A 55073-nucleotide genomic window follows, 5' to 3' on the forward strand; every position below is an offset into this window, starting at 1 on the left:
GGCCAGGGCCACGGCCAGCGGAAGGAGCATCAGCGGATCACGCATGAATCGGGACCGTTACGGGGATCAAACCCCAATGGTACCTCCCTCCGGCCCGGCAGGCGTTGCGCGGTGCGGGGTAATGGCGGGCGGGCCGATCCTGCGCCTCCGGCGCATGCCAACCAAGGTTGGCATCCACAGGTAGGTGCCAACCTTGGTTGGCACGGATCCATCAACGCTCGCGTCAAGCCGGTTCCGACCAAGGTCGGCACCCACCAGAGCAGATACCGGCAGCTGCTTTGCCGACCAAGGTTGGCACCCACCAGAGCAGGTACCGGGGTTTCCCCCGTCCAGGGCTTACAGCTTGTAGCCGGAGTGGATCGAAACGATGCCGCCGGTCAGGTTCTTGTAGTGGCAGCGCTCGAAACCGGCCTGTCCCATCATCGCCTTCAGCTCGTCCTGCGGCGGGTGCTTGCGGATGCTCTCGGCCAGGTACTGGTAGCTGTCCGAATCATTGGCGAACAGCTTGCCCAGCTTGGGCAGGATCTTGAACGAGTGGAAGTCGTAGATCGGCTTGAACCAGTCCGCAGTGACTTCTGAGAACTCCAGCACGCGGGCCTGGCCGCCGACCTTCAGCACGCGGTACATCTCGCGCAGGCCAGCGTCCTTGTCGGTGACATTGCGCAGGCCGAAGGCGATGGTGACCAGGTCGAAGCTGTTGTCCGGGAACGGCAGGGCTTCGGCGTTGCACTGCACGTAGTCCAGGCCGAGCACCAGGCCGCGGTTGGTCAGGCGGTCACGGCCGACCGACAGCATGCCGGCGTTGATGTCGCCCAGCACCACCGAGCCCTCGGCGCCGACGCGCTCCTTCAGCAGGGCGGCGATGTCGCCGGTGCCGCCGGCCAGGTCTAGCACGCGGTCGCCCGGCTTCACCTGCGCGGTCGCCACGTAGTAGCGCTTCCACGCCCGGTGCACGCCCAGGCTCATCAGGTCGTTCATCAGGTCGTAGTTGCGCGCGACCGAGGTGAACACCTGGCCGACCAGCTTCTGCTTGTCCTTGGCGGCGACGTCGCGGAACCCGAAATGGGTCGTACCGGCTTTGTAGGGGGATTCGCTCATGCCCCCGATTATCGCACCGCCGGGGGCCAGCGGCACCCCCTGCCCGTATCATGGCGGGCCACGACTTACCGGAGCCCCGCATGATCACCACGCCCGACTACCAGGCCCTGCTGCAGACCGCCATCGCCGAAGCCCGCCAGGGCCTGGCCGAAGGCGGCGTGCCGATCGGCGCGGCGCTGTACCACAACGATGGCCGCCTGCTCGGCTGCGGCCACAACCGCCGCGTGCAGGAAGGCGACCCGTCGGTGCACGGCGAAACCGACGCCTTCCGCAAGGCCGGGCGCCAGCGCCGTTACCAGGACACCATCATGGTCACCACCCTGGCCCCGTGCTGGTACTGCTCGGGCCTGGTGCGCCAGTTCAACATCGGCACCGTGGTGGTGGGCGAATCGCGCACCTTCCAGGGCGGCATCGACTGGCTGCGCGAAAACGGCGTCAACGTGATCGACCTGGACAGCCAGGAATGCGTGGACCTGCTGGGCGGCTTCATTGCGCAGCATCCGGAGATCTGGAACGAAGACATCGGTGAATGAACACCGCGCAGTGTCCTGTTGAACCCGCTTAATGAACGCTTCAGTGCCGGCCTGCCCTAGTGCCGGCAGCGTTTGCGGCCATTGCTGTGAACCCGCGCACAGTCAGCTGCGCTGCGTGCATACGCTGCGGTAACACCCCACCCGGCCGAGGCGCCTAGGGTGGGGTTACCGGGGCCTTCTCTCCCCCGGCGGAGCCAGCCATGTGCGCGCATGCCGTCCGCCCCACGCCCGACCCGATGCTTGATGCCATCCGCGAGCGCCTGCAGCAGCAGTACGCGCTGCACCAGCGCGGCGCGCTGTTCTGGACCGCCTACCAGGGCCTGCAGCTGGAACTGGTGCGTGGCCATCCGCTCGACCATGAGCGCCTGTGCAATGCGATGGCCAACATGGCCGAAGACCTCGGCGCGGTCCAGCATGCGCAGTTGATAGGCAATCGCAACGCCGGCTCCACATCTCGCTGACGCGGCATCCACTGCCTCATCGGCCACACTCGGATGAACCCCCACTCCCTTTCCACTCAACCGAACTGGATTGTCATGCACGCTGAAGTCCCCACCATTCCCCCGGTCATCAATGTTGACGCCGAACTTGACCACTGGCGCCGCCAGCATGCCGACGGCGCACTGCCGCACAACTCGTTCGGCTCCTACGTGCCGTGGATCAAGTTCGCCTGCGACTCGCTGATTACCCAGCCGCGCGCCAGCAATGCGCAGCGCGACGAGATGTTCCAGACCCAGTACGCACTGCAGATCATGCCGCGCCTGAGCGAAGCCCAGGCCCGCGAATTCGTCGACCGTTGCTGGCAGCACGTCTACCAGACCAGCCCGGTGCGCCTGCAGGACGCTCCGCGCCTGCGTGCCTGAGCTGCGGCGCGACGGCTGCACGGCCCCTGCACGAGCCACCGCCGATCATCCTCGTCACCTGAGTGGGACGACGACGATGAAAGCACGAAACCTGTTCAATACGATCGCCAAGAAGGCCGCGGCCGCCACCGGTTCGCCGTGGACCTTCCTGGCTGCGGTGGCGATCGTGGTGATCTGGGGCATCAGTGGTCCGGTGTTCGGTTTCAACGACACCTGGCAGCTGGTGATCAACACCGGTACCACCATCATCACCTTCCTGATGGTGTTCCTGATCCAGCACACGCAGAACGCGGATACCGCCGCAATGCAGATCAAGCTGGACGAGCTGATCCGCGCGACGGCCGAAGCCAACAACGAACTGTTGGATCTGGAAGAACTGGACGAGGAGCGGCTGGAAGAAATCCGCCGTGAGTACGAGCAGATGGCGCGCGAAGCCGGCGACGCACTGGCACGCGTTCGCGCCTGCCATGCCGCGCGCCGCGATGATGAAGCGGTGTAGCAGGCCCTGAAATGACAATGCCGGCCAGCGGCCGGCACTACCATCGATCATCAGGGTAGGTGCCAACCTTGGTTGGCACGGATGCGTCAGCGCAGGCGGCTGGCCCTGTGCCAACCAAGGTTGGCACCTACCAGAAGCTCTGCTTACCCGCGCTCGTGCCAGCCGCCGCCCAGCACCTTGTACAGGGTGATGCGGTTGGCCTGCTGGGCCAGCTGCGCCTGCAGCTGGGTCTGCTGCGCGTTGTAGGCGGTACGCCGCGCATCGAGCAGGGTCACGAAGCTGTCCAGCCCAGCGTCGTAGCGTGCCTGCGACAGGCGGTTGGCCTGTTCGGCCGCTTCCACCAGGCGCTGCTGTGAACTCACCTGCTCATCCAGGCTGACGTTCAACGCCAGTGCGTCGGCGGTTTCGCGGAAGCCCACCTGGATCGCCTTTTCGTACTGCGCGAGCGCGATGTCACGGTCTGCATTGGCGATGGCGAGGTTGGCGCGCAGCTTGCCGCCCTGGAAGATCGGCAGCGTGATCTTCGGCAGGAAGCTCCACACACGGGTGCCGCTGTCGAACAGATTGGACAGTTCGCTCGAGCCACTGCCGATGCTGCCGGTCAGCGAGATGCTCGGGAAGAAGGCGGCACGTGCCGCGCCGATGTTGGCGTTGGCCGCCAGCAGCTGGTGCTCGGCGGCCATGATGTCCGGGCGCTGCAGCAGCACGTCGCTGGGCAGGCCGGCTGGCGGCGGTGCGAGCGCCAGCAGCTGCGGTTCGATGCTGTCAGGCAGCAGCGCCGGATCCAGCTGGCCACCGGCCAGCAGCGCCAGCGCATTGCGGTCCTGGGCCAGCTGGCCACGCAGCCGGGCGGCATCGGTGCGCGCGGTCTCGACCAGGGTACGGGTCTGGGTCAGTTCCAGCCCCGAACTGCCGCCCCGTTCGTGGCGGGCCTCGGCCAGGCGCAGCGAATCCTCGTAGGTCTTCAGCGTCGCGTCGGCGATCTTCAGCCGCTGCGCATCAGCCCCGTAGGTCAACCACGCCGTGGCAGTCTCGGCAACCAGGCTCAACTGCGCGTTGCGACGGTTGGCGGCCACAGCAAAGTACTGCTGCAGTGCCGCCTCGCTGAGGTTGCGCACGCGACCGAACAGGTCGAGCTCGAACTCGGCCACGCCAACACCGGCGGTGAACTGCTCGGTGACACCGGCGTCGGTACCTCGGCGATCCATCTGGCCGGTGACGGCTACGCCCGGCACGCGATCGGCGCGCTGTACGCGATACTGGCCGCGCGCACGTTCAACATTGAGCACGGCCACGCGCAGGTCGCGGTTGTTCTGCAGCGACTGGTCGATCACCTGCTGCAAGCGTGCATCGGTGAAGAAGTCGCGCCAGCCGACGGCGGCAACATCGGCCACCTGGCCCTGCGTGGCCTCGGCCGGCCATTGCGCCGGAATGGCCGGAGCAACGGCGGTGTTCTTCGGCACCAGGGTGGAGCAGCCGGCCAGCGCGAGCGCAGCGGCAATGGAAACAGCAATGGAATGAAGCTTCATGGCAACACCTTGGGGGTCACGGTGGTAGCGCCGGGCCATGCCCGGCGGCTACGCGGTGAGACATCCGCCGGGCACGGCCCGGCGCGACCGGATTTCATCACTCGGCGGTCTTGCGCTTGAACACGCGCTGCACCACTACGAAGAACAGCGGTACGAAGAACACGCCGAGCACGGTGCCGACGATCATGCCGCCGAGCACGCCGGTGCCGATCGCCTGCTTTGCGCCGGAACCGGCACCAGTGGAGATCGCCAGCGGCACCACGCCCATGCCGAAGGCCAGCGAGGTCATCACGATCGGGCGCAGGCGGTCACGCACGGCGTGCATGATCGATTCGATCAGACCTGCACCCTTCTCCAGGTTTTCCTTGGCGAACTCGACGATCAGGATCGCGTTCTTGCTGGTCAGGCCCACCGTGGTCAGCATCGCCACCTGGAAGTAGATGTCGCGTTCCAGGCCCTTGAAGGTGTTGGCCAGCACCGCGCCGAGGATACCCAGCGGGGCCGCCAGCAGCACCGCGGTCGGCACGCTCCAGCTTTCGTACATCGCGGCCAGGCACAGGAACACGATCATCAGCGACAGCGTGTACAGCAGCGGCGTCTGCGAGCCGGCCTGTCGTTCCTGGTAGGACATCGCCGTCCACTCGATACCAAAGCCCGCCGGCAGTTGCTTGGCCAGCTGCTCGATCTCGGTCATGGCGTCACCGGAGGCGACACCCGGGGCCGGTTCGCCCTGGATTTCCATCGCCGACACGCCGTTGTAGCGTTCCAGGCGCGGCGAGCCGTAGTCCCAGTGCTTGGTGGCGAAGGCGCTGAACGGCACCATCTCACCCTTGTCGTTCTTCACCGACCAGAGATCGAAGTCCTCCGGCACCATGCGGAACGCCTGGTCGGCCTGCACGAACACACGCTTGACGCGGCCACGATCGACGAAGTCGTCGATGTACGAGCTGCCCCACGCGGCGGCCAGCGTGCCGTTGATCTGGTCGATCGACAGCCCCAGCGAAGTCGCCTTGGCCGCATCGATGTCGATGCGGAACTGCGGCGTGTCTTCCTGGCCATTCGGGCGCACGTTGGCCAGCTTCTTGCTGCCGGCAGCGAGGCCGAGCAGCTGGTTGCGCGCGGCCACCAGTGCCTCGTGGCCCTGGCCGCTGTTGTCCTTCAGGAAGAAGGTGTAGCCCGAAGCGGTACCCAGTTCCGGGATGGCCGGCGGCGGGAAGGCGAAGATGAAGGCATCCTTGATCTGGCCCAGGGCCGCCATGGCACGACCGGTGATCGGCATCACGCCGTTGTCGGCGTCACGCTCGCTCCAGTCCTTCAGCTTGACGAATGCCATGCCGGCGTTCTGGCCCATGCCGGCGAAGCTGAAGCCCTGCACCGAGAACACCGAGTCCACCGCGTCCTTCTCGTTCTGCAGGAAGTGGTTTTCCAGCGCCGCGATCGATTCCAGCGTACGTTCCTGGGTGGCACCGACCGGGGCCTGCACCAGCGCCATCAGCACGCCCTGGTCCTCGTTGGGCAGGAACGAGCTGGGCAGGCGCACGAACAGCACGCCCATCAGCACGAACAGCGCCGCCACGATGCCCATGAAGCGCCACGGACGGTGGATGATGCCGCGCACGCCGCGCTGGTAGCTTTCGCTGGTGCGGTCGAAGCCGCGGTTGAAGCCGTTGAAGAAACGACCGGCCAGGCCACGGTGGGCCACGTGGTGCTCACCCTTCTTCAGCGGCTTGAGCATGGTCGCGCACAGCGCCGGGGTCAGCACGATCGCCACCAGCACCGACAACGCCATCGCCGAGACGATCGTGGCCGAGAACTGGCGATAGATCACGCCGGTGGAGCCGCTCATGAAGGCCATCGGCACGAACACCGCCGACAGCACCAGGCCGATGCCCACCAGCGCACCGGTGATCTGGCCCATCGACTTGCGGGTGGCCTCCAGCGGCGACAGTCCTTCTTCGGACATGATGCGCTCGACGTTCTCCACCACCACGATGGCATCGTCCACCAGCAGGCCGATCGCCAGCACCATCGCGAACATGGTCAGCATGTTCACCGAGAAGCCCAGCATCGCCAGCACGCCGAAGGTACCCAGCAGCACCACCGGCACGGCGATGGTCGGGATCAGGGTGGCGCGGAAGTTCTGCAGGAACAGGTACATCACCACGAACACCAGCACGATCGCTTCGATCAGGGTCTGCACCACGCCCTTGATCGACACGCGCACGAACGGGGTGGTGTCGTACGGGATCTCGGCCTTCAGGCCGGCCGGGAAGAAGCCCTTCATGTCCTGCAGCGCGGCATCCACGCCGGCCGCAGTGTCCAGCGCGTTGGCGCCGGTAGCCAGGGTGACCGCCAGGCCGCTGGCCGGCTGGCCGTTGTAGCGGGTGACAAAGTCGTAGGACTCGGCACCCAGTTCGACGCGGGCAACATCACCCAGGCGCAGCTCGGCACCATCCTGCGCGCCGCGCACGATGATGTTGCGGAACTGTTCCGGGGTCTGCAGGCGCGACTGCGCATTGATGGTGGCGTTGAGCTGCTGGCCCTTCACCGACGGCGCGCCGCCGAGCTGGCCGATCGCCACCTGTGCGTTCTGCGCCTTGACCGCGGCGGTCACTTCCGCAACGGACAGGCCGTAGGTGTGCAGCTTGTTCGGGTCCAGCCAGATACGCATGGCGTACTTGCCACCGAACACCTGGATGTTGCCTACGCCCGGCACGCGGCTCAGACGGTCGACGACATTGGAACCGACGTAGTCGGCGATGTCGTTGGCGTCCATGCTGCCGTCCTCGGACACGAACGCGATGACGTTCAGGAAGCCCGAGCTGGACTTGGCCACGTTGATGCCCTGGCGCTGCACTTCCTGCGGCAGCAGCGGCATGGCCAGCTGCAGCTTGTTCTGCACCTGCACCTGGGCGATGTCCGGGTTGGTGCCGCTCTCGAAGGTCAGGGTGATGGTGGCCTGGCCGTTGGACGAGCTGTTGGAGGAGAAGTAGATCAGGCCATCAAGGCCCTTCATGTTCTGCTCGATGATCTGCGTCACCGAGTCCTCGACCACCTTGGCCGATGCACCCGGGTAGGTGGCGCTGATTTCCACCGCCGGCGGCGCGACGTTGGGATACATCGAGACCGGCAGCTTGAACAGGGCCAGGCCGCCGGCGAGCATGATGATGATGGCGATCACCCATGCAAAGATGGGTCGATCGATGAAAAAGCGTGCCATGGGGTTCTCCGCTTACTTCGCGTCGCCGGCCGGGGCGGCAGGCTGGGCGGTGGCCGCCGGCTTGGCCGGAGCAGCGCCCTTCTCGGTGGCCTTGACCGGCATGCCGGGGCCGATCTTCTGCAGGCCTTCGACAATGACCTTGTCGCCGGCCTTCAGGCCATCCTCGACCAGCCACTTGTCGCCGACCGTGCGGCTGACCTTGACCGGGCGCACTTCGACCTTGTTGTCCTTGCCGACCACCATCGCCGTGGTGTCGCCCTTCGGATCGCGGGCGATGCCCTGCATCGGCACCAGCACCGCATCGCTGCGCACGCCGCCACCGATCACCGCGCGCACGTACGTGCCCGGCATCAGCAGGCCGTCCGGATTGTCCACCTTCACGCGCAGGCCGAAGCTGCCGGTGGCCGGGTCGACGCTGACTTCGGAGAATTCCAGCGTGCCCTTGTGTTCGAAGGTGCTGCCGTCTTCCATCAGGATGCTGACCGGCAGCGCCTGGTTGTCCTGCAGGCGGCCCGCGGCCAGCTCACGGCGCAGCTGCAGCAGCTCGGCCGAGGACTGGGTCAGGTCGACATAGATCGGGTCCAGCTGCTGCACGGTGGCCAGTGCGTTAGCCTGGCCGGCGCTGACCAGCGCACCCTGGGTGACGCTGGACTTGCCGATGCGGCCACTGATAGGGGCGGTGATGCGGGCGTAGCCCAGGGTGACGTTGGCCGCATCCAGCGAGGCCTTGGCGGCGCCGACGTCTGCCTCGGCCTGCTTCTGCGCGGCCACGGCGTTTTCCAGGTCCTGCTGGCTGACCGCATCGACCTTGGCCAGCTCGGTGATGCGCTTGGCGCTCAGGCGCGCGGCGTTGGCGGTGGCCTCGGCCCGCGCCAGCTGGGCACGGGCACTGTTGGCCTGCGCGCGGTAGCTGGCGTCCTCGATCTGGTACAGCGGCTCGCCGGCCTTGACCATGCCACCCTCGGTGAACAGGCGCTTGGCGACGATGCCGTTGACCTGCGGACGCACTTCGGCGACCAGGAAGGCGTTGGTACGGCCCGGCAGCTCGCGGGTCAGGCCCACGGTCTCGGACTTCAGCGTGACCACGGTGACCTCACCCGGGCCCTGCTCGGGGGCCTGGGGTTGGCCGCCACAGGCAGCCACGGTCGCGGCGATCGCCAGCGACAGTGCAAAGGGTCGGATTCGGCTCAGCAACATGACGGAAAGGCTCTTGGAGGAAGGAATCTCAGAGAGCGCCGATACGACGAGGCTTCCCGTTGTTCCGGTGAAAGCCCCGCAGATCGCGCCCACCCGGGCGGAGCGGGAGCCGGACCGGCCTGCCACGCACACGACGGGAATGATGGGTGCGAAATATACATACATGCTTGTTTGTTTGTAAACCGGTACAATTCAGCCACGTTTCACCCGCACTCGTACCCACACCCATGGCCCGCAAGACCAAAGAGGACACCCAGGCAACCCGGGAAGGCATCCTTGACGCCGCCGAAGCCTGCTTCCATGAACACGGCGTGGCCCGTACCACGCTGGAAATGATCGGTGCCCGCGCCGGCTATACCCGTGGCGCGGTCTACTGGCATTTCAAGAACAAGAGCGAGGTGCTGGCCGCGATCGTCGAGCGCGTGCACCTGCCCTTCATGCAGGAACTGGAGCGTACCTCCACCGAGCAGCGCGATACCCCGGTGCACGACCTGCGCGCGGTGATGATCCACTCGTTCATCGAGCTGTCCGAGGACGAGCGCCTGCGCAAGACCATGGAGATCATGCTGCGCAGCGATGCCTCGGCTGACACCAAGGTGCTGACCGAAATGCAGCAGGCCGGTTTCCGCGATGCGCTGGACCGGATGGAGCGCGCCCTGCGCCGTGCCCGCGATCTGGGCCAGCTGCGCGAGGGTGCCGACCCGAAGATCGCCGCGCGCATGCTGCATGCCACCGTGCTGGGCGTGCTGCACGGCGCGATGGTCGAACCGGAACTGATGGACCTCAAGCGCGACGGCATGCTCGCGCTGGACATGACCCTGGCCGCCTACGTGAAGGAAGGCGTATTCGTGCCCGGAACGGTGCCCGAGCCGTTGCCGGAAGCGTGAGCGGCATTGCTGCCGCCACCGCGGCACTGCACGATCTCTACCTGCCCGCAGGGCTGCAGTTGACCGGACCGATCGTGGCGGAAGCGGAAAGCACAGAGTACGGTGCCTGCCGCTTTGCCCTTGAGGGTCACAGCATCGTGTTCCGCGTCGCGAAGATCACCCCCACCAAGACCGGCCAGTTCGTAACCCTGTGGAAACGCCCCGCCCCCGGTGCTGATATCGCTCCACTGGATGCAGCCGATGCTGTGCAGTTCGTGGTGATCGCGGTCTTCGACGGAACACAGCGCGGGCAGTTCATCTTCAGCCGCGACCTGCTGATCGAGCACGGCGTGATGTCGCGCGATGGCAAGGGCGGAAAGCGCGCCCTCCGTGTCTATCTGCCGTGGAGCACGCCGACGGCAAAGGACGCGATCCGGACCCGGCAGTGGCAGCTGCGTTGCTTCCTGCCCACCGGTGCCGATATCTCCGCCTCCGCCGGTGATCGATTACGCTCACTGCTGGGTTGAACCCGGCGGACCTTTCCTTCTCTGGACGCATCGTGATGATCCTGGACAACGTGGTGTGGGGCTTCATCGGCTGCGGCAGCGTCACCGAGAAGAAGAGTGGCCCCGCCCTGGCCAGCACGCCCGGCTCACGGGTGGCAGCGGTCATGCGCCGCACTGCCGCATTGGCCGAGGACTACGCACGGCGCCACGCGATTCCCCGCTGGTACGCGGACGCCGATGCACTCATCGCCGACCCGGAAGTGAACGCGGTGTACGTCGCAACACCGCCCTCCACGCACATGCACTACGCATTGCAGGCGATTGCCGCGGGCAAGCCGGTCTACATCGAAAAGCCGATGGCCATGGACCACGGCGAGTGCCAGCGCATCATTGAAGCCAGCGCCCGCAGCGGCGTGCCGGTGTTCGTGGCCTACTACCGCCGCGCCCTGCCCCGCTTCGCACAGGTGAAGCAGCTGCTGGACAGCGGCGCGATCGGCACGCCGCGCAGCGTGCGCGCGACCCTGCATCGGCCGCATTCGGCGAACGCTGCATCGCCGGACTTCTGGCGGACGAATCCGGCCATCGCCGGCGGCGGGCTGTTCGTCGACCTGGGCTCGCATACCCTGGACCTGCTCGACCATCTGCTGGGACCGCTGAGCGATGTGCGTGGCCTGGCCAGTTCGTTGACCGGCGCCTACGCCGCCGAGGACAGCGTCTCGATGTGCTTCCGCACCGGGACGGGTGCGCACGGCATCGCGCAGTGGAGCTTCTGCGCGTTCCGCCGCCAGGATGAGATCGAGATCACCGGCGACCGCGGGCAGCTGCGCTTTGCCACCTTCGAGGATGTTCCGGTGGTACTGGAAACCGAAGCCGGCGTGCAGAGGTTCGACATCCCCAACCCGCCATCGATCCAGCAGCCGTTGATCGCGACCCTGGTGGATGAGTTGCGCGGCAGCGGCCACTCGCCGTCGAATGGCGTCAGCGCCGCCCGCACCAGTGCGGTGATGGATCAGGTACTGCAGGCCTACCGCACCCGGCACACGCGCTGACGGCACAAAAAAAGGCCGCCTTGCGGCGGCCTCGATCTTTGCAGAGCCGGGGATTACAGGATGTAGCGGCTCAGGTCAGGATCCTGCACCAGCTCACCCAGGTGCGCATCGACGTAGGCACTGTCGATGGCCAGGGTTTCGCCATCGCGGTCCGGTGCCTCGTAGCTGAGCGAATCCAGCAGGCGCTCCAGCACCGTGTGCAGGCGGCGCGCACCAATGTTCTCCTGGCGCTCGTTCACCTGGAAGGCGATCTCGGCCAAGCGCTCGATGGCATCGGCGGTGAAGCTGACCTTGACGCCCTCGGTGGCCAACAGCGCTTCGTACTGCTTGGTCAGCGCAGCCTTCGGCTCGGTCAGGATACGCACGAAATCGTTCTTGCTCAGCGCACCCAGTTCCACGCGGATCGGGAAGCGGCCCTGCAGCTCCGGGATCAGGTCGCTGGGCTTGGCCAGGTGGAACGCGCCGGAGGCAATGAACAGGATGTGGTCGGTCTTGATCGTGCCGTACTTGGTCGACACGTTGGAGCCTTCCACCAACGGCAGCAGGTCGCGCTGCACGCCTTCGCGCGACACGTCGCCCCCCCCCACGTTGTCACCACGCTTGGCGACCTTGTCGATCTCGTCGATGAAGACGATGCCGTGCTGCTCGCAGGCTTCGATCGCCGCAGTGCGGATATCGTCCTCGTTGACCAGCTTGCCGGCTTCCTCCTCGATCAGCAGCGGACGCGCGGCCTTGATGGTCAGCGTTCGCTTATGCGCCTTGGCGCCGCCGCCGAGGTTGGCGAACATCGACTTCAGCTGCTGGCCCATTTCCTCCATGCCCGGCGGGGTCATGATGTCCATGCTGACGTTGGCGGCCAGGTCGAGCTCGATCTCGCGCTCGTCCAGCTCGCCATTGCGCAGCATCTTGCGGAACTTGATGCGGGTCTCGTTGTCCTGCGCCGACGGTTCGTTGCGGGCGACCTCCGGATCGAACCCGATGCCACCGCTGCGACGCGGCAGCAGCGCATCGAGGATGCGGTCTTCGGCACGCTCTTCGGCCTGGGTCCGCACGCGCACCTTGGCCTGTTCGCGGTACAGCTTGACCGCGGTATCGGCCAGGTCGCGGATGATCTGCTCGACGTCCTTGCCGACATAGCCCACTTCGGTGAAGCGGGTGGCTTCGACCTTCACGAACGGTGCGTTGGCCAGGGTGGCCAGGCGACGCGCGATCTCGGTCTTGCCGACGCCGGTCGGGCCGATCATCAGGATGTTCTTCGGCATCACTTCATTGCGCAGCTCGGGCATCAGCTGCATGCGGCGCCAGCGGTTGCGCAGGGCGATGGCCACGGCGCGCTTGGCGTCGTGCTGGCCGACGATGTGCCGATCCAGTTCCTGCACGATCTCGCGCGGGGTCATGGTGGCGGAGGAAACTTCGATCTTCGACATGGATGTGCTCACGGATTCGTTGTCGGTAGCGCCGGGCCATGCCCGACGGATCGGGAGGCGTTACAGCTCCTCGACCACCACGTTGCGGTTGGTGTAGATGCAGATGTCGCCGGCAATGCCGATCGCTTCGCTGGCGATGGTGCGCGCGTCCAGATCGGTGTGCGCCATCAGCGCGCGGGCGGCCGACAGTGCGTAGGAACCACCGGAACCGATGGCGATGATGCCGTCCTCCGGCTCGATCACATCGCCGGTGCCGCTGATGATCAGCGAGGTTTCCTTGTCGGCCACCGCCAGCAGGGCTTCCAGCTTGCCCAGGCGGCGCTCGGTGCGCCAATCCTTTGCCAGTTCGACCGCAGCGCGCTGCAGCTGGCCGTGCTTTTCCAGCTTGGCCTCGAACAGCTCGAACAGGGTGAAGGCATCGGCCGCGGCACCGGCGAAGCCGGCCAGCACCTGGCCATCACGGCCGAGGCGGCGCACCTTGCGCGCATTGCCCTTCATCACGGTGTGGCCCAGCGTGACCTGGCCGTCGCCGGCAATGGCCACGTGCTCGCCGCGGCGGACGCAGACGATGGTGGTGGCGTGGAAAACGTTGGGGTTCTGACTGGGGTCCATGCGGCCTCCGATAGCTGTTCACGGGACATGGGGACAGCGCCGGGTGCGATCAAGCCTGCGCGGATGGCTGCCGTTCAGCGCTTGGCGTGCGATGGCCGGTCCGGATTCGGCTCGATGCCCCAGGCGATGTACCAGTCTTCACCCTGCGTCTCGATCGGATGCTGGGTGCGGCCGGAGCCATTGCCGCAGGCCAGCGCGTCGGCCGCGCAGTAGCGGTCGCAGCCCCAGCAGATGCGCTCGGGGTGTTTGGGATGCAACGGTATGGGCTTCGCCATGGCGGCGGTGTCCTCGTGGCCTGCGGCCACGGTGCGCCGGTTGCATCCGACCTGCCCTGATCCAGATCAAGGGCGGGCTATTCGGCCTTGTCGTCCTTGCTGCGGCGCTTGGCGCGCGGATGCGCAGCGTCGTAGACCTTGGCCAGGTGCTGGAAGTCGAGGTGGGTGTAGATCTGCGTGGTGGCGATGTCGGCGTGGCCCAGCAGCTCCTGCACGCCGCGCAGGTCGCCGGACGATTCCAGGATGTGGCTGGCGAAACTGTGCCGCAGCATGTGCGGGTGCACGTGCTTGAACAGGCCCTGGCGCTGCGCCAACTGGCGGATGCGGATCTGCACCGCGCGCTGGCTGATCGGCCCGTTACGGCCGGGGAACACCGGCGCGGCCGGGCCGCCGCCACTTTCCGCGCGCCACGCCTGCAGTGCTTCGCGTGCGGGCCGGCCGAACGGTACCCGGCGCTGGCGGTTGCCCTTGCCCAGCACGTTGACCAGGCCGCTGTCGAAATCCAGGTCACGCCAGGTCAGCGCGCAGACTTCGCTCAGGCGCAGGCCGGAGGAATAGAACAGTTCCAGCAGCGCGCGGTCGCGGCGGCCGAGTTCACCTTCCGGCTCAAGTTCGACCAGCTGCACGGCTTCATCGGCATCGAGCACCTGGGGCAAGCGGCGCGGTGCGCGCGGCGCCTTCAGCGTCGCCGCCGGACTGACCTCGATGCGGCCATGCTTGAGCAGCCAGGCATAGAAGCTGCGGCAGGCCGACAAGCGGCGCTGCAGGCTCTTGGCCGACAGGCCGCGACGGTGCTCATCGGCGACGAACTGGCGCAGCGCGTCAGCATCCAGTGCCTCCACTGCCATGCCACGCGGCCCGGCCCAGGCCGACAGCGCGTCCAGGTCGCGGCGGTAGGCGTCGAGCGTATGTGCCGACATCCGCCGCTCCACCTGCAGGTGCTGCAGGAAGGCCTGTACCGCGCTCATCGCCGTCGTGCCCTGCTCAGTCCTGGAATCGCTTCAAGCCGGTAACCAGGGCGTCACCCATCATGCGCAGGAACAGCGTCCCCATGCCCGGATAGAAGCGGTTCGGATCGTGGCTGCCCACGGCGATCAGGCCCACGCCCGGCAGCGGCAGCAGTGCAGTGGTCTGCACCTCCTCGCTGCGCACGCCATACAGCACGGCGTTCTTTTCAGGCTGCAGGCGGCCGCAGATCGGCTCACCGTCGTTCAGGCAATCGCGGAACGGGCCCAGCTGCGCATCATCGGCGGCGATTACCTGCAGCCAGTCGGCCTGTTCCAGTCCGGCCACCGGCGTGTGCACCACCAATCGCACCAGGTCGCCGGCGAAATCTTCCTGCAGCGATGCCGCCATCGCACGCAGGGTGTCGGCGGCGTTGTCCTGCTTCATCAGCGCCAACGTCAGCTGATGCGTGCGCACTGCCAGGCGTTCATTGACCTGGGCGGTGGCCCCCAGGTCGGCCAACCGTCGTGCCAGCTCGCGGTTCTTCTCGCGCAGCACTTCCAGCTGGTAGCTGGCCAGCGATGCGGTCGGGCCATCATCGCGCGGCACCACCAGGGTCAGGGCCAGGTCCGGGAACTGCTTGAGGAAGCCGGGATGACGCCGCAACCAGGCAGCGACTTCATGGGCCCCGAGCTTGTCGACGGTTTCGGTCATGCCATCCACTCCCCTTCGAATACGAATGCGGTCGGGCCAGCCATCACCACCGGCTGGCCATCGCCCGGCCACTGGATGCGCAGGTCACCACCGGGCAGGCTGATGCGTGCATCGCGCTGAAGGCGGCCGCGCTGCATCAGGGTCACCGCGGCGGCGCAGGCACCGCTGCCGCAGGCCAGGGTCTCGCCGACGCCGCGCTCGAACACGCGCAGGCGGGCATGCGCCGGGCTCATCACCTGGGCGAAGCCCACGTTCACCGAGCGCGGGAACGACGCATGCTGCTGCAGCAGCGCACCGACGCGCTCGACCGGTGCGGCATCGATCAGGCCCACTTCGATCACCGCATGCGGGTTGCCCATCGACACCGCGGCGAAGCGTACGCTCTCGCCCTGCAGCGGCAGCAGGTATTCCTCGCGCGGGTGCGCAAAGCCCATCAGCGGCACGTTGGCCGGCTCGAAGGCGGGCACGCCCATGGTTACCGCGAATTGCCCATCACCGATCACCTTCACTTCATGGCTGGCCAGCGGGCTGTCGATGACGAATGCATCGCCCTGCGCACTGCCCTCGCGCACCAGCCAGGCCGCGATGCAGCGCGCGCCGTTGCCGCACTGCTCGGAATTGGAACCGTCGGCATTCCAGATGCGGTACGAGGCCACCGAGCCTTCCGCGCGCGGCGCCTCGATGGTCAGGATCTGGTCACAGCCAACGCCGGTATGGCGATCAGCCAGGCGTGCGGCCAGCTCGGGCGTGGGCGGTGCGGTGCCGTCACGCAGGTCGATCACTACGAAATCATTGCCCGCGCCATGCATCTTGCTGAAGCGCAGGGCCTTGGAACCGGCCTTACTCATTCCCGCTGCCCGCCTTCTTCGCTGGCGCGGGTGCCGGCTGGGTGGTCGGTGCGGCCGGCTCCAGGGTCGTGGCCGGGGTGCCGCTGCCCTGGGTCTCCACCGGGGTTGCTTCGGTGGCGGGCTCGGCAGCGGGTTCGACGGTTTCTTCCACCGGCACCGGCTTCTGCGGCAGCACCAGCGGGCCCTTGTTGCCGCAGGCGGCGAGGAGCAGCAGCGAGGCCGCTGCCAACGGAATCAGGATGGCGTTTCGATGGGGGATCTTCATGCCCCGAGTATAGCCATTGGCGGCTGAGCGGTTGGTGCAGGGGATCGGGTCGCCGGCCAGCGGCCGGCACTACCGCTCCGGCGGTGGCAACGGCCGGGTCCACAGCCAGATCGCCACCACGGTCATGCTGCCGATCGAGAACCACTTCACCCAGGCGATCGGCACGCACCACAGCATGATGCCGGCACACACCGCCATGGTGATCGTGGCCATCCATTTGCCGTAGCGGCTGACCGCTCCGTGCGCCTGCCAGTTGGCAATGGCCGGGCCGAAGCGCGGATGCTTCAGCAGCCAGGTGTGCAGGCGCTCGGAGCCGCGCGAGGCGGCCCAGGCCGAGATCAGGATGAATACGGTGGTCGGCAGGCCCGGCACAAAGATGCCGACGATGCCGGTACCGAGGCTGACATACGCCAGCAGCCACCATGCCCAGCGGAAACGCACCACGCGCGGTGGCGTGGCGCTATCGCGCGGTGCGGACGGCTCGGGCAGGCTCATGGCCGCAAGGATACCGGTTCGGGGTGCCAGGCTACGCCCGGCACCCCTTCGCCATTACGGCTGGGCGATGCCCAGCTGCTGCAGCACGAACGCGTACGACTCGGACAGCTCGCGGTAGCGCTGGAAGCGCCCCGACTTGCCGCCGTGGCCGGCTTCCATGTTGGTGCGGAACAGGATCGGGTAGTGGCCGATGTTGTCGTCACGCAGCTTGGCCACCCACTTGGCCGGCTCCCAGTACTGCACCTGCGAATCCCACAGGCCGGTGCCCACGAACAGCGCCGGATACGCCTGCTGCTTCACGTTGTCGTAGGGTGAGTAGGACAGCATGTAGTCGTAGTACGGCTTCTGTTCCGGGTTGCCCCATTCGTCGTACTCGTTGGTGGTCAGCGGAATGGTCGGGTCAAGCATGGTGGTGACCACGTCGACGAACGGCACCTGCGCCACCATCACCCGGTAATCCTGCGGTGCCTGGTTGGCCACTGCACCCATCAGCAGGCCACCGGCGCTGCCACCGGACGCGGCCACGCGATCCTTCGCCGCCCAGCCCTGTGCGACCAGGCCACGGGTAACGTCGATGAAGTCGTTGAAGGTGTTCTGCTTGTGCAGCAGCTTGCCGTTCTCGTACCAGTCGCGGCCCATTTCCTGGCCGCCACGGATGTGGGCGATGGCATACACCACGCCACGATCGAGCAGGCTTACCGCGGTCTGGTTGAAGTACGGATCCATCGACATGCCGTAGCTGCCGTAGGCGTACTGGAACAGTGCGCCCTTGCCGTCCTTCTGGTAACCCTTGCGGTAGACCAGCGACACCGGCACCTTCACGCCATCACGCGCGGTGATCCAGACGCGATTGGTCTCGTACTTCGAGGCGTCATAGCCGATCACCGGCTGCTGCTTCAGCTGGCGGCGCTCGCCGGTGGCGGTGTTCAGCTCGAACACCGTGGTCGGGGTGGTCATCGAGGTGTAGACGTAGCGCAGCCACGGCGTATCGGCCTCGGTGTTGTCGCCCAGGCCCATCGAATACGCCGGCTCGTCTGCCTTCACGTAGTCGCTGCGGCCATCCTTGAACAGCAGGCGGATGCGCTCCAGGCCCTCGGAGCGTTCGGCGATGGCCGTGTACCCATCGAACAGCTCGAAACCTTCGATGAACACCGCATCGTCATGCGCGATCCAGTCTTTCCATTGCGCACGCGAGGTGGCGTCGGTCGGCGCGGTGACCAACTTGAAGTTCTTGGCACCGTCGTTGGTGCGGATCACCCAGCGGCCATCGTAGTGGTCGGCGTCGTACTCGACATCGCGCTGGCGCGGCGCCAGCACGGTGAAGGTGGTCGGGTCGCTGGCCGGCGCGTAGCGCTCTTCCGAGGAGACGGTGCTGTGCACGCCGATGGTGATGAAGCGATCGTCGCGGGTGCGGCCGATGCCCATGTAGAAGCTGTCGTCCTTCTCTTCGTAGACGACGGTGTCGGCGCTGGCCGGGGTGCCCAGTACGTGCTTCTTCACCCGCACGGTCAGCAGCGTTTCCGGATCGTTCTCGACGTACAGCACGGTGCGGTTGTCGTCGGCCCAGACCAGGTCGCCGGAGCTGCCGGTGATCACGTCGGGCAGCACTTGGCCGGTGCGCAGGTCCTTGAAGCGGATCGTGTACTGGCGGCGGCCGACGTCATCATCGGCCCAGGCCAGCAGCTGGTTGTCCTGGCTTACTTCCATCGCGCCGACGCTGAAGTAGCCCTTGCCGGCGGCCATCGCGTTGACATCCAGCAGGATTTCCTCGGCCGCATCCATGCTGCCCTTGCGGCGCGCATGGATCGGGTAGTCCTGGCCGGTCTCGAAGCGGCTGTAGTACCAGTAGCCGCGCTCGCGCGCCGGCACGCTGGAATCGTCCTGCTTGATGCGGCCGACGATCTCCGCGTACAGGGTGTCTTCCAGCGGCTTCAGCGGTGCCAGCAACTGGTCGGCATAGGCATTCTCGGCCTGCAGGTAGGCCAGCATGTCCTTGTTCTCGCGCTTGTCGTCGCGCAGCCAGTAATAGTCATCGTTGCGGGTCGCGCCGAACGGCGCCTTGACCACATGCGGATGCCTGGCGGCATCCGGCGGAACGGGCGGCGTGGCGGCGGTAGCAGTCGTGGTCATCAGGCTGGCGAGTAACAGGCAGAGGGTGGATTTCATGAGATAAGGTTCCAGGCGCATCAATGCAATGGTCTTCGGCGGGGTCAGATCCCTTTTCCCGAAAAGGGATCTGACCCCAATCGCGGCCAAGCGGCAACCCTGCGGATCGTCATGGGCCATGTCGACCGGCGTACCATGGGCTCCATGAGTACCCTGCCCCACACGCCGGGCTACAGCCGGCGCAGCCATGAAATCGCTCCGTTCCACGTGATGTCCCTGCTGGACCGCGCGCAGGCGCTGGAACAGGCCGGCCACGATGTGATCCACCTTGAAATCGGCGAACCGGACTTCACTACCGCCGAACCCGTCGTGCGTGCCGGTCAGGCCGCGCTGGCTGCCGGCCACACCCGCTACACCGCCGCGCGTGGCCTGCCCGCGTTGCGCCAGGCGATCAGCGGCTTCTATCGCAGCCACTATGGGCTGGATATCGATCCCGAACGCATCCTGGTCACCCCGGGTGGGTCCGGTGCGCTGCTGCTGGCCAGCAGCCTGCTGGTCGATCCCGGCCGCCACTGGCTGCTGGCCGACCCCGGTTACCCGTGCAACCGCCACTTCCTGCGCCTTGTTGAAGGCGGCGCACAACTGGTACCGGTCGGCCCGGACACTGCCTACCAGCTGACCCCGGCGCTGGTGGAACAGCACTGGAATGCCGACAGCGTCGGCGCGCTGGTCGCGTCCCCAGCCAACCCGACCGGCACCGTGCTGTCCGCCGATGAACTGGCCGCGCTGTCGCAGACCCTGCACGCGCGCGGCGGCCACCTGGTGGTGGACGAGATCTATCATGGCCTGACCTACGGCCTGGATGCACCCAGCGTGCTGCAGGTGGACGACAGCGCATTCGTGCTGAACAGTTTTTCCAAGTACTTCGGCATGACCGGCTGGCGGCTGGGCTGGCTGGTGGCACCACCGGCCGCAGTCCCGGACCTGGAAAAGCTGGCGCAGAACCTGTACATCAGCGCCTCGAGCATCGCCCAGCACGCCGCACTGGCCTGCTTCAGCGAGGAATCAATGGCGATCTTCGAGCAGCGCCGCGAAGCGTTCCGCCAGCGCCGCGACTTCCTGCTGCCCGCGTTGCGCGAGCTGGGCTTCCGGATTGAAGTCGAGCCGCAGGGTGCGTTCTACCTGTACGCCGATGTCAGCGCGTTCACCGACGACGCGCAGGCGTTCTGCGCGCACTTCCTGGAAACCGAGCACGTGGCGTTCACCCCGGGCCTGGACTTCGGCTTCCACCGCGCCAACCAGCATGTGCGGCTGGCCTATACCCAGGAAGTGCCGCGGTTGCAGGAGGCGGTGGCGCGAATTTCGCGCGGGTTGAAGCGCTGGCAAGGATCACGTTGACGGTAGTGCCGGCTGGCACTACCGGTAAAGAAAAACGCCGCCCTGGGGCGGCGTTTTTCATTCCATCACTTGCCGCCCAACCGCTCCCACAGGAAGCTGTAGGCCAGCGCAGACATATGCGCGGCCTGCGCGTTGTTGGCTGCGCCGCCGTGGCCACCTTCGATGTTCTCGTAGTAGGTCACGTCCTTGCCAGCGTCGATCATCTTCGCCGCCATCTTGCGGGCGTGGCCCGGGTGCACGCGGTCATCGCGGGTGGAGGTGGTGAACAGCACCGGCGGGTAGTTCTTCTTCGCGTTGAACAGGTGGTACGGCGAGAAGGTCTTGATGAAGTCCCAGTCGCTGGTATCCGGGTTGCCGTACTCGGCCATCCACGAAGCGCCGGCCAACAGGTGGCTGTAGCGCTTCATGTCCAGCAGCGGCACCTGCACCACCACTGCACCGAACAGTTCCGGGTACTGGGTCAGCATGTTGCCGGTCAGCAGGCCACCATTGCTGCCGCCCTGCACGCCCAGGTGCTTGGCGGAGGTGATCTTGCGCTTGACCAGGTCCCGCGCCACGGCGGCCATGTCTTCATAGGCCTTGTGGCGATTCTGCTTCAGCGCCGCCTGGTGCCAGCGCGGGCCGTACTCGCCGCCGCCACGGATGTTGGCGACCACGTACACGCCGCCCTTCTCCAGCCAGGCGCGGCCCATGCCACCGGAATAGCTCGGCGTCAGCGAAATCTCGAAACCACCGTAGCCGTACAGCAGGGTCGGATTGGAGCCATCGAGCTTCATCGCCCTGTCGTGCACCACGAAGTACGGCACGCGGGTGCCGTCCTTGCTGGTGGCAAAGTGCTGCTCGATCACCTTGCCCTTGGCATCGAAGAAGGCCGGCATGGTCTTCAACGTTTCCGGCGCCTGGCCGATCTCGGCCAGGGCCAGCGTGGTCGGGGTCAGGTAGTCGGTGGCGGTCAGCCACACCGCGTCGCTGTCGTTGCTGTCTACTGCGGCCACGGCCAGCGTGCCGAAGGCCGGGGCACCAACGAAGCGGCTGGTCTGCCAGCCATCGGCGCCCGGGGTCAGCACCGACAGGCGGTTCTTGACGTCATCCAGCACGTTCAGCACCAGATGGTTTTTGGTCCAGGTGGCGCTGGCCAGCGAGGTGGTCGCGGTCGGGGTGAACAGCACCTCGAAGTCACGCTTGCCGGCCAGGAAGTCGTCCAGCTTGGTCGCCAGCAGCGAACCGGACGCGTAGGTCTTGCCGCCCACGGTCCACGGATCGCGCAGTTCCAGGGTCAGCCACTGCTTGTGCAGGCCCTTCTCGGCCGAGTTCGGCGCGTCGATCCTGGTCAGCGTGCCGTCGTCGCCACGCAGGTAGAGCTCGTTGTTGTAGAACGCCAGCGTGCGGCTGACCAGGTTGCGCTCGAAGCCCGGGGTGTCATCGTGCATCGCCGCGATGTACATGTCTTCCGGCTTGCCTTCGTACACCACGGTGGCCGAGGCCATCGGCGTGCCACGCTTCCACAGCTTGGCCACGCGCGGATAGCCGGACGTGGTCATCGAGCCGGCACCGAAGTCGGTGTAGACGAACACGGTGTCGCGGTCGACCCAGTTGAGGCCACCCTTCGACTCCGGACGGAAGAAGCCGTCCTTGATCCAGGTCTTGTTGGCCAGGTCGAACTCACGGGTGACGTCGGCGTCGGCGCCGCCGCGCGACAGCGCGATCAGGCAGCGGCTGTAATCCGGGCGCAGGCAATCAGCGCCATGCCAGACCCAGTTCTCACCCTCGGCCTTGTTCAGTGCATCCAGGTCGAGCACGGTCTCCCACTGCGGCGAGGCCTTGCGGTACTCGGCCAGGGTGGTGCGGCGCCACAGGCCGCGCTCGTGCTGCTGGTCCTTCCAGAAGTTGTAGTAGTAGTCGCCGATCTTCTGCACGCCGGGAATCTTGGCATCGGAGTCGAGCACCTCGCGGATGCTGGTCTCCATCTGCTTGAAGGCCGGGGTCTGCGCCAGGCGCGCCTCGGACTTGGCATTCTGTTCCTTGACCCAGGACAGCGGCTTGTCGCCGGTGACGTCCTCCAGCCATGCGTAGCGATCGGTGTCTTCAGCGGCCACGGCGGTCCCCACCGAGGCAGCGGTCATCATGCCGGCCAACAGGCAGGCGGAAGCGAGTCGTGACATTGCAGCTCCAGGCAGTCATAAGCCGTGGAACGCTAGCACGGAATGCCGCGGCCTCCCCCGTGTCGAAGGTCAGGCCGTGGCCGCCGGACTGCGCCGGCTGCGTGCGGCGGTAGCCGGCCGGCGGCGTGCCTGTCCGCCGGTACGCCGCGCCCGCCGCCGCCATGACAGGTGGGGCAGCGGAAAGCGCAGCAGCGCCCACCAGGCCGCGAACGGCATGCCCACCAGCCACATCGGCAGCCAGCCCAGCCACGCACTGCTGCCACGTGCCGCCGGCCAGACCAGTACCAGCGCCAGCCCGGCCAGGGCCAGCTGCCGCACGCCGCGGAGCAGGCGTGGGTCGGCGCATTCGATGACGCGTTCAGTTGCAGGACGACGGACGGAACGATCGTTCATGGGGCTTCTCCGGTAGACAATGCAACACAGCTTGGGCAAGCCCCTTCTCACAGGATGCGACACCATTGACGGATCGCGTGCACACAGTCGACCATGCGCGTGCAAGCCCACTGGAGCCCGCTCCCGCATGACTTCGATCCGCCCGTTCTGCGCCGTGCTGCTGGCTCTGTCCCTGGCAGGTCCTGCCATGGCCGCCAGTGAGCCGCCGTCGCCCCGCGCCAGCGCCACCGACGCGGCCGACCCGGGGGCGCCGATCGACCTGAAGCGCTTCATGGGCACCTGGTATGTGATCGGCCGCGTGCCGAACTTCATCGAACGCGGGCATGTCGCCAGCGTCAACGAGTACGAGCTGCGTGACGAGCACAAGGTCGGCATCACCTACCGCTACCGTGATGGCTTTGGTGAACCGCTGCAGGAAATACGCGCACGTGCCAGCGTCGATCCCGACAGCGGCAACCATGGCTGGCGAACCTGGTTCTATCGCGTCGTGCCGACCCACTCGCGGGTACTGGAAGTGGCCCCGGACTATTCATGGGCACTGATCGGTTATCCGGGCCGCGAGATGGCCTGGATCTTCGCGCGCAAGCCGGACATGGACAAAGCCCTGTACAAGGAGCTGGCCGAGCGCCTGCGCGACGAGTACGGCGTGAACACCGACAAGCTCAAGCGCGTACCGCAGCGTCCGGAACAGGTCGGCAAGCTGGGCTACGAAGTACCGAACGCGCGTTGATCGGATCGCGGGTGCGGAGCCGGGTCCGAGCGCCCGGACTTCACGCCGCGCGTGGCTGCACCCGGCGTTCGATTTCGCTGCGCGTTGGCAATGTCTTGAGATCGTAGGCCGCCTGCATCGCGAGCCAGGACGCGGCATCCCCACCAAAATGCCGCGCCAGCCGCGCTGCAGTGTCCGCCGAAATGCTGCGTTGGCCGTGCACGATGGCGTGCAGCCGCGTTGCGGGCACATCCAGGGCCTTCGCCAGCGCATTCACGCTCAGCGCCAGGGGCAGCAGGAACTCTTCGCGCAGGATCTCGCCAGGATGGATGGCGCGCATGCCGTTATGGGGACGCTTCATGGCGGACACCTCAGTGATAGTCAACAATTTCCACGGCATCGGCGCCGCGGTCGGTCCAGGAAAAGCAGAGCCGCCATTGATCGTTGATGCGAAGGCTGTACTGGCCTCTTCGATCGCCTGAAAGCGCCTCGAGGCGGTTCCCGGGCGGGCTGCGGAGGAAGGCCAACGTCTGTGCCGAGTCGAGCAGTTGCAGTTTGCGTTCCGCCACTCGCCGGATCTGGCGCTAGGCGCGTGGGCAGGTTCCTTCAAACAGGGCGCGGGTCTGCTTGCAGCGGAATGAACGGATCATTCCGCAAAACGTATTACGTTGAACGGAACATACCAAGGAACGCGTTGTGCTGCCAGTCCCAGTCTGACGATATCGATTCCTGATGGGCGTGGCCGCTTCCAGAGCCTGGCGCTATGACAGGCACACTGCCGACACTCTGCAGGCTGCCGGCTTGCCGGCCAGCGGCCGGCACTACCCGAACGAGATGCCGGCCGCCGCTCGGCATTCTGTTATCTGCGGCTGTAATGCGCGACCAGGCGGTCGCCGAGCATCTGCAGCAGCTGCACCAGGACCAGCAGCAGGACCACGGTAACCAGGGCCACGTCGGTGTGCGAACGCTGGTAGCCATCGCGGAACGCCAGGTCACCAAGGCCACCGGAACCGATCGCACCGCCCATCGCAGTGAAGCCGATCAGGGCCACGGTGGTGACGGTCGCACCGGCAATCAGGCCCGGACGTGCCTCCGGCAGCAGCACCCGGGTGACCAGCTGCCAGGTGGTGGCGCCCATCGCCTGGGTCGCCTCGATCACGCCACGATCCACTTCGCGCAGCGCGGTCTCGACAAGGCGCGCGTAGAACGGCGCCGCGCCGATCACCAGTGGCACGATCGCACCGCGCACGCCCAGCGACGTTCCCATCAGGAACAGCGTGACCGGGATCAGCACGATCATCAGGATGATGAAGGGCACCGAGCGCAGCAGGTTCACCACCAACGCCAGCACACCGTAGGCAAACGGACGGCGCTTCATCTGCGGCGCGCCGAACAGGTACAGCAGCACGCCCAGCGGCAGGCCGATGGCCAAGGTCAGCGGCAACGAACCGAGCAGCATCAGCAGGGTGTCGATGGTGGCCTGGCCGATGTCGGCCCACTTGCCCGCATCCAGGTGGCGGAAGAAACCGCCGGCAGTGGCGATGATCATCGACGCAGCTCCTCAACGTGCACGCCGGCAGCCACGAAGGCGGCCTGCGCGGCGGACTGGTCACCGCCCACCAGGGCGACCACCAGCTGGCCATAGGGGGTGTCCTTGATCCGGTCGATACGGCCGGACAGGATGTTGTAGTCGACCCCGGTCTGGCGCGCGACGCTGCCGAGCAGGGGTTCGTAGGTGTCGCCACCGAGGAAGGTCAGGCGCACGATGCGACCGCCCACCACGTCGAAATCGCGGTGCAATGCCCCTTCATCCACGTGCTCCGATTCGCTGACGAAACGGCGCGTGGTCGGGTGCTGCGGATGCAGGAACACCCGGGTAACCGGTCCGGTCTCGACCATCTGGCCGGCATCGAGCACAGCAACGCGATCGCAGACACGGCGGATCACATCCATCTCGTGGGTGATCAACACGATGGTCAGGCCCAGCTCGCGGTTGATCTTCGACAGCAGCGACAGCACCGAGGCCGTGGTCTGCGGGTCGAGCGCACTGGTGGCTTCGTCACACAGCAGGATCTGCGGTCGAGTCGCTAGCGCACGGGCGATGCCGACGCGCTGCTTCTGGCCACCGGACAGCTGCGCCGGATACTTCTGCGCATGCGCTTCCAGGCTCACGGTCTGCAGCAGCTCGGCCACGCGCGCGTCGATCTCCGCCTTCGGCGTGCCGGCCAGCTCCAGCGGGAAGGCGACATTGCCAGCCACTGTGCGCGACGACAGCAGGTTGAAGTGCTGGAAGATCATGCCGATGCGCCTGCGCAGCGCGCGCAGGCCATCCGCGTCCAGCGCGGTGACATCCTCACCGCCGATCAGCAGCCGCCCGCCACTGGGTTCTTCCAGGCGGTTGATCATGCGGATCAGGGTCGACTTGCCGGCGCCGGAATGGCCGATGATGCCGAATACCTCCCCGGCCTCGATGGTCAGGTCCAGCGGTTGCAGCGCGCTGACTTCGCGGCCGGCAACGGCATAGGATTTGTGCAGGCGCTGGAACTCGATCACGGGCGTGGCTCACCGGCTGGGTGACGGAAGGGGGCGTGCAGCCTACCAGCGCGGGCGGTCGCGCGCCCGCGCCATGGGCCAGAATGTTATTCCTTTTGGTTCTAAGGCGCCCGCACCGGCGCGTTGGCTGGGGTCGGATTCCCGCAGGGGCTCTGACCCCATTCCCTGGCCCAACCAACTCAGGGATGATCCAGCGGCTTCGGCGGCTGCACCCGGTTCAGGCGCTCGCGATGCAGCAGGTACAGGCCCGAGGCGACGATGATCGCCGCGCCCACCCAGGTATAGCCATCGGGCAGCTGGCCCCAGAAGGCCAGATCCCAACCGATCACCCAGACCAGTCCGCTGTACTCCAGCGGCGCGATCATCGACGCCTCGCCCAGCTGGAAAGCCCTGGTCAGCGCGATCTGGCCCAGCGCCCCGGCCAGGCCCATGCCGGCGATCAGCGGCGCATGCGCCAGTTGCAGCGGTACCCAGCCGGGAATCGACAGCAGGCCGGCGCCGATGGCCATGATCACCAGGAACCAGACCACCATCGACTGCGAGGAATCGGTCCGGGTCAGCAGGCTGACCGTGATCGCCGCCACGGCATAGGCAGTGGCGGCGGCCAGCACCATCAGGCCGGGCACCGAAATGAAACCGTCCACACCCGGCCGCAGCACCACCAGCACGCCGACCAGGCCGATGCCGATGGCGACCCAGCGCCGCGGCCCGACCCGCTCACCCAGCAGCGGCACCGACAGCGCAGCGATCAGCAGCGGGGCGACGAAATAGATGGTGTAGGCGGTGGACAGCGGCAGGTCGCGCAGGGCGAACACGAAACAGCCGATCATCGCCATGCCCAGCGCGCCACGCAGCAGGTGCAGGCCCCAGCGGCGCGGCACCAGCGAACGCGGCCCGGCGCTGGCCAGCACCCAGACCAGCACGAACGGCAACGAGGCAGCGCCGCGCAGGAAGGTCACTTCCAACGTTGGATAGCTGGCCGACAGCTGCTTCATGCCAGCGTCCATCAGCGAGAAGCAGGCGACCGCAGCGACCATCCAGGCCACCGCACGCGAGGGGGAGCGTTGCACGTTCATGACCCATTATCGCCGACCGCACCGGATTGTAGAGTCGAGATTGCTCAACGGGCGGACCTGTAGAGTCGAGCCAGGACCGACGCCTCTTCACAGGACAGCCGAGCATGGCTCGGCTACAGAAGGCAGGCATGCAGGCCGGCACGATAGAATGGCCACCACTGAATCCTGCGGAGCATCGCCCATGCCTTCCTTCGACGTCGTGTCCGAAGTCGACACCCACGAGCTGACCAACGCCATCGACCAGGCCAACCGCGAATTGAGCACCCGCTTCGACTTCAAGGGCGTGGATGCCAAGTTCGAGCGCGATGGCGATGTCATCAACCAGACCGCACCAACCGAGTTCCAGCTCAAGCAGATGAACGACATCCTGCGCGCACGCCTGGCCGCACGCGGCATCGACGTGCTCAGCCTGGAGTTCGGCGACATCGAGACCAACCTTGCCCAGGCCCGGCAGAAGATCACCGTCAAGCAGGGCATCGAGCAGAAGATCGCCAAGAAGATCGCCGCAGCGCTGAAGGAGGCCAAGCTGAAGGTGGAAAGCCAGATCAACGGCGACAAGCTGCGCGTGCAGGGCAAGAAGCGCGACGACCTGCAGGACGCCATCGCCGTGCTCAAGGCCGGCAAGTTCGAGCTGCCGCTGCAGTTCAACAACTTCCGCGACTGAGGCATCCGCCGGGCACGCCCCGGCGCTGCCAGCGGCAGGTACGACGGCGCGTTGCTGGCGAGGCGCCTACAATGGCGGCCCCGCCAGCCGACGTGCCCGCCATGACCGATGCCCACCTGCCCACTGATGACCCGATCGCCGCCACCCGCCTGTGGCTGGAGCGCATCGTCATCGGCCTGAACCTGTGCCCGTTCGCCAAGGCGGTGTATGTGAAGGACCAGGTACGCATCGTGCTCAGCGATGCGACCACGCCGGAAGCGTTGGTTGAGCAGCTGGCCGAGGAACTGGTGCTGCTGCGCGATACGCCGGCCGAACAGATCGATACCACGCTGATCGTGCATCCGCAGGTGCTGACCGGGTTCCTCGACTACAACGACTTCCTCGACAACGCCGACGCGGCGATCGAGGCGCTGGACCTGCAGGGCATCCTGCAGGTGGCCAGCTTCCACCCGGACTACCAGTTCGATGGCGTGGCCGCGGACGACGCCAGCAACTACACCAATCGCGCGCCCTTCCCCACCCTGCACCTGCTGCGCGAAGACAGCGTGGCGCGCGCGGTGGATGTCTATCCGGACCCTGACGTGATCGTCGAGCGCAACATCCAGACCCTGGACCGCATCGGCGTGGACGGCTGGCATCGCCGCCTGCGTGGCGAAGACCTGACGTGAGCACGGTGCCGCCGATTACCGCATGGCCGGCCGCGCCGCTGTCGGGCAAGGTGGTGCTGGTCACCGGCGGTGCCAACGGCATCGGTCGCGGTATTGCCCAGGCCGTGCTCGGTGCCGGTGGACGCGTGCTGATCGGCGACCTGGACGTGGAGGCCGGCGAGGCATGTCTGGCGGAATGGCAGCGCGGTGAGGATGCCGCATTCCAGCGCCTGGATATCACCGACGAAGCCAGCGTGCGCGATTTCATCGCCATGGCCCTGCAGCGTTTCGGCCGCATCGACGGGCTGGCCAACAACGCGGGCATCGCCGGCCCGCATGGCACGCTGCTGCAGGACATGGACTGGGACGAGTGGCAGCGCCGCCTGTCCTCGCTGCATGGTGCGTTCCTGTGCAGCAAGCACGCACTACCGGCGCTGGCGGCCAATGCCGCTGGTGCGATCATCAACATCGCCTCCACCCGCGCCTGGCAATCCGAAGCGCACAGCGAGGCCTATGCTGCGGCCAAGGGTGGGCTGGTGGCCTTCACCCATGCACTGGCGATCAGTGCCGGCCCGGCGGTGCGGGTCAACAGCATCAGTCCGGGCTGGATCGGCACCACCACCTGGCAGGCCCCCTCGCGACGGCACGTGTCGGAGTACTCGGCCATCGACCATGCGCAACACCCGGTCGGCCGTGTCGGCCGCCCCGAGGACATCGGCGCGCTGGCGGTGTACCTGCTGTCGTCGCTGTCCGGTTTCAGCACTGGCCAGGATTTCATCGTCGACGGCGGCATGACCCGGAAGATGATCTACGCCGAATAGAAAAAGGGGACGGAGGGGATTAAGTCGTTTGTGCACAAACGACTTAATCCCCTCCGTCCCCTTTTTCTACGCTTACGCCATGCCCGAATGGCGCAGCAGCGCGTCGATCTGCGGTGCGCGGCCGCGGAAGGCCTTGAAGTTCTCCGCCGCCGGGCGGCTGCCACCGCGCGACAGGATTTCATCGCGGAAGCGTGCACCGGTTTCAGCCAGTGCCTGCGGCGCTTCCTCGAACGCAGCATAGGCATCGGCACTGAGCACTTCGGCCCACTTGTAGCTGTAGTAACCCGCAGCGTAACCACCGGCGAAGATGTGGCTGAACTGGTGCGGGAAGCGGTTCCAGGCCGGCGGGTGGTTCACCGCCACTTCCGCGCGCACGCGGTCGAGCAGCGCCAGCACGCTGTCCTGCGCCGGTTCGAACTGGCTGTGCAGCAGCATGTCGAACAGGCCGAACTCCAGCTGGCGCACCGTGGCCATGCCGCTATGGAAATTGCGCGCGGCCAGCATGCGCTCGTACAGCGCGCGCGGCAGCGGCTCGCCACTGTCCACGTGCGCGGTCATGCCCTGCAGGTGGTCCCATTCCCAGCAGAAGTTCTCCATGAACTGGCTGGGCAGCTCCACCGCGTCCCATTCCACGCCGTTGATGCCGGCCACGCCCAGCTCGCCGATGCGGGTCAACAGCTGGTGCAGGCCGTGGCCCATCTCGTGGAACAGGGTGGTCACTTCGTTGTGGCTGAAAGTCGCCGGCTTGCCGTTGGCACCACGGCCGAAGTTGCACACCAGGTAGACCAGCGGGGTCTGCACGCTGCCGTCGCTACGCACGCGACGGTTGCGGCAATCGTCCATCCACGCACCGCCGCGCTTGCCCTCGCGTGCGTACAGGTCCAGGTAGAACTGGCCGACCAGCGCGCCCTGCGCATCGACCAGCCGGAAGAAGCGCACGTCTTCATGCCAGACCGGCGCACTGTCTTCCTGCACGCGCAGGCCGTACAGCTGCTCGATCACCGAGAACAGGCCGCCCAGCACCTTCGGTTCGCTGAAGTACTGCTTCACCTCCTGCTCGGAATAGCTGTAGCGCGCCTGCTTCAGGCGGTCGGCGGCGAATGCCAGGTCCCAGGCCTGCAGTGTCTCGATGCCCAACTGTTCGCGCGCGAACTGCTCCAGCTCGGCACGATCCTTGGCGGCAAACGGCTTGGCGCGCGAGGCCAGGTCGCGCAGGAAACCCAGCACTTCGGCCGGGTCCTGCGCCATCTTGGTCGCCACCGAATAATCGCCGTACGAAGCGAAGCCGAGCAGCGTTGCCAGTTCCGCGCGCAAGGCGAGGATGCGGTCGATGTTGCCGCTGTTGTCCAGCGCGTCATCGCCGAATTCGGAGGCTCGCTGCGCGCTGGCGCGGTACAGGATCTCGCGCAGGTCGCGGTCTTCGGCCCAGGTCTGCACCGGCAGGTAGCACGGCATCTGCAGGGTCAGCTTCCAACCGGTCTGGCCGTCCTTCTGTGCTGCGGCGTGCGCGGCGGCCTTCACGTCTTCCGGCACGCCCTTCAGTCGCGCTTCGTCCTCGATGATCAGCGACCAGGCATCGGTAGCGTCGAGCACGTTCTGCGAGAACTTCGCCGACAGCGCCGACAGTTCTTCCTTGATCGCAGCAAAGCGCTGCTGCGCCTCGGGCGCCAGCTCGGCACCGCCCAGGCGGAAATCACGCAGCGTGTTGTCCAGTACCTTGCGCTGGGCCTCGTCGAAATCCGCAGCCTCGGGGCTTGCGGCCAGTGCCTGGTACTGGCGGTACAGCGCCAGGTTCTGGCCCAGCGCACTGGCGAAGCGGGTCACCCGCGGCAGGTTGCTGTTGTAGGCCTCGCGCAGCTCCGGGGTGTTGACCACGGCCTGCAGGTGGCCGACCAGGCCCCAGGCGCGCCACAGGCGCTCGGTGGCATCGTCCAGCGGGGCGACGAAGGTCTCCCAGCGCACCGACTGCACCTGCTCGGCCTTGCTGACGGCGGCTTCGGCCTCGGCCAGCAGCACATCCAGCGCCGGTGCGACATGCTCGGGGCGGATCGCCTCGAAGCGCGGCAGGCCGGAAACATCGAGCAGGGGGTTGGCAACGGTCACGGCAGATCTCCAGGGAACGGGCCCGGCAGGCGGGCAGCCCTGTAGATATGGCGCTGGCAGGCGTGACTGACAAGGGGGCACGGCATTCACATCGGCCTTACGCTGGCGCACCGAAGCTCTGGCTGCGGGGGAGTCCGCAGCAGCAGGTACCGAACGAGGCCCCACATGGAAGGTCTGGCTGAAGTTGCATCCGCCTCACCGGCGCGGTCGCTGGCGCTGTCTGCCAGCCCGGCCGAACTGACCTGGATCGCCGCGCTGTGCGATGCCGGCGATGACGCCCCGCGCCACCTGCAACAACTGCAGGCGGTGCTGCAGCAGGGCGGCACGTTCAATGATGCCCAGGAGTGGTACCCGTTCGAAGTGGTCGAGCGCGGCGCCAGCCAGCTGCAGCTGGGCCATGAGCGCGAGTTCGTGATCTGCGTGCTGCTGTGGCTGCAGGCCCTGGCCCAGGGCCGCGCCAGCATCCTGGACCCGAGCCTGCACCTGGATGACCGTGCGATGGACATCGAGGCCTTGCCCGATGCACTGCGCGATGTGGTGCTGGACGCGTTCACCGCAGCAGGGTATTGATCGGGGGTGCGACACACCGCCGCGGCCGCCGCCGGGCATGGCCCGGCGGAAATGCCAGCCGGCTACAGCGCTTCCAGGCTGCACCACGGCAGTTCCGGCAGCCCCTGCCCGGCCACCGCCGCCGCCAGCTGCGCATCGGCGCCGTCGACATCGATCCCTTGCCGCGCGTACCACGCCGGATCGTAGTAGCTCTGCGCGTACCGCTCGCCGCTGTCGCACAGGATGCTGACGATGCTGCCCTGGTGGCCAGCCTCGCGCATCCACTGCGCGGCCTGCAGCACGCCGATGAAGTTGGTGCCGGTAGAGCCGCCGACACGGCGGCCGAGCTGGCGGCTGACATGACGCATCGCGGCCAGGCTCAGCGCGTCAGGCACCTTCACCATCGCATCGACACTGGTCGGGATGAAACTCGGCTCCACCCGTGGCCGTCCGATGCCTTCCACGCGCGAACCCCCGCTGCAGGTCAGTCCACGCCAGTCCAGTTCACCGGCCACTGCCGCCTTGTAGCCGTCGAAGAACACCGACACTTCCGGGTCCGCGCACAGGATGCGGGTGTCATGCCGGCGGTAGCTGACATAACGGCCCAGCGTGGCTGCGGTACCGCCGGTACCGGGGCTGCACACGATCCATTCCGGAACCGGGCTGGGTTCTTCGGCCATCTGCTTGAAGATGGATTCAGCGATGTTGTTGTTGGCACGCCAGTCGGTAGCGCGTTCGGCATAGGTGAACTGGTCCATGAAGTGGCCACCGGTTTCGCGGGCCAGCTTCTCCGATTCACAGTTGAGTTCGCAGGCACGCTCGACCAGGTGGCAGCGTCCCCCGTGGAACTCAATCGCGGCGATCTTTTCCGGCGAGGTGGTCGCCGGGATCACGGCAATGAATGGCAGGCCGAGCAGGCGCGCGAAATAGGCTTCGGACACCGCGGTCGAGCCGCTGGAAGCCTCGATCACTGGCCGGCCCTCGCGCAACCAGCCGTTGGTCAACGCATACAGGAACAGCGAGCGTGCCAACCGGTGCTTGAGGCTGCCGGTGGGATGGCTCGATTCGTCCTTGAGGTACAGATCAATGCCCTCGAACCCAGGCAGCGCCAGCGGGATCAGGTGGGTATCGGCGGAACGGTTGAAATCGGCTTCGATCTTGCGGATGGCGGCGGCCACCCATTCACGCTGCGACATGGCGGGCAATGCTCAGAACGGAACGGTGCGATCCGCCCATTGTACGTCGCGGTGCCGTCAGCTGACGGCCGGTAGAATAGCCCCATCCGGCCGGCAACGGCCCCGTCTGAAGGACCTCCCCCATGACCATTCCCGCCCTGCGCGATGTCCCTGGCGTCGCCGCCCAGGCCCCGGCCGAAACCACTGGCTTCGTGTTCAACCACACCATGCTGCGGGTGAAGGACATCACCGCCTCGCTGGACTTCTACACCCGCGTGCTCGGCTACCAGCTGATCGACAAGCGCGACTTCCCGGACGCCCGGTTCAGCCTGTACTTCCTGGCCTACGTGCCGGCCGGTGCGGTCGTACCGGAAGACGACAACCCGCGCCGCGTGTGGATGGCCGGCCTGCCGGGCGTCCTGGAACTGACCCACAACCACGGTACCGAGAGCCAGGACGGCGCGGTCTACCACGACGGCAACAGCGATCCGCGCGGCTTCGGTCACATCTGCGTGTCGGTGCCGGACATCGAGGCCGCCTGCCAGCGCTTCGAAGACCTCGGCGTGGCCTTCCAGAAGCGCCTGACCGACGGCCGCATGAAGAACCTGGCCTTCATCAAGGACCCGGACGGCTACTGGGTCGAAATCATCGCCAACTGACAAAAAGGGGACGGAGGGGATTAAGCCGTTTCTGGCACTATTAGGCCGCAAGCGACTTAATCCCCTCCGTCCCCTTTTTTGCGAGGTTGGTATGGAAACGATGGAACTGCACCGCGGACGACTGATCGACCACATCCAGCTGGTCGTACGCGACCTAGCCGCCAGCCGCCGCTTCTACCAGGCGGTGTTCGAGACGATCGGCATCCCGATCGCCGGCGAAGGCGATGATTACTTCTGGGCCGACGAGCTGTTCATTTCCAACGCCAGCAGCGAGGCCGCCGCCGGCCAGTTGACCGGCCGCCACCATCTGGCCTTCCAGGCGCGCGACCGCGCCACCGTCGACGCCTTCCATACCGCCGCGATCGCCGCCGGCGGCACCGACAACGGCGCGCCGGGCGAACGCCCTTACCATCCGGGCTACTACGGCGCGTTCGTGATTGATCCGGATGGCAACAACATCGAAGTGGTCTACCACGGCCCAGCGAACTACAGCGCCGACTCGGTGAAGGTCACTTTCTGATATCACCGAAACCGTGAACGAAGAAGCCGGGCAATGCCCGGCTTCTCTGCATCCAAGGGTCAAGCCCTCAGTGGGCGGCCATGTAGATGTCCTGCAGCACGGCCTTTTCCAGTTCCAGCTCGCCCAGCAGGTTCTTCACGATGTCACCCAGGCTGAGGATGCCAACCAGTCGGGTGCCTTCGGTGACCATCAGATGACGGCGCCGCGAGTATGTCATCAGCGACATGGCCTGCTTCAGCGTGGCGTCCGGCGCAATGCCTTCCAGGCCGGTGGACGGCAGGCTGGAGATCACCCGGCGGCCGGCCTGCGGGCCGTCGTCGGCCAAGGTGCGCACGATGTCCTTTTCGGAAATGATGCCGACCGGGGCATCGTCCTTCATCACCACCAGCGCAGCGATCTTGTTCGCGCTCATCTTGTGGGCGGCGGCACCGATGGTGTCTTCGGCGTCGATGGTGATGACAGCTTCTTTCTTGGATTGCAGGAGTTCGCGGACGTTCATTCTTGTTTCCTGGTGCAGGTCACTGAAGTCAAAAAGTGTGCTCTTCCGATACGCCCCCTCCCCGGGAACAGACCTTTCAGCGCACGTCTGGCGCACCCGGCTGCCGCTTGGAACGGATTGGCAGACGATGTGCTGCAACGCGAACGAGGTGGGCTCAACCGCTCAACCCGGACCTCGGACAAATCGATTCTACGACTGCGACCATCGGTCACTACCGGCATCGATAGGACAGTTCGTCGTGGGAACCAACTGACGATCCAGAGAATGGCACCGCGGCTGAAACCGCCGCTGAATACAGCCGATGCCGTGCATTAAAGATTGATTGCCTGCTGCCGATGGCGGACAGAACACCCGGCGGCTGTCCCACTTCGCACTCCCGTCGGCACAAACGAAAGGGGCCACGTGGGCCCCTTTCGCATGCAGCATCCAATGGATCCGACGGGCTTACTCCACCGTCACGCTCTTGGCCAGGTTACGCGGCTTGTCCACGTCAGTGCCGCGCGCCAGCGCGGTGTGGTAAGCCAGCAGCTGCACCGGGATGGTGTGCACGATGGGGCTGAGCACGCCGGCATGGCGCGGCGTACGGATCACATGCACGCCTTCGGACTCGTTGAAGTTGCTGTCCTGGTCGGCGAACACGAACAGCTCGCCTCCGCGCGCACGCACTTCCTGCATGTTCGACTTCACCTTCTCCAGCAGGCTGTCGTTGGGCGCGATCACCACCACCGGCATGTCCTCGTCCACCAGCGCCAGCGGGCCGTGCTTCAGCTCGCCCGCCGGGTAGGCCTCGGCGTGGATGTAGGAGATTTCCTTGAGCTTGAGCGCGCCTTCCAGCGCGATCGGGTAATGCAGGCCACGCCCCAGGAACAGCGCGCTGCTCTTGCGCGCGAAACGCTCGGCCCAGGCGGCGATCTGCGGCTCCATGTTCAGCGCGTGCTGCACGCTGCCCGGCAGGAAGCGCAGCTGCTCCAGGTAGTCCGCTTCCTGCGCCGCGTCGATACGGCCATGCAGCTTGCCCAGCACCACGGTCAGCTGGAACAGTGCGGCCAGCTGGGTGGTGAAGGCCTTGGTCGACGCCACGCCGATCTCGGCACCGGCACGGGTGTAGCAGACCAGCTCACTGGCGCGCGGAATCGCGCTCTCCGGCACGTTGCAGATCGACAGCGTGTGCGTGTGGCCCAGCGACTTGGCGTACTTCAGCGCTTCCATCGTATCCAGCGTTTCGCCGGACTGGGAGATGGTGACGATCAGGTGCTTCGGGTTCGCATAGGCGGCGCGGTAGCGGTACTCGCTGGCGATCTCCACGCTGCACGGCAGGCCGGCGATGGCTTCGATCCAGTAACGCGCGGTCAGGCCGGCGTAATAGCTGGTGCCGCAGGCGATGATCTGCACGCCTTCGATGCCCGACAGCACGGCCTCGGCATTCTTGCCGAACAGCTCGGCCGGGAAACCACCGGCGTCGATCGCCGCCTCGATGGTGTCGCCCAGCGCGCGCGGCTGCTCGTGGATTTCCTTCTGCATGAAGTGGCGGTACGGGCCCAGTTCCAGCGATGCCAGCGACACATCGGACAGGTGCACCTCGCGCTCGATCGGCTGGTCATGCTCGTCGAAGATGCGCACGCCCTCGCGGCGGATCTCGGCGGTGTCGCCCTCTTCCAGGAAGATCACCTTGCGGGTGGCCGAAATCACCGCCGAAACGTCGGAGGCGACGAAGTTCTCGCCCTCGCCCAGGCCCACCAGCAACGGGCAGCCCATGCGCGCGCAGACAAAGCGCTCCGGCTCGGCGCGGCTGACCACGGCCAGCGCGTAGGCACCGGTCAGCTCCTTCACCGTGCGCTGCAGCGCCACCAGCAGGTCGTCGCCGTCCTTCAGGTGGTGATGGATGAGGTGCGCGATGACTTCGGTATCGGTCTGCGATTCGAAGGTGTAGCCCATCGCGCGCAGCCTCTCGCGCTGCGCTTCGTGGTTCTCGATGATGCCGTTGTGCACCAGCGCCACGCCGTGGCTGATGTGCGGATGCGCGTTGGCCTCGGTGACACCACCGTGGGTGGCCCAGCGGGTGTGGCCGATGCCCAGCACTGCATTGAAGCCCTCGGCCTCGGCCGCAGTGGCCATTTCCGACACACGGCCGGTACGACGCACGCGGCGCACATCCGGCCGTTGGGCATGGTCGATCACCGCGATGCCCGAGGAATCGTAACCACGGTACTCAAGGCGCTTCAGGCCTTCGATCAGCACCGGCACTACGTCGCGATCAGCGATCGCACCCACGATTCCACACATGTCACGCGTTTCCTTGAAGACGATCGGCGCATTCTAGCCTGCGCATCCGGCTTCCCCCTCCTGTCCGCTTAATGAAAGTGTCCGGAAAGGTGTCCGCGGACACCCGGACACTTCAGGGCGCTTCCCAACCCATTGACCCACAAGGAAATAAAGTTGGCACGCTACGTGCTTGGTACCCACTACCACCGTCAGGCACGCACCCGATGATCCGCGACACCTCCGCACAGGACCAGATCGTTTCCTCCGCCCCGTCCGGCACCACCCGCGCCAACTGGCAGCGTTACCGCTGGCCGGCACTGGGCGCCATCGCGCTGCTGGCCGGCATCGGCTGGGCCGTGTACGCCTGGTCCAACGCCAGCCGCTCCTACGACAGCAGCCGCGTGCGCATCGCCGAAGTGAAGCGCGGGGACCTGGTCCGCGACATCGCCGCCGACGGCCGCGTGATCGCCGCCAACAGCCCGATCCTGTACGCCATCTCGGCCGGCACCGTGGACCTGAAGGTGGTCGCCGGCGACGTGGTCAAGAAGGGCCAGGAACTGGCGGTCATCGACAGCCCGGAACTGCGCAGCAAGCTGGCCCAGGAACAGGCCACCCTGGCCGGCCTGGAAGCCGAGGCCAGCCGCGCCGCGCTGGACGCCACCCTGGCCCGCGCCAAGTCGCGCAAGGAAACCGACCAAGCCACCATCGAGCGCCAGGCCGCCGACCGCGACCTGCAGCGTTACCAGCGTGGCTACGACGGCGGCGCGGTGCCGCAGATCGATCTGGCCAAGGCCAAGGACTCGCTGAAGAAGGCCGACATCACCCTGGCCAACGCCACCACCGATGCACGCCTGCAGAGCCAGGGCGCTGACCTGGACGCCCGCAACAAGCGCCTGCTGGCCGACCGCCAGAAGGCGGTGGTGGCCGAGGTGCAGCGCCAGGTGGACGCACTGACCCTGCGCGCGCCGTTCGACGGCCAGGTCGGCCAGGTGCAGGCCGTCCAGTCCACCAACCTGGCCGCCAATGCGCCAGTGCTGGGCGTGGTCGACCTGTCCAAGTTCGAGGTCGAGATCAAGGTACCGGAGAGCTTCGCCCGTGACCTGGCGATCGGCATGCCGGCGCAGCTGACCGGCGGCAACGGCAAGCCGTTCCCGGGCGAGATCAGCGCGGTGTCGCCGGAAGTGGTCAACGGCGAGGTCAACGCCCGCGTGCGCTTCGCCAGCGCGCAGCCGGAAGGCCTGCGCCAGAGCCAGCGGATGTCGGTGCGCGTGCTGCTCGATACCCGTAAGGACGTGCTGAAGGTCGAGCGCGGCCCGTTCGTCGAACAGGGCAACGGCATCGCCTACGTAATGGATGGCCGCACAGCGGTACGGCGTCCGGTGGAACTGGGCGTCAGCAGCCTGGGCGAAGTGGAAATCAAGTCGGGCGTGCAGCCGGGCGACCGCATCGTGGTCTCCGGCAGCGACCTGTTCAAGGACGCCGAACGCGTCTCCGTCAACTGATACCTGATACCTGAATCCTGGAGAGAGGACACCCCATGTACATGCTCGAAATGCGCTCGGTCGCCAAGGTCTTCCGCACCGAACAGGTGGAAACCCACGCACTGCGCTCGCTGGAACTGCAGGTCAAGGAAGGCGAGTTCGTCGCCGTCACCGGTCCGTCCGGCTCCGGCAAGACCACCTTCCTCAACATCGCCGGCCTGCTGGAAACCTTCACCAGCGGCACCTACATGCTCGACGGCCAGGACGTGAGCACGCTGGGCGACGATGCCCGCAGCCGACTGCGCAACCAGAAGATCGGCTTCATCTTCCAGGGCTTCAACCTGATCCCCGACCTGAACCTGTTCGACAACGTCGACGTGCCGCTGCGCTACCGCAAGATGAGCGCCAACGAGCGCCGCGAGCGCATCGAGAAGGCGCTGACCCAGGTCGGCCTGGGCTCGCGCATGAAGCACTACCCGAATGAGCTGTCCGGTGGCCAGCAGCAGCGCGCCGCGATCGCGCGTGCCCTGGCCGGCAGCCCGCGCCTGCTGCTGGCCGACGAACCGACCGGCAACCTGGATACGCAGATGGCCCGCGGCGTGATGGAACTGCTGGAGGAGATCAATGCCGCCGGCACCACCATCGTGATGGTCACCCATGACCCGGAACTGGCCGCGCGCGCGCAGCGCAACGTGCACATCGTCGACGGCCAGGTGACCGACCTGGTGCGCGAGCCGGTGCTGGCCACCCCGCCGCGCCACATCGTCGCCGTCAACGAGTGAGGGCCCGACCATGTTCGCCTACTACGCCCGATTGGCGGTGCGCAGCTTCCGCCGCAACAAGGTACTGACCGCGCTGATGGTGATCGCCATCGCGCTGGGCATCGGCGCCTCGATGACCACGTTGACCGTGTTCCACGTGCTGTCCGGCGACCCGATTCCCAGCAAGAGCGACCGCCTGTTCTACGTGCAGCTCGACGCCGCGACCGGTGCCTACGTCGCCGGCGAAGAGCCGGAAACCCAGTTGACCCGCTTCGATGGTGAAGCACTGCTGCGCGAAGCCAAGGGTGAGCGCCAGGCGCTGATGAGCGGTGGCGGTGGGACCATTGAGCCCGCCAGCAGCACCCTCAAGCCCTTCAGCATTGATACCCGCTGGACGTCGGCCGACTTCTTCCCCATGTTCGAGGTGCCCATGCAGTACGGCCGCCCGTGGAGCCACGAGGATGACGAAGCCCGTGCCCGCGTGGTGGTCATCTCCAAGGCACTCAACGACAAGCTGTTCCAGGGCGCCAACAGCGTGGGCCGCGACCTGCGCATGGAAGGCCAGAGCTTCCGCATCGTCGGTGTGGTGAAGGAGTGGAGCCCAGAGCCGCACTTCTACGACCTGACCACAGGCAGCTACGGCAAGGACGAAGACCTGCTGCTGCCGATCTCGACCTCCTTCGATCTCAAGCTTGGCAATAACGGCAACATGAACTGCTTCGGCGAGAACCCCGACGGCAACAGCTACTCGCTCAATGCACCGTGCGCGTGGCTGCAGTACTGGGTGGAACTGGACCCGGCCAAGGCCGCCGACTATCGCCGCTACCTGGAGAACTATTCGACGCAGCAACGTGAAGCCGGCCGCTTCAAGCACCCGCCGAACGTTCGCCTGCGCACCGTGATGGAATGGCTGGACTTCAACGGCGCAGTACCCAGCGATGTCCGCCTGCAGCTGTGGCTGGCGCTGGGCTTTCTCGGCGTCTGCCTGGTCAATACGGTGGGCCTGCTGCTGGCCAAGTTCCTGCGTCGCAGTGGTGAAATCGGTGTGCGCCGTGCACTGGGTGCCAGCCGCGGGCAGATCTTCCTGCAGTGCCTGGTCGAAGCCGGCGCGGTCGGCGTGGTCGGTGGCGTGCTGGGCATCGGCCTGGCCCTGCTCGGCCTGTTCGCGGTGCGCCAGCAGCCGGTGGAGTACGCCAAGCTCGCCCACCTGGACGGCAGCATGCTGCTGCTCGCATTGGGCCTGACCCTGTTCGCCAGCCTCGCCGCCGGTTTCCTGCCCGCCTGGCGCGCGATGCAGGTCACTCCGGCCATCCAGCTCAAGTCGCAGTAAGCATCCGAACGAGGACTCCCATGGACATCCGCCCCATCCTCAGCACGCTGCGCCGGCACAAGACCGCCGCTGCCCTGATCGTGCTGGAAGTCGCACTGACCTGCGCCATCGTCTGCAACGCGCTGTTCCTGGTCAGCCAGCGCGTGGAGAAGATCAGCATGCCCAGTGGCATCGCCGAGAACGAACTGGTGATGCTGCGCGTCAGTGGCATCGGCAAGCAGACCGACGCCCTGGCCCGCACCCGCGAGGACCTGGCATCGCTGCGCGCCATCCCCGGCGTCAGCAACGTCACCATCATCAACCAGGTCCCCTTCCGCAACGGCTCCTCCAGCAGCAGCATCTCGCGCGTGATCGACCAGGAACGGCCGACCACCAACGCCTCGATGTACAACCTGTCCGAGAACGGGCTGGCCACGATGGGCATCAACCTGATTGCAGGCCGCGATTTCCTGCCCGACGAGTACCAGAACTTCGAGGACGTCAGCACGGGCGGCGGCAAGGAAAAGGCCATCCCGATTCTCCTCACCCAGGCCACCGCCGCCAAGATGGAACCCGATGGCAGCGCACTGGGCAAGACCTACTACATGGGCAAGCAGTCGCTGCACGTAGTCGGCATCGTCGACACGCTCAGCACGCCCAATGGCTGGAACGACAACTGGACCAACTCGATGCTGCTGCCCACCCGGAGCACGTTCGATAAAGGTGGCACCTATGTGCTGCGCACCGACCCGGCGCGCCGCAAGGAAGTGCTCGATGCCGCCGCCGCCGCACTGGAGCGCAATGATCCAAACCGTCTGATGCGCGACAAGCTGACCTATGAAGACCAGCGCAAGGACTTCTTCAAGAACGACCGCGCAATGGTCGGCCTGCTGATCACGGTCAGCATCTCGTTGCTGGTGGTTACCGCACTGGGCATCATCGGCCTGGCCAGCTTCTGGGTGCAGCAGCGCAGCAAGCAGATCGGCATCCGCCGTGCGCTGGGTGCCACGCGTGGGCAGATCCTGCGCTACTTCCAGACCGAGAACTTCCTGCTGGCCACGCTGGGCATCGTGCTGGGCATGCTGGCCGCCTACGCGATCAACCTGGCACTGATGAACATGTACGAGCTGCCGCGCATGCCGCTGCACTACCTGCCGCTGGGCGCGCTGCTGCTGTGGGTGCTCGGCCAGATCGCGGTGTTCGGACCGGCCCGGCGTGCAGCAGCGGTACCGCCTGCGGTTGCCACGCGGGGCGCGTGAGATGCGCATCCGCTGGATGCTGCTGATGATGGTGCTCCTGCCACTGCCGGCACAGGCCGGCGGTGGCAGCTCGCAGGCACTGGAATGGCGCCAGGATGATGCGCGACTGGCGTTGCGCTCGACCGAGGGACAGGTGCATGTGGAGGCTGCCAGTCCCGAAGCCCGCTTCGGCGTGCGCAGCGGCGATCGCATCCTGCGCATGGACGACACCGCCGTGCGCCGGGTCGAGCATCTTGTCGATGCCCTTCGCCACTCCACGGGCCGAACCGTCTATCTGTTGCTGCGCCGCGGCAGACGTGAATTGACTGTTCCGGTGAATGCGGCTGCCTGGCGCCTGGCCCTGGTCACCCCGCCGCCTCCGGCACCACCGCCTCCGCCCCGAAGCTGAGCCCGCTGCCCCTACGGCTACGGGTTTGGCTATGCTTGATGGGTGGCGCCGGGCTCTCCCGGCGTATGGACACGAACACGGCTCCATCGGCGCCGCCCATCCCTTTCTGCAGAACCGCTTGATGCCTTCGATCCTGATCATCGACGACAACGCCAGCGTGGGCACCGCGCTGGATGTGCTGTTCTCCCTGCACGACATCGACACCCTGCAGGCGCAGAGCCCGGCCGAGGGGCTGGCGTTGCTCGAGTCGCAGCCGGTCGACCTGGTGATCCAGGACATGAACTTCAGCGAGGACACCACCTCCGGCGAGGAAGGCGAAGACCTGTTCGCGCAGATCCGCGCGCGCCACCCGGACCTGCCGGTGATCCTGCTGACCGCCTGGACCCACCTGAGCAGCGCGGTGGACCTGGTCAAGGCCGGCGCCGCCGACTACCTGGCCAAGCCGTGGGACGACCGCAAGCTGCTGACCACGGTCAACAACCTGCTGGAGTTGTCCGAGGCGCGGCGCGAACTGGACCGCCGCCGCAGCCGTGAGCTGCGCCAGCGCAATGCGCTGGAAGAAAAGTACGACCTGTGCGGTGCGGTGTTCGCCGATCCGGCCAGCGAGCGCGTCATCGCCTTGGCCTGCCAGGTCGCGCGCTCCGAGCTGCCGGTGCTGATCACCGGCCCCAATGGCGCCGGCAAGGAAAAGATCGCGCAGATCATCCAGGCCAACTCGCTGGTGGCCAAGGGCCCATTCGTCACGGTCAACTGTGGCGCGCTGCCGTCGGAACTGATCGAGGCCGAATTGTTCGGTGCCGATGCCGGCGCCTACACCGGCGCCAACAAGGCGCGCGAGGGCAAGTTCGAAGCTGCCGACGGAGGCACGCTGTTCCTGGATGAGATCGGCAACCTGTCACTCGGCGGGCAGATGAAGCTGCTGCGCGTGCTGGAAACCGGCCGCTTCGAGCGCCTGGGCTCCAATCGCGAACGCCAGGTCAAGGTCCGCGTGGTCAGCGCGACCAATGCCGACCTGCCGGCGATGATCCGCGACGGCACGTTCCGCGAAGATCTCTATTACCGCCTCAATACGGTGGAACTGGTGCTGCCACCATTGGCCGAGCGCGCGGGCGACATCCTGCCCTTGGCCGAGCGCTTCCTGACGGCCGGCAAGCCATTGTCCAGCGCTGCCAGCGCGGCCCTGCAACGGCACCCGTGGCCGGGCAACGTGCGCGAACTGCGCAACGTGATCCAGCGTGCAGAACTGCTGGCGGCCGGCAATCGCATCGAGGTGGCCGACCTGAACCTGCCGCGTGCTGCACCGGTGCCGCGACCGGCACCGAGTGCTGGCAACGATCCCGACCGCGAGCGCATCGAGGATGTGCTGGCACGCAATCACGGCGTCATCGCCCAGGCGGCCGCCGAACTGGGCCTGAGCCGCCAGGCCCTGTACCGGCGCATGGACCGCCACGGCATTCCGCGCGAATGAAACGGCGCTCGTTCACTTTCCGCCTGTTCCTGCGCCTGCTGCCGGTGCTGGCGCTGGCCGCCGCGTTGCCGTGGTTGCTGGCGTACTGGATGAACCATGGCTGGGTGGTGACCACGGTGTCGGCGTTGATCCTGCTATCGCTGATGTGGTGGACCCTGCGTCGGGCTACCGCCCCGGTGCGGTCACTGATGCGGGCCCTGGCGGGCACCACCAGCAGCTATCGCGACGGCGAATACAACTTCGGCGTGCACTGGCCCGGCAATGACGAGCTCGGCGACCTGGTGCAGGCACACCGCGAACTGGGCGATGTGCTGCGTGCACAGCGGCAGGGCCTGGTGCAACGCGAACTGCTTCTGGACACGATGGTGCAGAACACGCCGGTGGCGATGCTGCTGATCGCCTCGGGTGGTGATGGCATCGCCCGCGTAGTGTTCTCCAATCTGGCTGCGCGCAAGCTGCTGCACGGGGGCTGGAAGCTGGAGGGCCAGCGCTTGGAGGATGTCCTCGAACAGGTGCCGGTGGAGCTGCGCGACGCGATCGCCCGCGGCGGTGACAGCCTGTTCGCGGTGCATGCCGAAGGCGAAGACGGCGATGAGGATGACGAACAGGTCTACCACCTCTCGCGCCGCGCCTTCCAGCTCAATGGTCGTCCGCACGATCTGCTGCTGGTGCGCCTGCTGACCGCCGAGCTGCGCCGCCAGGAAGTACAGACCTGGAAGAAGGTGATCCGGGTGATCAGCCACGAACTGAACAATTCGCTGGCGCCGATTGCCTCGCTGGCCCACTCCGGCGGTGTACTGGTGCAGCGTGAACGCTTTGACCGGCTGCCGGAGATCTTCACCACCATCGAGGATCGCGCACGCCACCTGGAAGGCTTCATCCGTGGCTATGCACGCTTCGCCAAGCTGCCGCAGCCGCAACTGCAGACCGTGCACTGGGCGCCGTTCCTGTCCAGCCTCCGCCAGCAGATCCCGTTCACCATGGAGCGCGAGCCGGACGAGGAACTGAGCAGCCGCATCGACATCGCGCAGTTCGGGCAGGCACTGTTGAACCTGTTGAAGAACGCCCATGAAGCCTGCGCCGAAGCCGATCCACCCAACGATGACGTGCAGGTACAGCTGACGCGGTTGCCGCAGTGGCTGCGCCTGGATGTACTGGACCGCGGCAAGGGCATGAACGAACAGGTGCTGCAGAACGCGCTGATGCCGTTCTATTCGACCAAGCGCAACGGCACCGGGCTGGGGCTGGCGCTGACCCGCGAGATCGTGGAGGCACATGGCGGGCGCGTGTCGCTGCAGAACCGCGGTGATGGCGGGCTGTGCGTGTCGATCCTGTTGCCGGTGGGTTGAGTAGGTCGATCAGGTAGATCCACGCCATGCGTGGATGTGCCGATCAAGGTTGGCACCTGCCAAAGCTGCGGCATCGGCATCCTGCGCTCCAGGGGAACGGGAGCATCAAGAGCAAATGCAACGAGATCCACGCGTAGTTTGAATCGACTGGGTGCAGCTGTGGCTCTGGATGTTGGTTCCGCCTTGAGCGAGCCGAGCATCGCAGGGGAATCCGGGGCGCAGAGGCGCCGATGTTTGAGCGCAGCGAGTTCGGCGCCGTCCGCTGATTCACCGAGAAGCGCAGGGCACCGATGCGCAGCATCGGCTCGCGACCGGCGGAGCGTTTCTTTTGGTTACTTTTCTTTGCGCACAAAGAAAAGTAACGCCCATGACCGGTGGCCGACCTTCAGCCACCCAGCGAAGAGATGGATCGCCGCATCGCGACCCGCAGGTGCATCGGAAACCCGAGCGCAGCCTCTTCGGCCATGACTGCGTGCAGGCCGTCGCCCCACTCTGCCTCCGGCACTTCAACGAAGCCCTCGCTGGCATAGAAGGCCGCATTCCACGGCACATCGCTCAACGTGGTCAGCACCGCTGCAGCGAAGCCGGCGGCCCTGGCCTGTGCCAAGGCATGGCGCAGCAATGCACGGCCATGGCCGCGACGCGCATGCGCCGGGTCCACATCCATCTGCAGGACATGGAACTCGCCGCACAACTCGCCACCCAGCAGGTAGCCCGCAATACCGCCTTCGGCGGCATCGACCACCCACAACTGGCCACGCCGAAGGCCGTCCTGCAGCGTCTGCAGGTCCAGGCCGTGCCCGGCAAACACCGGGTAGGCCTGGTGACCCTTCAGCAGTTCACCGGCGCGTTGTTCGATCGCCGGCAGCACGCCGAGCTCGTCGGCGTGCGGAAGGCGTGGCTCAGGATTTCTTGACCGGGCGCTTCCAGCCATCGATGGTTTCCTGTCGTGCACGTGCCAGTGTCAGCTTGCCGTCCGGGGCGGTGCGGGTGATGACCGAGCCTGCGGCGATGGTCGCGCCCTCGCCGATCGTCAGCGGCGCCACCAGTGAGCTGTTGGAGCCGATGAACGCGTTGTCGCCGATGGTGGTGGTCGACTTGTTCACGCCGTCGTAGTTGCAGGTGATGGTGCCGGCACCGATGTTCACCCTGCTGCCGATCACTGCATCCCCCAGATAGGTGAGGTGATTGGCCTTGCTGCCGACGCCAAGGGTGACCTTCTTGGTTTCGACGAAATTACCGACGTGCACGCCATCGGCCAGCACGGTACCCGGGCGCAGGCGCGCGAACGGACCGACCTGTGCCGCGCCTTCGGTGACCACGCCTTCCAGGTCGCAATGCGCGCGCACTTCGGTACCCGGACCGAGAGTGACGTCCTTCAGGCGATTGAACGGGCCAACGGTGACGCCGTCGCCGAGCACGATATTGCCTTCAAGAACGACATCGACATCGATCAGCACGTCACTGCCCACGGTGACGGTGCCACGGATGTCGAGTCGTGCCGGGTCGCGCACGCGTGCGCCCTGTGCGCACAGCGCCCGCACCGCGCGGCGCTGCCAGGCGCGTTCCAGCTGCGACAGCTGCCAGGGATCGTTCGCCCCCTCGGCTTCCTGCGCGTCGGCCACCAGCGCCATTTCGGCCGGGGTGTACTCATGCGCGGCAAACGCGAACACGTCGGTCAGGTAGTACTCGCCCTGTGCATTGCGGTTGGAGAGCTGCGACAGCCAGCGGCGCAGCGCGGTCGACTCCGCAGCGATGATGCCGGTGTTGATCGTACGCACGCGCAGCTGGTCGTCGGTGGCGTCCTTCTGCTCCACGATCGCACCCACCTTGCCTTCGGCATCGCGCAGCACGCGGCCGTAACCGGTCGGGTCATCAACCTCGGCGACCAGCACCGCCAACCGCCCCGGCTGCGCCAGCAGGTCGCGCAGGGTCTGCGCGCGGATCAGCGGTACATCGCCGTACAGCACCAGCACCTGTACGGCATCCGGCACCTGCGGCATTGCCTGCGCCACCGCGTGGCCCGTACCCAGCTGCTGCGCCTGTTCAGCCCACTGCAGGTCGGGCTGGCCGGCGAAATGCTGCCGCACCGCCTCACCGCCATGGCCGTAGACCACATGGATGGCCGCCGGCTGCAGTTCGCGGGCCGCATCGATCACGTGCGCCAGCATTGGTTGGCCGGCGATCGGCTGCAGCACCTTCGGCAGCACCGACTTCATGCGCTTGCCAGCGCCGGCGGCGAGGATGATGACGTGCAGGGCTTGGGTCATGGGAACGGCAGTCCGAGGTTCGTTGCCGGTGATTCTAGAGCGTGAGCCGTTAACATGGGCATCCTTCCTCCTTCACCATGCCGATGAGCCTCGTCCGCCAGGGAAGCGCCTACCTCCTCATCGGGCTCGTGCAGCTGCTCGTCGATTGGCTGGTCTTCGTGGTCGCCACCGCGCTGGGCATGGCGGTGGCACCGGCCAACGTCGCCGGACGCCTGGCGGGCATGCTCCTGGGCTTCTGGCTCAATGGCCGCTACACCTTTGCCGAGGCCGGCGCCCACAAGCTGGGCTGGAGGCGTTTCGCACGCTTTTTCGCGCTGTGGCTGCTGCTGACCGCGGCAAGCACGTTGCTGGTGAGCGTGGTCGACCACGCGCTTGGCCTGCAGTACGCCTGGCTGGCCAAGCCGCTGGTGGAAGGCGGGCTGGCGTGCGTGTCGTTCCTGTTGATGCGCTACCTGGTATACCGCTGATCGGGGTCAGCGATCACCGTCGCCGCGCAGGCGCGCGCCCACTCCCTCACGCCACAGCTGCAGCGCGCTGTAGCGCAACCGCACCTGATGCTGCCCGGCCGGCACGCACAACGCATGGAAGAGGCCATTACCGCGCAGCAGCGGCAGCACCTGGCCATCCTCGAGCTGCGCCTGCCAGCCACGGCCGGTGGTTTCGTTGATCACCACCCACGCCGCACGGTCGGCCACCACCGTCAGCTCGATGCGTCCGGGCAGGTACTGCAGCACCTGCACCGTGGCCTCACCAGCATCCTGTTCGGCGCAGAGGCTGCTGGCGGCGGCGGGCAGCCACAGCTGCCGTTTGAAATCGGTCTGGTTGAACAGCGGTGCAGGCGGTAGACGCTCGTCATGGCGGCGCACCTGCCGCGGATTCAGTACGCGTGGCAGCACGCTGCCGCGCCGCGCAAGTTCCACCTGGTCGCCCTGCGCACTGGAGCCCGGGAATGGCTCCTGGGCCAGCAGCCAACGCACGCCCAGCAGGTCGTACAGGGGAGCAGCGGTGTCTGGCATCCAGGCAGTGGGAGCTTTCTGCTGGAAGGTATCGACCGGTTCGCCCGGCATCCCGGTCATCTGCAGATAGTCGCTTGCCAGCAGCGGGTTGTAGCCGTTTGCCAGCGCAATGGCATGCACCGCCGCACCGTTGGTGAGTCCACCGATGCCGAAGACCACCGCGCGCTCGGGTATGCCGATATGCCGCTCTGCCGCCAGCAACGCATAGGCGCGCTGCGCAGGACCCGCACGATCGGCGGTGAGCACCGATTTGGTGCCGCTGCCCGCGTTGAAGCTGGTGCCGACGTTGAACAACAGCAGGTCCAGCAGCACCAGTGCCAGCACCCAGCGCGCAGGCGCCGGGTGGCGGCGCAGCACCTGCACTGCGGCCACGCCCAGCGCGGCGCTGACGGCAAGCCAGGCGAAGGCGAGCGGATGGCCATGATCGATCGCCAGCCATGCGGCACACGCAGCCAGCATCGCGACGGCCGCCACAGACACCCAGTGCAATCGCAACGGTTGCCGCTGCAGGGCAACCTGCAGCGCATTGGCACCCAACCACGCCGCCGCGGGCACGGTAAGGAACAGCGCATCGGATGGGCGCCGGAACAGGTCCAGCCCCGGAAGCCAGCCAAACAGCCAGGGGAACAGCGGCGTCGCGCCACCCACCGCGACCAGGATCGCCAGCGTCAGCGCACACAGCGCGATGCGGGCCGCCGCCGGCCTGCGCCGCAGCACCTCACCGCCCCAGAGCAGCCACAGCGCCAGCGGCACTGCCCCCAGATAGAGGTAGTCGGCGCTGATGTCACCGAAGGCCCAGCTATCGCCGCGCCCCTGCGAGAACACGTTGCCCGACAGCAGTGTCACCAGTGTCTGCCAGTGGATGGCACCGGGCAGCGCGGCTTCCAGCGACAAGCCATTGCGATTGGTCTGGTCCAGCCAGGCCAGCGTGGACAGCCACTGCGGCGCACTCACAGCGCCGGCGAGAATGGCCACCACGCCCAGCTGCCACAGCAGGCGCACGCGCTGCCCCCGTGCCAGCAGGACAGCACCCACGGCGTAGATCGCGCACGCGAGGATGATGAAATAGGTGACCTGGGTCAGTTGCAGCGCACACAGGCCGCCGGCCACACCGGCCAGCAGGATGTCGCGCATCCGTCCCCGCCGGCGGACCTGCTCCAGGCCCAGCCACAGCCAGGGCAGCAGGCAGTAACTGATGATCATCGGCGTGTGCTGCAGGCGCGAAGCGGCCACGCCCCCGAACATCAACGTGAGTGCGAACAGCAGCTGCGCGGGCGGCGCCATGCCCTGCAGGCGACCCAGCCGCAGCGCACCCAGGCCGCCTGCCAGCACATGCAGCAGCACCACCACCGTAAACAGGTGCAGGGAGCTGGGTGCCAGCAGCATCGGCAGCAGCATCGTCGGCTGCAGCGTCATCATCTGCGGGTCGGCCACCTGCGGGTAGCCACCGTAGAGATAGGGATTCCACCAGGGGGCCTGCAGATGACGCAGCTGCTCGGCACTGAAGCTGACAGCCGGGAAGAACTGCTGCACGGCGTCGAAGGGAATGGTCTTGATGCCACTGAGCCATGGCAGGCACAGGACGATCCAGGCAACCAGGAATGCGCCCGCCGGTGTGCGCCACTGCCGCTGCCAGCTGCCGCCCTCTATCGTTGTCGAATACTGCTGCATTCCCTGCTCCTGTGGAGAACAAACAAAAACGCCGGCATGCAAGCCGGCGTTTCTGCTTGATGACGCGCGAACCTCAGTGCTTGAGGGTCTTGCGCAGGCGCTCCAGCGCCTGCAGCTGGACGACGGCTTCGGCCAGCTTCTGCTGGGCTTCAGCCACTTCCATCGCTTCGCCGCGGTTGGCCAGGATGCGCTCGGCTTCTTCCTTGGCCTTGCGGACCGAGGCTTCGTCGATGTCCTGTGCGCGGATCGCGGTGTCGGCCAGCACGGTCACCACCTGCGGCTGCACTTCCAGGATGCCGCCGGAAATGGCGAAATCCAGCTGCTCGCCGTTCGGCGTGGTCACCACCACCTTGCCCGGCTTCAGGCGGGTGATCAGCGGCGCGTGCTTGGGCGCGATGCCCAGTTCGCCCAGCTCACCGGTGGCCACGACCAGGGTCGCTTCGCCACGGAAGATTTCCTGCTCGGCGCTGACGATGTCGCAACGGATCGTGCTCATGCAAATCTCTTCGCTGTTCGCGGCGGCGCAATGCCACCGTGGGGGTCCACCGGCGCGGGCGGTTGCCCGGCGCCGGCGTCAGGTCGGGCAGGATCGCTCCCGCCCGTCCCGGATCAGGCCTTCTCGGCCATCTTCTTGGCCTTCTCGACCGCTTCTTCGATGCCGCCGACCATGTAGAACGCCTGCTCCGGCAGGTGGTCGTACTCGCCATCGACGATGGCCTTGAAGCCACGGATGGTGTCCTTCAGCGGCACGTACTTGCCCGGCGAACCGGTGAACACTTCGGCCACGTGGAACGGCTGGCTGAAGAAGCGCTCGATCTTACGGGCGCGCGACACGGCCTGCTTGTCCTCTTCGGACAGCTCGTCCATGCCCAGGATCGCGATGATGTCCTTCAGTTCCTTGTACTTCTGCAGGGTCTGCTGGACGCGCTGGGCGGTGTCGTAGTGCTCGTGGCCGATGACCAGCGGGTCCATCTGGCGGCTGGTGGAGTCCAGCGGATCGACGGCCGGGTAGATACCCAGCGAGGCGATCGAACGCGACAGGGTGACGGTCGAGTCCAGGTGGGCGAAGGTGGTCGCCGGCGACGGGTCAGTCAGGTCGTCCGCGGGAACGTAGACGGCCTGGATCGAGGTGATCGAACCGTTCTTGGTCGAGGTGATGCGTTCCTGCAGGACGCCCATTTCCTCGGCCAGGGTCGGCTGGTAACCCACGGCCGACGGCATGCGGCCCAGCAGTGCCGACACTTCGGTACCGGCCAGGGTGTAGCGGTAGATGTTGTCGACGAACAGCAGGACGTCCTTGCCCTTGCCGTTTTCGTCCTTCTCGTCGCGGAAGTACTCGGCCATGGTCAGGCCGGTCAGGGCGACGCGCAGACGGTTGCCCGGCGGCTCGTTCATCTGGCCGTACACCATCGCCACCTTGTCCAGGACGTTGGAGTCCTTCATTTCGTGGTAGAAGTCGTTGCCCTCACGGGTACGCTCACCCACGCCGGCGAACACGGACAGGCCGCTGTGCGCCTTGGCGATGTTGTTGATCAGTTCCATCATGTTGACGGTCTTGCCGACGCCGGCGCCGCCGAACAGGCCGACCTTGCCGCCCTTGGCGAACGGGCACATCAGGTCGATGACCTTGATGCCGGTTTCCAGCAGCTCGGTGGCCGGGGACTGGTCTTCGTACGACGGAGCCGCACGGTGGATTTCCCAGCTGTCGCTGGCGGCCACCGGGCCGGCTTCGTCGATCGGGCGGCCCAGCACGTCCATGATGCGGCCCAGGGTGCCAGCACCGACCGGCACGGAGATGCCGCGGTTGGTGTTGGTGGCAACCAGGTTGCGCTTCAGGCCGTCGGTGGAACCGAGGGCGATGGTACGCACCACGCCGTCGCCCAGCTGCTGCTGGACTTCAAGGGTGATTTCGGTGTTGTCGACCTTCAGTGCGTCGTACACCTTCGGCACCGACTCACGCGGGAATTCGACGTCGACGACCGCGCCGATGATCTGAACGATCTTGCCCTGACTCATTGCTGCATCCTCTAAATGTGTGCTTTGAACGAACGCGGTCAGACTGCTGCCGCGCCGCCGACGATTTCGGAGATTTCCTGGGTGATCGCTGCCTGGCGCGCCTTGTTGTAGACGAGCTGCAGGGTGCCGATCAGCTTGTTGGCGTTGTCGCTCGCCGCCTTCATCGCAACCATGCGTGCCGCATGCTCGGAGGCGACGTTTTCCAGCAGTGCCTGGTACACCAGCGACTCGATGTAACGCGTCATCACGTGCTCGAGCACGGTCGCGGCATCGGGTTCGTACAGGTAGTCCCAGTCGTGGTGAGCGACCTGCTTCTCAGCCGGCGGCAGCGGCAGCAGCTGATCGAAGCTGGCCTTCTGCACCATGGTGTTCACGAAGCGGTTGTAGACCAGGTACACGCGGTCGATCTTGCCCTCGGTGAAGGCGTCGAGCATCACCTTGATCACACCGATCAGCGACTCCAGCTTCGGCACGTCGCCGATGTGGGTCACGCTGCCGACCATGTTGACCTTCACGCGGCGGAAGAAGGTCGACGCCTTCTGGCCGATGGTCACCAGGTCCACTTCCGCACCCTTGTCCTGCCATGCCTTGGCTTCGCCCAGCATCTTGCGGAACAGGTTGTTGTTCAGGCCACCGGCCAGGCCGCGATCGGAGGAGATCACGATGAAGCCGACCCGCTTGACCTGCTCGCGCTCGACCAGGAACGGATGCTGGTAATCGGTACTGGCCTGGGCCAGGTGCCCAATCACCTGCTTCATCGCCTGCGCGTACGGACGCGAGGTCTTCATCCGATCCTGCGCCTTGCGGATCTTGGAGGCCGAGACCATTTCCAGGGCGCGCGTCACCTTGCGGGTGTTCTGCACACTCTTGATCTTGGTTTTGATTTCGCGTCCGCTTGCCATCTCTTGTTTCCCGTGGCGCGGGGCAGATGCCCCGCGTTGTTCAACCGTTTGTCATCTGGTCCAGCGGAGCCAGCGCTCCGCTCTACAGGACCGCGATTACCAGCTGCCGGTGGTCTTGAACTCGGCGATGCCCTTCTTGAAGGCACCTTCGATGTCGTTGTCCCAACCGCCGGTGGCGTTGACCTTGCTGACCAGCTCGCCCTGGGTGTTGGCGAAGTGGGCGTGCAGGCCCTCCTCGAACGCCAGCAGCTTGTTGACCGGCACGTCGTCGAGGTAACCCTCGTTGACGGCGTAGATCGACAGCGCCTGGTTGGCGATCGACATCGGCGCGTACTGCTTCTGCTTCATCAGCTCGGTGACGCGCTGGCCACGCTCCAGCTGCTTGCGGGTCGCTTCGTCCAGATCCGAGGCGAACTGCGCGAACGCAGCCAGCTCACGGTACTGGGCCAGCGAGATGCGGATGCCGCCCGACAGCTTCTTGATGATCTTGGTCTGGGCCGAGCCACCGACGCGCGACACCGAGATACCGGCGTTCACGGCCGGGCGGATGCCGGCGTTGAACAGGTCGGTTTCCAGGAAGATCTGGCCGTCGGTGATCGAGATCACGTTGGTCGGAACGAAGGCGGACACGTCGCCAGCCTGGGTTTCGATGATCGGCAGCGCGGTCAGCGAGCCGGTCTTGCCGGTGACCTTGCCTTCGGTGAACTTCTCGACGTATTCCTCGGACACGCGCGCAGCGCGTTCCAGCAGGCGCGAGTGCAGGTAGAACACGTCACCCGGGTAGGCTTCGCGGCCCGGCGGACGCTTCAGCAGCAGCGAGATCTGGCGGTAGGCGACGGCCTGCTTGGACAGATCGTCATACACGATCAGCGCGTCTTCGCCGCGGTCCATGAAGTACTCACCCATGGTGCAGCCCGAGTAGGCGCTGATGTACTGCATGGCAGCCGATTCGGAAGCAGTCGCGGCCACCACGATGGTGTGGGCCAGCGCGCCGTTCTCTTCCAGCTTGCGCACGATGTTGGCGATGGTCGAAGCCTTCTGGCCGATCGCAACGTACACGCACTTGATGCCGGTGCCCTTCTGGTTGATCACCGCATCGATCGCCATGGCGGTCTTGCCGGTCTGGCGGTCGCCGATGATCAGCTCGCGCTGGCCACGGCCGATCGGGATCATCGAGTCGACCGACTTGTAACCGGTCTGCACCGGCTGGTCGACCGACTTGCGCCAGATCACGCCCGGAGCAACGCGCTCCACCGGAGCGGTCAGGTCGGTGCCCAGCGGGCCCTTGCCGTCGATCGGCTCGCCCAGCGCGTTCACGACGCGGCCCAGCAGTTCCGGACCGACCGGCACTTCCAGGATGCGGCCGGTGGTCTTGGCGACATCGCCTTCGCGCAGGTGCTCGTAGTCACCCAGGACCACGGCGCCGACCGAGTCGCGCTCCAGGTTCAGGGCCAGTGCGAAGGTGTTGTTCGGCAGTTCGATCATTTCGCCCTGCATCACGTCGGCCAGACCGAAGATGCGCACGATGCCGTCGGACACGCTGGTCACGGTGCCTTCGTTGCGCGATTCCGCGGCCAGCTTGACCTTCTCGATGCGGTTCTTGATCAGTTCGCTGATTTCGGAGGGGTTGAGCGTGGTTGCCATCGTCAAGTCCTAGTGCCGGCAGCGGGGCCGGACGTTAAATGAATTCAGTTAGCGAGCGCGGTCTGCAGACGGGCCAGCTTGCCCTTCAGCGAACCATCGATGACCACGTCGCCGGCGTCGATCACGGCGCCGCCGATCAGCGAGGCATCGACCGCGGTGGTCACTTCGACCTCGCGGTTGAAGCGCTTGCGCAGCGCAGCCTTGATCGCGTCCAGTTCACCGGCCGACAGATCGGCCGCCGAGGTCACCGTGGCCTTGACCACGTGCTCGGCTTCGGCGCGCAGGGCGTCGAACATGCCGGA

The 55073-nt window shown here is 66.4% G+C and carries 55 protein-coding genes and 1 pseudogene (2 of these 56 cut by a window edge); 23 read left to right on the forward strand and 33 right to left on the reverse strand.

Annotated features, from left to right (window positions below; genetic code table 11):
• Positions 1–45, reverse strand: the start of a protein-coding gene (locus ACYKG1_RS18330) for a M1 family metallopeptidase (RefSeq protein ID WP_478471073.1). The gene continues 1884 nt to the left of window position 1, outside the view; only the first 45 of its 1929 coding nucleotides appear in the window; its start codon is at positions 43–45; its stop codon lies off the left edge, out of view.
• A gap of 291 nt (positions 46–336) precedes the next feature.
• Positions 337–1098, reverse strand: a complete 762-nt coding sequence (gene ubiE / locus ACYKG1_RS18335; protein WP_005411082.1) for a bifunctional demethylmenaquinone methyltransferase/2-methoxy-6-polyprenyl-1,4-benzoquinol methylase UbiE — start codon at positions 1096–1098, stop codon at positions 337–339.
• An 80-nt stretch (positions 1099–1178) separates the two neighbouring features.
• Between ubiE and ACYKG1_RS18340 the strand changes: the two genes are divergently transcribed.
• The 4 genes from ACYKG1_RS18340 (at position 1179) to ACYKG1_RS18355 (ending at position 2993) form a co-directional block, all read left to right on the forward strand.
• Positions 1179–1631, forward strand: a complete 453-nt coding sequence (locus tag ACYKG1_RS18340) for a nucleoside deaminase (RefSeq protein WP_005411083.1) — start codon at positions 1179–1181, stop codon at positions 1629–1631.
• A 200-nt stretch (positions 1632–1831) separates the two neighbouring features.
• The gene (locus ACYKG1_RS18345) at positions 1832–2092 is read left to right on the forward strand and encodes a hypothetical protein (RefSeq protein WP_106469156.1); all 261 of its coding nucleotides are present in this window, start codon (positions 1832–1834) and stop codon (positions 2090–2092) included.
• 75 nt (positions 2093–2167) lie between these two features.
• The gene (locus tag ACYKG1_RS18350; protein WP_014038526.1) at positions 2168–2494 is read left to right on the forward strand and encodes a hypothetical protein; all 327 of its coding nucleotides are present in this window, start codon (positions 2168–2170) and stop codon (positions 2492–2494) included.
• Between the two features lie 76 nt (positions 2495–2570).
• Positions 2571–2993, forward strand: coding sequence for a low affinity iron permease family protein (locus tag ACYKG1_RS18355; protein ID WP_032129005.1), 423 nt, complete (start codon positions 2571–2573; stop codon positions 2991–2993).
• Positions 2994–3136: 143 nt separating this feature from the next.
• On the opposite strand, the gene smeF is transcribed toward ACYKG1_RS18355, so the two are convergent.
• The 3 genes from smeF to smeD form a co-directional block, all read right to left on the reverse strand.
• Complete coding sequence (gene smeF / locus ACYKG1_RS18360) at positions 3137–4522, reverse strand: multidrug efflux RND transporter outer membrane subunit SmeF (protein ID WP_262227746.1); 1386 nt, start codon at positions 4520–4522, stop codon at positions 3137–3139.
• Positions 4523–4619: 97 nt separating this feature from the next.
• Positions 4620–7742, reverse strand: coding sequence for a multidrug efflux RND transporter permease subunit SmeE (smeE, locus tag ACYKG1_RS18365; RefSeq protein ID WP_262083641.1), 3123 nt, complete (start codon positions 7740–7742; stop codon positions 4620–4622).
• A gap of 12 nt (positions 7743–7754) precedes the next feature.
• The gene (smeD, locus tag ACYKG1_RS18370; RefSeq protein ID WP_262083640.1) at positions 7755–8939 is read right to left on the reverse strand and encodes a multidrug efflux RND transporter periplasmic adaptor subunit SmeD; all 1185 of its coding nucleotides are present in this window, start codon (positions 8937–8939) and stop codon (positions 7755–7757) included.
• A 227-nt stretch (positions 8940–9166) separates the two neighbouring features.
• Here smeD and smeT point away from each other — a divergent pair, with 227 nt between their 5' ends.
• The 3 genes from smeT to ACYKG1_RS18385 are packed head-to-tail and all read left to right on the forward strand — an operon-like array spanning position 9167 to position 11360.
• Positions 9167–9826, forward strand: a complete 660-nt coding sequence (gene smeT / locus ACYKG1_RS18375) for an efflux transporter SmeDEF transcriptional repressor SmeT (RefSeq protein WP_100473956.1) — start codon at positions 9167–9169, stop codon at positions 9824–9826.
• The gene (locus ACYKG1_RS18380; RefSeq protein ID WP_478471074.1) at positions 9823–10332 is read left to right on the forward strand and encodes a MepB family protein; all 510 of its coding nucleotides are present in this window, start codon (positions 9823–9825) and stop codon (positions 10330–10332) included. Before smeT ends, ACYKG1_RS18380 begins: the two co-directional genes overlap by 4 nt.
• Positions 10333–10367: 35 nt before the next feature.
• A complete protein-coding gene (locus tag ACYKG1_RS18385; protein WP_478471075.1) occupies positions 10368–11360 on the forward strand; it encodes a Gfo/Idh/MocA family protein in 993 nt (330 codons plus the stop codon).
• A 53-nt stretch (positions 11361–11413) separates the two neighbouring features.
• Here the strand turns inward: ACYKG1_RS18385 and hslU are convergent, their stop codons facing one another.
• From hslU to ACYKG1_RS18430, 9 genes are all read right to left on the reverse strand, one after another.
• Positions 11414–12787 carry an ATP-dependent protease ATPase subunit HslU gene (hslU, locus tag ACYKG1_RS18390; protein ID WP_478471076.1) on the reverse strand — a complete coding sequence of 458 codons (1374 nt, stop codon included), beginning with the start codon at positions 12785–12787 and terminating at the stop codon, positions 11414–11416.
• A gap of 60 nt (positions 12788–12847) precedes the next feature.
• Positions 12848–13399: an ATP-dependent protease subunit HslV gene (hslV, locus tag ACYKG1_RS18395; RefSeq protein ID WP_235649089.1), complete on the reverse strand. Its 552-nt coding sequence runs from the start codon at positions 13397–13399 to the stop codon at positions 12848–12850.
• Between the two features lie 74 nt (positions 13400–13473).
• On the reverse strand, positions 13474–13674 hold the full coding sequence (locus tag ACYKG1_RS18400) for a DUF3079 domain-containing protein (protein ID WP_024957056.1): 201 nt from the start codon (positions 13672–13674) through the stop codon (positions 13474–13476).
• A gap of 77 nt (positions 13675–13751) precedes the next feature.
• Positions 13752–14642 (reverse strand): tyrosine recombinase XerC, encoded by an 891-nt coding sequence (gene xerC, locus ACYKG1_RS18405; protein WP_100473960.1) that lies wholly within the window; start codon positions 14640–14642, stop codon positions 13752–13754.
• A 16-nt stretch (positions 14643–14658) separates the two neighbouring features.
• A complete protein-coding gene (locus ACYKG1_RS18410; protein WP_100473961.1) occupies positions 14659–15333 on the reverse strand; it encodes a DUF484 family protein in 675 nt (224 codons plus the stop codon).
• A complete protein-coding gene (gene dapF, locus ACYKG1_RS18415; RefSeq protein WP_262083638.1) occupies positions 15330–16181 on the reverse strand; it encodes a diaminopimelate epimerase in 852 nt (283 codons plus the stop codon). The genes ACYKG1_RS18410 and dapF overlap by 4 nt, the downstream gene beginning before the upstream one ends.
• Complete coding sequence (lptM, locus tag ACYKG1_RS18420) at positions 16174–16446, reverse strand: LPS translocon maturation chaperone LptM (RefSeq protein ID WP_100473963.1); 273 nt, start codon at positions 16444–16446, stop codon at positions 16174–16176. Before lptM ends, dapF begins: the two co-directional genes overlap by 8 nt.
• 69 nt (positions 16447–16515) lie before the next feature.
• Positions 16516–16941: a YbaN family protein gene (locus ACYKG1_RS18425; protein WP_100473964.1), complete on the reverse strand. Its 426-nt coding sequence runs from the start codon at positions 16939–16941 to the stop codon at positions 16516–16518.
• A gap of 54 nt (positions 16942–16995) precedes the next feature.
• A complete protein-coding gene (locus ACYKG1_RS18430) occupies positions 16996–19107 on the reverse strand; it encodes a S9 family peptidase (RefSeq protein WP_478471077.1) in 2112 nt (703 codons plus the stop codon).
• A 144-nt stretch (positions 19108–19251) separates the two neighbouring features.
• Between ACYKG1_RS18430 and ACYKG1_RS18435 the strand changes: the two genes are divergently transcribed.
• Entirely contained in the window at positions 19252–20445 is a 1194-nt protein-coding gene (locus ACYKG1_RS18435) for a pyridoxal phosphate-dependent aminotransferase (protein WP_478471078.1), read from the forward strand.
• A gap of 65 nt (positions 20446–20510) precedes the next feature.
• Here ACYKG1_RS18435 and ACYKG1_RS18440 read toward each other — a convergent pair whose 3' ends face one another.
• Entirely contained in the window at positions 20511–22607 is a 2097-nt protein-coding gene (locus tag ACYKG1_RS18440; RefSeq protein WP_478471079.1) for a prolyl oligopeptidase family serine peptidase, read from the reverse strand.
• Between the two features lie 69 nt (positions 22608–22676).
• On the reverse strand, positions 22677–23000 hold the full coding sequence (locus ACYKG1_RS18445) for a hypothetical protein (protein ID WP_478471080.1): 324 nt from the start codon (positions 22998–23000) through the stop codon (positions 22677–22679).
• A gap of 127 nt (positions 23001–23127) precedes the next feature.
• Between ACYKG1_RS18445 and ACYKG1_RS18450 the strand changes: the two genes are divergently transcribed.
• The gene (locus ACYKG1_RS18450) at positions 23128–23730 is read left to right on the forward strand and encodes a lipocalin family protein (protein ID WP_100473968.1); all 603 of its coding nucleotides are present in this window, start codon (positions 23128–23130) and stop codon (positions 23728–23730) included.
• A 40-nt stretch (positions 23731–23770) separates the two neighbouring features.
• On the opposite strand, the gene ACYKG1_RS18455 is transcribed toward ACYKG1_RS18450, so the two are convergent.
• From ACYKG1_RS18455 to ACYKG1_RS18475, 5 genes and pseudogenes are all read right to left on the reverse strand, one after another.
• Positions 23771–24070 carry a HigA family addiction module antitoxin gene (locus ACYKG1_RS18455; protein WP_006471116.1) on the reverse strand — a complete coding sequence of 100 codons (300 nt, stop codon included), beginning with the start codon at positions 24068–24070 and terminating at the stop codon, positions 23771–23773.
• Between the two features lie 10 nt (positions 24071–24080).
• Positions 24081–24359 (reverse strand): annotated as a pseudogene (locus tag ACYKG1_RS18460) (type II toxin-antitoxin system RelE/ParE family toxin).
• A gap of 209 nt (positions 24360–24568) precedes the next feature.
• A complete protein-coding gene (locus tag ACYKG1_RS18465; protein ID WP_032961215.1) occupies positions 24569–25258 on the reverse strand; it encodes a methionine ABC transporter permease in 690 nt (229 codons plus the stop codon).
• A complete protein-coding gene (locus ACYKG1_RS18470) occupies positions 25255–26262 on the reverse strand; it encodes a methionine ABC transporter ATP-binding protein (protein WP_478471081.1) in 1008 nt (335 codons plus the stop codon). Before ACYKG1_RS18470 ends, ACYKG1_RS18465 begins: the two co-directional genes overlap by 4 nt.
• A gap of 179 nt (positions 26263–26441) precedes the next feature.
• A complete protein-coding gene (locus ACYKG1_RS18475) occupies positions 26442–27338 on the reverse strand; it encodes a DMT family transporter (protein WP_100473970.1) in 897 nt (298 codons plus the stop codon).
• Between the two features lie 181 nt (positions 27339–27519).
• On the opposite strand from ACYKG1_RS18475, the gene ACYKG1_RS18480 reads away from it, so the two are divergent.
• The 3 genes from ACYKG1_RS18480 (at position 27520) to ACYKG1_RS18490 (ending at position 29470) form a co-directional block, all read left to right on the forward strand.
• Positions 27520–28002, forward strand: coding sequence for a YajQ family cyclic di-GMP-binding protein (locus ACYKG1_RS18480; RefSeq protein WP_100440053.1), 483 nt, complete (start codon positions 27520–27522; stop codon positions 28000–28002).
• 101 nt (positions 28003–28103) lie between these two features.
• The gene (locus ACYKG1_RS18485) at positions 28104–28670 is read left to right on the forward strand and encodes a DUF1415 domain-containing protein (protein ID WP_262227753.1); all 567 of its coding nucleotides are present in this window, start codon (positions 28104–28106) and stop codon (positions 28668–28670) included.
• The gene (locus ACYKG1_RS18490) at positions 28667–29470 is read left to right on the forward strand and encodes an SDR family oxidoreductase (protein WP_478471082.1); all 804 of its coding nucleotides are present in this window, start codon (positions 28667–28669) and stop codon (positions 29468–29470) included. The genes ACYKG1_RS18485 and ACYKG1_RS18490 overlap by 4 nt, the downstream gene beginning before the upstream one ends.
• 72 nt (positions 29471–29542) lie before the next feature.
• On the opposite strand, the gene ACYKG1_RS18495 is transcribed toward ACYKG1_RS18490, so the two are convergent.
• The gene (locus ACYKG1_RS18495) at positions 29543–31573 is read right to left on the reverse strand and encodes a M3 family metallopeptidase (protein WP_478471083.1); all 2031 of its coding nucleotides are present in this window, start codon (positions 31571–31573) and stop codon (positions 29543–29545) included.
• 165 nt (positions 31574–31738) lie between these two features.
• Here ACYKG1_RS18495 and ACYKG1_RS18500 point away from each other — a divergent pair, with 165 nt between their 5' ends.
• Positions 31739–32143 carry a hypothetical protein gene (locus tag ACYKG1_RS18500; protein WP_100473974.1) on the forward strand — a complete coding sequence of 135 codons (405 nt, stop codon included), beginning with the start codon at positions 31739–31741 and terminating at the stop codon, positions 32141–32143.
• A 62-nt stretch (positions 32144–32205) separates the two neighbouring features.
• On the opposite strand, the gene ACYKG1_RS18505 is transcribed toward ACYKG1_RS18500, so the two are convergent.
• The gene (locus ACYKG1_RS18505) at positions 32206–33318 is read right to left on the reverse strand and encodes a PLP-dependent cysteine synthase family protein (RefSeq protein ID WP_100473975.1); all 1113 of its coding nucleotides are present in this window, start codon (positions 33316–33318) and stop codon (positions 32206–32208) included.
• Positions 33319–33440: 122 nt separating this feature from the next.
• Between ACYKG1_RS18505 and gloA the strand changes: the two genes are divergently transcribed.
• Both gloA and ACYKG1_RS18515 read left to right on the forward strand, forming a co-directional pair.
• Positions 33441–33956 (forward strand): lactoylglutathione lyase, encoded by a 516-nt coding sequence (gene gloA, locus ACYKG1_RS18510; protein ID WP_478471084.1) that lies wholly within the window; start codon positions 33441–33443, stop codon positions 33954–33956.
• A 91-nt stretch (positions 33957–34047) separates the two neighbouring features.
• On the forward strand, positions 34048–34476 hold the full coding sequence (locus ACYKG1_RS18515) for a VOC family protein (RefSeq protein ID WP_100473977.1): 429 nt from the start codon (positions 34048–34050) through the stop codon (positions 34474–34476).
• 67 nt (positions 34477–34543) lie between these two features.
• Here ACYKG1_RS18515 and ACYKG1_RS18520 read toward each other — a convergent pair whose 3' ends face one another.
• Complete coding sequence (locus ACYKG1_RS18520) at positions 34544–34975, reverse strand: CBS domain-containing protein (protein WP_100473978.1); 432 nt, start codon at positions 34973–34975, stop codon at positions 34544–34546.
• A 444-nt stretch (positions 34976–35419) separates the two neighbouring features.
• On the reverse strand, positions 35420–37258 hold the full coding sequence (gene glmS, locus ACYKG1_RS18525; protein WP_262083628.1) for a glutamine--fructose-6-phosphate transaminase (isomerizing): 1839 nt from the start codon (positions 37256–37258) through the stop codon (positions 35420–35422).
• Between the two features lie 203 nt (positions 37259–37461).
• Between glmS and ACYKG1_RS18530 the strand changes: the two genes are divergently transcribed.
• The 7 genes from ACYKG1_RS18530 (at position 37462) to ACYKG1_RS18560 (ending at position 45252) form a co-directional block, all read left to right on the forward strand.
• A complete protein-coding gene (locus ACYKG1_RS18530) occupies positions 37462–38739 on the forward strand; it encodes an efflux RND transporter periplasmic adaptor subunit (protein ID WP_100473980.1) in 1278 nt (425 codons plus the stop codon).
• Positions 38740–38774: 35 nt separating this feature from the next.
• Positions 38775–39500, forward strand: a complete 726-nt coding sequence (locus ACYKG1_RS18535; RefSeq protein ID WP_014038558.1) for an ABC transporter ATP-binding protein — start codon at positions 38775–38777, stop codon at positions 39498–39500.
• A 10-nt stretch (positions 39501–39510) separates the two neighbouring features.
• The gene (locus ACYKG1_RS18540; RefSeq protein ID WP_478471085.1) at positions 39511–40809 is read left to right on the forward strand and encodes an ABC transporter permease; all 1299 of its coding nucleotides are present in this window, start codon (positions 39511–39513) and stop codon (positions 40807–40809) included.
• Positions 40810–40829: 20 nt separating this feature from the next.
• Positions 40830–42047 (forward strand): ABC transporter permease, encoded by a 1218-nt coding sequence (locus tag ACYKG1_RS18545; RefSeq protein ID WP_262083503.1) that lies wholly within the window; start codon positions 40830–40832, stop codon positions 42045–42047.
• Positions 42048–42066: 19 nt separating this feature from the next.
• Complete coding sequence (locus tag ACYKG1_RS18550; RefSeq protein ID WP_262083621.1) at positions 42067–42435, forward strand: PDZ domain-containing protein; 369 nt, start codon at positions 42067–42069, stop codon at positions 42433–42435.
• A gap of 121 nt (positions 42436–42556) precedes the next feature.
• Entirely contained in the window at positions 42557–43903 is a 1347-nt protein-coding gene (locus ACYKG1_RS18555; RefSeq protein ID WP_262083504.1) for a sigma-54-dependent transcriptional regulator, read from the forward strand.
• Positions 43900–45252: a sensor histidine kinase gene (locus ACYKG1_RS18560; RefSeq protein ID WP_100473985.1), complete on the forward strand. Its 1353-nt coding sequence runs from the start codon at positions 43900–43902 to the stop codon at positions 45250–45252. Before ACYKG1_RS18555 ends, ACYKG1_RS18560 begins: the two co-directional genes overlap by 4 nt.
• A 385-nt stretch (positions 45253–45637) precedes the next feature.
• Here the strand turns inward: ACYKG1_RS18560 and ACYKG1_RS18565 are convergent, their stop codons facing one another.
• Both ACYKG1_RS18565 and glmU read right to left on the reverse strand, forming a co-directional pair.
• Entirely contained in the window at positions 45638–46186 is a 549-nt protein-coding gene (locus ACYKG1_RS18565; RefSeq protein WP_478471086.1) for a GNAT family N-acetyltransferase, read from the reverse strand.
• The gene (gene glmU, locus ACYKG1_RS18570; RefSeq protein ID WP_478471087.1) at positions 46155–47522 is read right to left on the reverse strand and encodes a bifunctional UDP-N-acetylglucosamine diphosphorylase/glucosamine-1-phosphate N-acetyltransferase GlmU; all 1368 of its coding nucleotides are present in this window, start codon (positions 47520–47522) and stop codon (positions 46155–46157) included. Before glmU ends, ACYKG1_RS18565 begins: the two co-directional genes overlap by 32 nt.
• A gap of 83 nt (positions 47523–47605) precedes the next feature.
• Here glmU and ACYKG1_RS18575 point away from each other — a divergent pair, with 83 nt between their 5' ends.
• Entirely contained in the window at positions 47606–47989 is a 384-nt protein-coding gene (locus tag ACYKG1_RS18575; protein WP_100473988.1) for a GtrA family protein, read from the forward strand.
• Between the two features lie 6 nt (positions 47990–47995).
• Here ACYKG1_RS18575 and ACYKG1_RS18580 read toward each other — a convergent pair whose 3' ends face one another.
• The 6 genes from ACYKG1_RS18580 to ACYKG1_RS18605 form a co-directional block, all read right to left on the reverse strand.
• A complete protein-coding gene (locus ACYKG1_RS18580) occupies positions 47996–50209 on the reverse strand; it encodes a hypothetical protein (RefSeq protein WP_478471088.1) in 2214 nt (737 codons plus the stop codon).
• A 73-nt stretch (positions 50210–50282) separates the two neighbouring features.
• Positions 50283–50705, reverse strand: a complete 423-nt coding sequence (locus tag ACYKG1_RS18585) for a F0F1 ATP synthase subunit epsilon (protein ID WP_005411127.1) — start codon at positions 50703–50705, stop codon at positions 50283–50285.
• 113 nt (positions 50706–50818) lie between these two features.
• The gene (gene atpD / locus ACYKG1_RS18590) at positions 50819–52225 is read right to left on the reverse strand and encodes a F0F1 ATP synthase subunit beta (RefSeq protein ID WP_010481327.1); all 1407 of its coding nucleotides are present in this window, start codon (positions 52223–52225) and stop codon (positions 50819–50821) included.
• Between the two features lie 38 nt (positions 52226–52263).
• Positions 52264–53127 carry a F0F1 ATP synthase subunit gamma gene (atpG, locus tag ACYKG1_RS18595; protein WP_005411129.1) on the reverse strand — a complete coding sequence of 288 codons (864 nt, stop codon included), beginning with the start codon at positions 53125–53127 and terminating at the stop codon, positions 52264–52266.
• 96 nt (positions 53128–53223) lie between these two features.
• On the reverse strand, positions 53224–54771 hold the full coding sequence (gene atpA, locus ACYKG1_RS18600; protein ID WP_005411130.1) for a F0F1 ATP synthase subunit alpha: 1548 nt from the start codon (positions 54769–54771) through the stop codon (positions 53224–53226).
• A 44-nt stretch (positions 54772–54815) separates the two neighbouring features.
• Positions 54816–55073, reverse strand: partial view of a F0F1 ATP synthase subunit delta gene (locus tag ACYKG1_RS18605; RefSeq protein WP_100473991.1) — the final stretch only. The gene runs 270 nt beyond the window's last position; only the last 258 of its 528 coding nucleotides appear in the window; its start codon lies beyond the right edge, outside the window — the gene reads right to left on this strand; its stop codon occupies positions 54816–54818.

Source organism: Stenotrophomonas sp. 85239_Sma, from assembly GCF_056481725.1.

Coding starts and splice junctions, on each gene's coding strand:
- ubiE (WP_005411082.1), bottom strand. CDS start 1,098: ATGAGCGAATCCCCCTACAAAGCCGGTACGACCCATTTCGGGTTCCGC.
- ACYKG1_RS18340 (WP_005411083.1), top strand. CDS start 1,179: ATGATCACCACGCCCGACTACCAGGCCCTGCTGCAGACCGCCATCGCC.
- ACYKG1_RS18345 (WP_106469156.1), top strand. CDS start 1,832: ATGTGCGCGCATGCCGTCCGCCCCACGCCCGACCCGATGCTTGATGCC.
- ACYKG1_RS18350 (WP_014038526.1), top strand. CDS start 2,168: ATGCACGCTGAAGTCCCCACCATTCCCCCGGTCATCAATGTTGACGCC.
- ACYKG1_RS18355 (WP_032129005.1), top strand. CDS start 2,571: ATGAAAGCACGAAACCTGTTCAATACGATCGCCAAGAAGGCCGCGGCC.
- smeF (WP_262227746.1), bottom strand. CDS start 4,522: ATGAAGCTTCATTCCATTGCTGTTTCCATTGCCGCTGCGCTCGCGCTG.
- smeE (WP_262083641.1), bottom strand. CDS start 7,742: ATGGCACGCTTTTTCATCGATCGACCCATCTTTGCATGGGTGATCGCC.
- smeD (WP_262083640.1), bottom strand. CDS start 8,939: ATGTTGCTGAGCCGAATCCGACCCTTTGCACTGTCGCTGGCGATCGCC.
- smeT (WP_100473956.1), top strand. CDS start 9,167: ATGGCCCGCAAGACCAAAGAGGACACCCAGGCAACCCGGGAAGGCATC.
- ACYKG1_RS18385 (WP_478471075.1), top strand. CDS start 10,368: ATGATCCTGGACAACGTGGTGTGGGGCTTCATCGGCTGCGGCAGCGTC.
- hslU (WP_478471076.1), bottom strand. CDS start 12,787: ATGTCGAAGATCGAAGTTTCCTCCGCCACCATGACCCCGCGCGAGATC.
- hslV (WP_235649089.1), bottom strand. CDS start 13,399: ATGGACCCCAGTCAGAACCCCAACGTTTTCCACGCCACCACCATCGTC.
- ACYKG1_RS18400 (WP_024957056.1), bottom strand. CDS start 13,674: ATGGCGAAGCCCATACCGTTGCATCCCAAACACCCCGAGCGCATCTGC.
- xerC (WP_100473960.1), bottom strand. CDS start 14,642: ATGAGCGCGGTACAGGCCTTCCTGCAGCACCTGCAGGTGGAGCGGCGG.
- ACYKG1_RS18410 (WP_100473961.1), bottom strand. CDS start 15,333: ATGACCGAAACCGTCGACAAGCTCGGGGCCCATGAAGTCGCTGCCTGG.
- dapF (WP_262083638.1), bottom strand. CDS start 16,181: ATGAGTAAGGCCGGTTCCAAGGCCCTGCGCTTCAGCAAGATGCATGGC.
- lptM (WP_100473963.1), bottom strand. CDS start 16,446: ATGAAGATCCCCCATCGAAACGCCATCCTGATTCCGTTGGCAGCGGCC.
- ACYKG1_RS18425 (WP_100473964.1), bottom strand. CDS start 16,941: ATGAGCCTGCCCGAGCCGTCCGCACCGCGCGATAGCGCCACGCCACCG.
- ACYKG1_RS18430 (WP_478471077.1), bottom strand. CDS start 19,107: ATGAAATCCACCCTCTGCCTGTTACTCGCCAGCCTGATGACCACGACT.
- ACYKG1_RS18435 (WP_478471078.1), top strand. CDS start 19,252: ATGAGTACCCTGCCCCACACGCCGGGCTACAGCCGGCGCAGCCATGAA.
- ACYKG1_RS18440 (WP_478471079.1), bottom strand. CDS start 22,607: ATGTCACGACTCGCTTCCGCCTGCCTGTTGGCCGGCATGATGACCGCT.
- ACYKG1_RS18445 (WP_478471080.1), bottom strand. CDS start 23,000: ATGAACGATCGTTCCGTCCGTCGTCCTGCAACTGAACGCGTCATCGAA.
- ACYKG1_RS18450 (WP_100473968.1), top strand. CDS start 23,128: ATGACTTCGATCCGCCCGTTCTGCGCCGTGCTGCTGGCTCTGTCCCTG.
- ACYKG1_RS18455 (WP_006471116.1), bottom strand. CDS start 24,070: ATGAAGCGTCCCCATAACGGCATGCGCGCCATCCATCCTGGCGAGATC.
- ACYKG1_RS18465 (WP_032961215.1), bottom strand. CDS start 25,258: ATGATCATCGCCACTGCCGGCGGTTTCTTCCGCCACCTGGATGCGGGC.
- ACYKG1_RS18475 (WP_100473970.1), bottom strand. CDS start 27,338: ATGAACGTGCAACGCTCCCCCTCGCGTGCGGTGGCCTGGATGGTCGCT.
- ACYKG1_RS18480 (WP_100440053.1), top strand. CDS start 27,520: ATGCCTTCCTTCGACGTCGTGTCCGAAGTCGACACCCACGAGCTGACC.
- ACYKG1_RS18485 (WP_262227753.1), top strand. CDS start 28,104: ATGACCGATGCCCACCTGCCCACTGATGACCCGATCGCCGCCACCCGC.
- ACYKG1_RS18500 (WP_100473974.1), top strand. CDS start 31,739: ATGGAAGGTCTGGCTGAAGTTGCATCCGCCTCACCGGCGCGGTCGCTG.
- ACYKG1_RS18505 (WP_100473975.1), bottom strand. CDS start 33,318: ATGTCGCAGCGTGAATGGGTGGCCGCCGCCATCCGCAAGATCGAAGCC.
- gloA (WP_478471084.1), top strand. CDS start 33,441: ATGACCATTCCCGCCCTGCGCGATGTCCCTGGCGTCGCCGCCCAGGCC.
- ACYKG1_RS18515 (WP_100473977.1), top strand. CDS start 34,048: ATGGAAACGATGGAACTGCACCGCGGACGACTGATCGACCACATCCAG.
- ACYKG1_RS18520 (WP_100473978.1), bottom strand. CDS start 34,975: ATGAACGTCCGCGAACTCCTGCAATCCAAGAAAGAAGCTGTCATCACC.
- glmS (WP_262083628.1), bottom strand. CDS start 37,258: ATGTGTGGAATCGTGGGTGCGATCGCTGATCGCGACGTAGTGCCGGTG.
- ACYKG1_RS18530 (WP_100473980.1), top strand. CDS start 37,462: ATGATCCGCGACACCTCCGCACAGGACCAGATCGTTTCCTCCGCCCCG.
- ACYKG1_RS18535 (WP_014038558.1), top strand. CDS start 38,775: ATGTACATGCTCGAAATGCGCTCGGTCGCCAAGGTCTTCCGCACCGAA.
- ACYKG1_RS18540 (WP_478471085.1), top strand. CDS start 39,511: ATGTTCGCCTACTACGCCCGATTGGCGGTGCGCAGCTTCCGCCGCAAC.
- ACYKG1_RS18545 (WP_262083503.1), top strand. CDS start 40,830: ATGGACATCCGCCCCATCCTCAGCACGCTGCGCCGGCACAAGACCGCC.
- ACYKG1_RS18555 (WP_262083504.1), top strand. CDS start 42,557: ATGCCTTCGATCCTGATCATCGACGACAACGCCAGCGTGGGCACCGCG.
- ACYKG1_RS18560 (WP_100473985.1), top strand. CDS start 43,900: ATGAAACGGCGCTCGTTCACTTTCCGCCTGTTCCTGCGCCTGCTGCCG.
- ACYKG1_RS18565 (WP_478471086.1), bottom strand. CDS start 46,186: ATGGCTGGAAGCGCCCGGTCAAGAAATCCTGAGCCACGCCTTCCGCAC.
- glmU (WP_478471087.1), bottom strand. CDS start 47,522: ATGACCCAAGCCCTGCACGTCATCATCCTCGCCGCCGGCGCTGGCAAG.
- ACYKG1_RS18575 (WP_100473988.1), top strand. CDS start 47,606: ATGAGCCTCGTCCGCCAGGGAAGCGCCTACCTCCTCATCGGGCTCGTG.
- ACYKG1_RS18580 (WP_478471088.1), bottom strand. CDS start 50,209: ATGCAGCAGTATTCGACAACGATAGAGGGCGGCAGCTGGCAGCGGCAG.
- ACYKG1_RS18585 (WP_005411127.1), bottom strand. CDS start 50,705: ATGAGCACGATCCGTTGCGACATCGTCAGCGCCGAGCAGGAAATCTTC.
- atpD (WP_010481327.1), bottom strand. CDS start 52,225: ATGAGTCAGGGCAAGATCGTTCAGATCATCGGCGCGGTCGTCGACGTC.
- atpG (WP_005411129.1), bottom strand. CDS start 53,127: ATGGCAAGCGGACGCGAAATCAAAACCAAGATCAAGAGTGTGCAGAAC.
- atpA (WP_005411130.1), bottom strand. CDS start 54,771: ATGGCAACCACGCTCAACCCCTCCGAAATCAGCGAACTGATCAAGAAC.